The following is a 43,014-nucleotide window of genomic DNA, read 5'->3' as shown; positions in this document are numbered from 1 at the left end:
TTGGAAAAAGCCTAGGCATACACTTAAAAAGTGCAGCTAAGACCGAGGCAAGTATCCATAAACAGTTGTGCTGGCGACAATAGCAAGAGTGAACCACCTGATCCCTTCCCGAACTCAGAAGTGAAACCTCTTTGCGCTGATGGTAGTGTGGGGTTACCCATGTGAGAGTAAGTCATCGCCAGCTCATTATTCCTAAAACCCCCCTTAATCTTAAGATTGAGGGGGGGTTTTTATGCAGCTAAAAAAAGAAATTAAAAAAGACAGTTCCTCAAGCAGCTAAAAATAAAATAAGCATTCCGGATTTTTAGTCGAGCTGCCGTCGGGCATGTTTAAAGGCCGTTCTCAAGCCTTCTTCCAAGGTAGGATGGTAGAACGGTTTCTCCAGAATCTGATCCAGGCTTAGGGCTTCAGAGAGTATCCACGATAATAAATGTGCCATATGTTCAGCCGACTCAACAAAAAGTTCACTTCCTAAAAACTTACGTGTTTTTTTATCAATATAAACTTCAATAGCACCCTTGTTTTTACCTAATACTATTGCTCGACCTTGTTTTTCATATGAAACAAAGCCAGTGATAAACTCGATTTTGGAGTCAGTGAGCTGTTTGAAACTCTGTCCCACAATGGCCATTTCTGGTTGACTAAAGACAATACTAAGTGGAGTAAGGGTTTTGATATTTTTAAGTTTAGGAAAGTTTAGGCAATTATGAACTGTAGTTCGCCCTTCGTGAGCAGCTTCATGCTGAATTGGAGAATTGGTATGGGCATCGCCAATAATGAAGATTGGATAATCAGCCAATTGTTTAGTATGCATATCCACAGGCAGTTTTTTTAGATCAGTAAATTTAGAATCGATATTTTCTAGATTTAAACTATTTAAATGACTGTTACGTCCTGTCGCGACCAATACATAAGCAACAGTGACCTCATTTATATTTCCATTTTCTGTGTAACTGATTTTAACTTTGTTGCGAAATTTTCGGACTTGCTCGGGGAGTATTTCAAACTTAATATTTAATTCTTCAATTAAAATATCTTGTGCAATTTTTTGTAATTTAGGACTTGTTAAAGATCCAACTTTACGACTCCGGGCAAAGATAGTGGTTTTCACTCCTAAACGTTGCATAGCTTGTGCAAGTTCAATTGCAATAACCCCACTACCGATCACTGCTAATGATTTTGGTAAGGTTTCCAGTTCGAAAATCTGATCGGAAGTAATGAGTTTATCACCCAGTTCATTTTTCCAATCTTTATTAAGAGTCGGGGTTGACCCAACAGCAATAATGAAGTTCTTGGCTTGATATTGGTTTTGATCAACTTGAACCGTTTTTGAGTCAATGAAATGAGCTTTTCCAGAGATTTTATGGGCATCATCCCAGCTATTAACTTCTTCTAATGTGGCCTTGGTAAAATAATCACGTAGCTCTCTTACATGATGCATCACTTGAGAAGTGTCTATTTTAGCTGAAACTTTTAAAGCCACTTCTTCAGCATGTTGAATGTCATGTATTCTGTTGGCTGTTGAGATGATTACTTTACTTGGCATACATCCAACACGAGCACAAGTTGTATCCCAAGGACCGTCATTAATTATCAGAATATTTTGTGTGTGCTTTATTGCTTCTTTATATGCAGAGATTCCTGCAGTACCCGCACCAATAATAATAATTTCGTACATAAAATGAAATCTGAAAATGTAAGCTCTTTCCTACTATATAAAAAAACCCTCATGGCTGAGGGTTTTCTTGCAATTATTTACACTTAATTAATAAGTCACACCGCTTGGCTGGGTCAGTGTGGTTTTGATGGTTCCATTGTTGTTTACAGATTGGCCTTTAAAAATGATGTTATTGAATTTATGTTCAAAGTCTAAAATAGTTCCATTTAATGAATTTTTAAATGTAAAAATATCTGAACCTTTCAGTAAGATACTACCTGTAAAGCTATTTGTATTAGATGATGGACTTTCATTTTCTATTCTTGTACCAGAAATAGAACTAATACTTGGGATATTTAAAGTTTGTAAACCAGAAGCAGCTATACGATAAGTCGCTAATGCTGTTGTATCACCTGGAATAGAGTTGATTGTAAAAGCAACAGGTTCTACATCTGGAGTATTTGGATTATCATTAATTAATACATCAAATCCAGAATTGTTTTGTAGTACATATAAATCCCCATTTGTAGAGGTTGGGTCTTTATAAATACTTAAAGCACCTTTAGTTTCTGTTGTCTGATTATTATAGGTTAATGTAACTTGATAATTACTGTCAGTTTCATTCATAGATACTATACGTAATTGATCTTCTTGAATAAGCCCCCAAGACTGCTTATATGGATAACCAAATACACCTGTTACCCAAACATCATTAAACTTCTTGTCTGCATTCCGATTATCAAAAATAATAATCATTGTTTTGCCTGTGTAATGATCAATCTGTTCTTCAGATAATTTCATCCCACTGATTTCATCATCATTTACATCAAAATCCCAGTTGGAATAATTATTGTTAGGTGATGCCAATGCTGATTTTATTGCCGATTCGCCAAAGAGAATATAACAAGCTGTATTTGCATATGTACCAGAGTCCATACACTTCGCTCTGTATTCAAAACCATCAACTTGCGTTTGATTTGAAACTTTACGACTATCAAAAACTTTTTTTGCATCTATCGCTAACTGTAATGGCCCTTGAGCGAAAGTATCTAATGCATGGTCAATATAACCTTTGGCTGTAGTTGCATCATTTGGATTATAATTACCAAATAAGAATTGACCTTCGCGTTTCAGAATATCAAGCTCGGCTTGAGCGTTTTCTGTTGGTGTGGTAACGCTACCATTATTATTTTCATTAGAGTTATTAGAGTCACTTTTATTATAATAACCATTGCTGCCACCACCGCCACAAGCAGTTAAGAGTCCAGTTATTGCAAGCGCAAGTGTTCCTTGTGTGAATTTCATGCTTTACCCCAAAATTTTATAAATGTATGAAAAAAGTTTTATTGCATAAAGATATCATACATAAAAAATGGCGCATATAGCGCCAAAAAATTATTTGTTGTTCAGATGGATGTCCCAACACTCACCCCGACCGTAGGTCGAACATTCATCGAGCTACATCCCGCAAAGACACATGAAATAAGTAGTATAAGAATCATTTTATTCATTGAGCAATCCTAGTTTTTTCGCTTCATTAAATAGTATTGAAGAGCGTGTGCCACTTCGACATATAATTAAAATTGGTTTTGGAAGCTCATTATAATATTTTGAAAATTCAACTATCTCTGTTTCAGAAACTTTATCACTGGTAATAGGTTGGTAAATAACACTCACATGAGCCTGTTCAGCAATATTGCGCAATTGACTTACAGAAACCAGATTCCCTTGCTCCTGGTCAAGATGGTTTACGATGACAGATTTAAAACCTTGACCTATCAAGGTCTTAAATTTGTCAATTGTCATTTGACCTGTCACACTTAACGAAGAATTTAAACTACGGGTTAAATCAGTCGTTTCTGCAAAAAGAACTGTGCTACAAGTCAAACTTAAACTGAGTAAAGCACGATAAGTAACGTGCTTAATCATCCAGTAAATCCATTTGCTTTGCGAGTTGATATAAATTATTTGAGCGGTTACCGGTACGGCAAAACATCAATACCGGCTTTGGAAGCTCATTGAAGTGATTGGCAAATGCACGTACATCGACTTCAGTAATTTGACCCGCAACAACAGGTTGGAAAACGTAATCTAAACCCGCATTGCGCGCAGCTTCTTCAATTTGCGCACTGGTAGGTTGTTCAGCACCACCTTCCATATCCGGACGGTTATTAATAATTGATTTAAAGCCTTTTTCAATTACTTGTGCTACTTGTTCCGGTGTAATTTGACCTGCAAAGCCGACATTTTCACTCATTTTGTCACTCCATAATTTGCTAAATAGATATATGCTTTATGATAGCATTAAGCTGAAACTGGAGCTTAATCTGTTGAGATTTTTATAAGCGATTATAACCATAAAATAACGCAATGGAGCGCATATGCATTCCTATACAGTTGAACCACTGTATGTAAATAGTGGGAAAGATGTCATTGCTGCGGATTTTTACCGTCCCAAAACTGAACATAAACCTGCGGTCATTATTATGGCTCATGGATTGGCAGCCTTGCGTCAATTTAAACTGGTTCAGTATGCCAAGCGTTTTGCTCAAGCAGGTTATGCTGTTGTATTGTTTGATTATCGTTATTGGGGTGGGAGCACAGGACGCCCACGTGAGTTGGTGTTGATTCAAGCTCAATTAGAAGACTGGCGAACCATGATTGCACATATTCTAGAGCGAAAATCAGTAGATACGCGGCGTATTGTACTTTGGGGTACTTCTTTAAGCGGCGGCTATGTTTTAACTTTGGCAGCAGAACTAAAAAATGTTCACGCTGTCATCGCTCAAATCCCCTTCGTTGATGGAGCAGAAAGTGCCAAGCTTTACCCTTTACAACAACTACCGAAAGCATTGAAAATATCCAGTCAGGACTATATGGGTGCAAAAGTCGGCATGGCCCCGAAAACTTTGCCTGTCGTAGACAGAAAGGGTTTAAGTTTTATGCCGACAGCCGATAGTTATGCCGGCTATCTGTCCATTGTTAATCCGGATTATTTCTGGAGCGGAGAGATTCCGGCCCGGATCTTTTTCAATTTAATTCGTTATCGTCCTATTCAGGATGTGCGTAAAATTAGTGTTCCTGTTTTATTTATTGCTGCCAAACAAGATAGCCTGGTTCCACTTGAGTCGAGTCGTGAAACGGCAACCAATATTGCACCTTATGTGCAATATCATGAATGGGATATGCAACATTTTGATATTTATCATGGTCAATGGTTTGAAAAAGCGATATCTACCCAATTAGAATTTTTACATCAACATATTGGAGTAAGCTAAATGATTATTGTATGTCCTGCGTGCGGTGCGAGAAATCGAGTACCTGAAGATAAACTAGAGGCAAATCCAAACTGTGGCCAGTGTCAACATGCGCTTATTCCTCTGGCTCCAATTGAATTGAATGAACACAATTTTAGTAACTTTGTCACCCATAGTGAATTGCCTGTACTGATTGACTTGTGGGCTGAATGGTGTGGTCCTTGCAAGATGATGGCACCTCATTTTGAACAGGTGGCAAAACAGAATCCGGGAGTGGTTTTTGCAAAAATTAATACCGAACAATCGCCTCGACTCAGCGGGGCTTTTAATGTGCGTAGTATTCCCACCTTGGTTTTGATGAATAAAGCCAACGAAATTGCTAGAATAAGTGGTGCTTTACGATCTACAGAGCTGCAACAGTGGCTGGATCAACAATTAAATGCCAATACTGGGAGCTAATGTGTCAGATACTCATGTAAAACCTGAAGGAACCCTTTCCCTTCAAACCATTGCAATGCCGGCAGATACCAACTGGAGTGGTGATGTTTTTGGTGGATGGATTGTTTCACAAATGGATTTGGCAGGTGCAATTCATGCAGAACGTTTTAGTAAAGGACGTTGTGCCACGATTTCGATTAATCAGATGACTTTTTTGGTTCCGGTAAAAGTCGGTGATGTGATTAGTTGTTATACCAAAATCTTAAAAGTAGGTAATACCTCTATTCAAATGCAGATTGAAGTCTGGGATAGTCATGACAGTTCACGTGAACCCATCCGTGTGACAGAAGGCGTGTTTACCTTTGTTGCGGTCGATGTGAAAGGTGGAAAGCGTCAAATTCCAGAGGATGTAAAACAAAAATATTTAGCAGCGCAGCCCGCGCAATAATGAATAATAAAAAAAGCCCAACATGATTGGGCTTTTTTTATGTGCTGAATTTTTAAAACAACGTCTGCTCTATTTTAAGCTCAGCTGTTTTTACAAAAGAAAAAAACATCATTCGATTGAGCTTTAAGCCAAGCAAATTCAAGATGTAATCATTTCTTTAAGTGTGACTTTGAAACCCACGCCCACAGCATTTCGCATTGAATCGGCTCTTCACCGGATTCATCTGTCACCTTTACCGTAACCAGGGTTTCACCTTTTTCAGTGCTTTGCATCAACTTTTGCTGCTCATCAGTGAGGGTTGCAGTGGCAGTCATCGTACCTTTAGAAGGGCGTTTAAAATCAAGTTTGAAACTTTTGATAAGTACAATAGATGAGTCAGGAACATTCATGCCGGTAACAAAACCGGTAGCTGTTTCAGCAATTAATGCCATTGCGCAGGCATGCACCTGACCAATGTGGTTTTGCATGGCTCGATGGTTTTCAATTTTCACCACCACTTTTGGGGGGCTAACTTCGAGGTAGCGAATATTGGCGCTACCCACCATCGGCACGACCCGACCAAACGCTTTGCTCCATAGGGTACTGCGAATACCTTTGGGTAATTTAGAGCTTGCTTTAACCAGTTTTGATAGGCGATTGGTTGGAGTCATGAAATTCCTCGAGGTTTTATTGCATCACTGCATTAGTCTTTAAAGTTATTAAACTGCAAAGGCACACCAAATTGTTGTTCTTTTAAAAACGCCATAATTTGTTGCAAAGTATCGCGTTTTTTATCAGTCACACGAATTTTGTCGCCTTGAATAGAAGATTGCGCTTTAATGCCGCTTTCTTTAATGGCTTTATTAATTTTTTTTGCAGTATCAGAGTCAAGACCGTCTTTAAGCTTAATCACTTGAATGACATTTTTACCTGAAGCGGTCATTTTTTGTGGATCAAGCGCTTGAATATCTACTTTACGTTTAAAGAAATGATTTTCCAGCATGCTGTACACTTGTTCGCATTGGAAATCACTTTCTGCGGTAATTTTGATTTCTTTATTTTTTTCGCTTACTTCAATAGAAACGTCTTGGCCACGGAAGTCAAAACGGGTCGCAATCTCTTTTTGCGTGTTTTGAACGGCATGATTTACTTCAAAAATTTCTAATTCAGAGACAATATCGAAAGAAGGCATGGTTTAGACCTTTACAAAGGGAAAGAATATCTGAGATGCTAGGGGTGTTTTCTTCATTTGCCAAGTGTTGTTTACATCAAAGGAGTGCACAATGATCCGTAAACAAGAAATTACAACATTTGAGTTCCCAGAAAATGCAGTTATCTGGGATGTTCGTGATACAAAAGCCTTTGCTGAAGGTCATGTGAAAGGTGCTGTAAATCAGCCCATAGATGACTTGAGTGCAGACTGCTTAACTCAGGTGGAGTCGGATCAGCCCATTTACATTTTATGTGGTGGCGGTAGTAAAGCACCACGTGCTGCTGAAAAGTTAGATAGCTTAGATGGCTCACGTGAGTATGTTGTATTGATGGGTGGCACTCGTGCTGCACGTGATGCAGGATTGCCTTTAGAACAGGGCGCTTAAAAAAAAGCACCGTAAGGTGCTTTTTTAATGGCTCAAAAATGAATTCAATGAATCCCTCTTTATCTAAAGGGGGATTTTTCTTTGACTGGTTTTTTAGAGTGAGCTTGGAAGTGGCTTTTGATAATAAGGCTTCTTCGGTTTTACTTTTTTAATAAAGCGTCGCGGATTGAGTTTGTTGACCCAATAGGAAGTCAGCGGGCAAGCTTCGCCTAAAACCTGAGCAGTCAAGACCTCACTACACAGCGGTGCAAATAAAAAGCCTTTCGAGCCTAAAGCGGTAAAGGTATAGATTTCCGCATCGGGCTGAATTTTTCCAAGTAAGGGGAAATAGTCCGGGCTTTGCGTCCGCACAGATGCACGACCCTGCCAAGTTTCAACCGGCGGCAAAGATTGTGCATAATCCGGAAAGACACTGTGGATCAGCGTATAGTTATGCACGTGATCTTCAAGCAAGACTTCATTGTCATCCCGATCTGGATGAAATGATGCGCCTAAGATCAGATGCTGCTGATCCAGTTGCATGCAATAACCACCATAACTATATGCCTGTTCAGTTGGTAACGGCTGATTCGCATTATTCACCCAACTCACTTGCCCACGGTTTGGGGTCAGTTTTGGAAATTGTTGCGCAAAGTTTTTGCTATTTAGCGCTGCACAAACAATCACATGATCAAATTCACCCAAACATTGTTGCTTGCTGTCGATCACTTGAACTTTAGTTGCTGTATTTAACTCCGCAATTTCCGCTTGCTGAAAATGAATGGCAGGATGCGCTAAAATTTGATCGCGTAATTGATGCGGTGAAATGGTGCCCGCTTGTAATAATTTTAAGTTTGGAAATTCGGTTTCAAGCTCACTTTGATTTACTTCTGCGGCAAATACCCCTTGAGGATATTGTTCTGCCAGTTCAAGTAAATCATCGTCCTGTTTCAGTGCCAATTGACTGACCTGAATCGGACGAAAAGCTTTGAATTTTTGATAATGCGGAATCGCATATTGCCATGCCAATGTCACCAGATGCGCAGCACTTTGCTCAATACGACCTAATCTTGGATTGAGTAAGGCCAGTGGATTGCCAGATGCTCCCGAAAGAGGCGCTGATTGGTCGTAAATCGTGATTTGATGACCACGACTAGCAAAGGCATAGGCGCAACTTAAACCGGCTATTCCTGCGCCAATAATGGCAATTTCACGTTGTTTAAAAGCTGAAGCTGAATTTATTAATTCGGATTGTTCGGTCTTTGTGATGGTTGAATGAGGAGTTTCTTGATCTTGAACTTTTGGAGGATTCCAGATTGCGGTGAGCATTTGACGTTTATGCTTAAAACCGGGTGGCAGAGCAACCGTAATTTCGTGCTCACTTAAGCCCCGTTTTAAAACACCCGCAACACTAAAAGAGGCAAAAGTCGTTGCATAGTCAGAAAGTCGAACCATATGGCTTAAAACATGTTCTTGCCACAGATCAGGATTGCAAGCAGGTGCAAAACCATCTAGAAACCATGCATCTACAGCTTTGGTTTTGACCATAACCGGCAAGACATCATTGGCATCACCGAGCCATAAATCAATGGAAAACCGATCTTCAGGGAAGTTCAGTCTGTGACAGCCGGCAATGGGCAGTGGATATTGCTTGATGAGTTGCTCGGCCAAAGGTTGCAGTTCGGGCCAGACCTTTAGTGCACGAATAAAATCGGCTTTCCTAAGTGGAAATTTTTCCACACTCATCAAGTGCAGACGGCTTCGATTATTCGGGCGCAGTTGTTGCCACATTTGCCATAACGCTAAAGCGTTTAACGCTGTACCAAAGCCGGTTTCGCCGACACAAAAATATTCAAAGTCTTGCAGCTCTGCCAAACGTGTCGCAAGGTTATTGCCATTTAAAAAGACATGTCGGGCTTCGAGTAAACCATTGTCTCTAGAAAAGTAGATGTCCCCAAACTGTTTGGAGACAGGAATCTCAATTCCATTCACAGATTGCCAATCAAGATCAGCAGTTTGAATTGCACTCGACAAAAGCTAAGCAACCTTTAAAACAAAAATAGAATAAGATGTTTTACCACTGACGACGACGTTTGGTGTAGACATAACTTGCAATCAAGAAACCGAGCAAGACACCGACAGCAATGGTCGCAGCGCCGTATAAAAACATTTGCGCACTACGTTCACTTTGTAAAACTTGAACTTGCACGCCCAGGCTATCATTTTTCAATTGCAACTCTTGGTTTTGCGATAAGGCATCCAAATTGGCTTTTTCCAATTGTTGTAAACGAGTGGCCTGATCCTTAACCAAGGCTTTAACTTTTGCTTCTTGCAAGACTTTATTTTTCGCAAGTTGTTCTGCCGTTAAAGGTTTCGTTTGTAGAGGTAGACCATAGGCATCTACTTCTACGTTCCCAGCAGTAGGAACAGTACCGGGTTTATTTGCAGGCAATGTTTGTGGTTTTTGGGTCTGTGGCGGTTGTGTTACAGTCGTTGCTTGAGCAGCAGGAGCTATAGCAGGTGCAGGTGCAGCAGGAGCGGTTTCAACCGCCCATGCAGTAGAACAGATGAGAGACAAACCCAATAAGCTTGAAACAACAACGCGCATGATTTTATCCTTGAGGGAAAGCTTTATTAAAAGGTTTCACATCAATATGGCCGTATACGCCTGCTTTTAAGAAAGGCTCTTCTTGTAGCCATGCATCAAGCGCTTCACGTGATTCAAAGTCAACAATAATGGTACTGCCATAGAAACCTGCTTGGGGATTGCTCGGATCTTTTGGCATGGCACCGGCAACAATTAAGCGGCCTTCATCATTTAATTTTTGCAGACGTTCAAGATGCTGCGGGCGGATAGCTAGACGTTTTTCTACTGTACCTTCGTTATCTGTACAGCTTACGACGAATAAAGGCATATTCTTTCTCGATCAGTTGACCTGAATTATTCTTCAGGCGACTTAAAATATTTGCGCAAAACAATAAACTGAATAATGATAAAGGAAAACATTACAATCATGTCACCAAATGCAGTGAATTCACCCCAATATTTTCCGTTTGCAAATAAAAAAGCGAAGAAAATATGTAAGCAAGACATGAATATGAACATGGCTGCCCAAGCAAAGTTTAAATTTTTCCAGCCTTTTTCGCTTAACTCGAAAATTGGACCAAATAAACGCTGAATCAGCGGTTTCTTGTCTTTCATAAAATATGGCGAAAGTAAGAATGCGCCTGCGAAGATAATATTTAACAGCACCGCTTTCAAACGGATATAAAAATCATCGCTGAGCATTAAGGTGACGCCACCAAAAATCACCGTCATAAACAACACAATCCATTGTTGTTTGTCTAAACGGAATTTTTGTATAATAAACAAAGCCCCATATACCACCAGCATGGAAATAATCAGGCCAGAGGTTGCAACCAAAATATTATTATTATCTATACCTCCTGCAGAACCAATCAATTGAAGCAGGGGATGCTCAGTATCTTTAGGATCAACGGTTTTATATAAATAAAAGAAAATAATGAGTGGCACAAAGTCTAAAAGTGCTTTCATGTTAGAGTATCTAAATCTGATCAAATAAATGACGTAGTATAAGTGATGCAAGGCGTAGATTTACATACACACAGTAATATTTCTGATGGAACTTTGTCTCCAGAACAACTTGTGCATGCAGCCATTGAAAAAGGTATTCATACCCTTGCGCTGACTGACCACGATACTATGGATGGCTTAAGATTAGCTGAAAAAGTTGCATTAGATTTACCCTTGACGATTATTTCTGGTGTGGAAATTTCTAGTCAATGGTCACGACCGGCAACTCAAAAAAGTTATGGGGTACATATTGTTGCCTTGAATATGCAAAATCCGGAACCTTTGCAGATTTTGCTCGAACAACAAAAAAAGATTCGCGCCATTCGGGCCAAACAAATTTGCGATTTGCTGATTCCCTTGATAGGTCAGGATATTTATGCCGATGTCATTGCCAAAGTAGATGGCATTGCAGACCGTATTACCCGTACCCATATTGCCAAAACCTTAGTCGAAAAAAAGATGGTGAGTCGTCCGCAACAAGCTTTTGATAAATATATTAAAGAAGGCAAAAAAGCCTATGTGAAATTTGACGGGCTGGGTTTGGAAGAAACCATCAAAGTTATTCATGCCAGCCAAGGCTATGCCGTATTGGCACATCCAACCAAATATGATTTATCCGCTACCAATATCCGTTATTTGATTGAGATATTTGTCAAATTCGGTGGAGACGCCGTGGAGCTTCCTCCTGCAATTGAACCGGCTTCTACACGTCAGATGGTCGATCGTATGATTGCGGAATTTGATTTAAGGGTTTCTGTGGGGAGTGATTTTCATGGCGATCATATGCCTTGGATTCGATTGGGTAATATTCCGCGCCTCAAAGAAGGGCAAGTGGGGATCTGGGAAAGTTTTGTTTAGTTATTCCCTCATCCCAACCTTCTCCCAGAGGGAGAAGGAGTTCCCTCTCCTTATAGGAGAGGGCTAGGGAGAGGTAATAAATTAAAGCAAATTGTGATCCTGCGCCTGAATGGGTGGAGGAGTCGGTTTACCCAGCGTTCCCAGTAATTCAATCTCGATGGTACGAACCATGGCATCTAGTGGTAAGTCATTACTTTGCGTACCAAACGGTTCTTCAATTTCGGAACTTAAGGCATCTAAGCCTAAAAAAGTATAAGCCAGAATACCGACCATTAAGGGAGTTGCCAAACCTAGGGTCGAACCCAAGCTAAACGGCAACATAAAACAGAAGAAAAACACGGTACGGTTCAGCAAAACCGAATAAGCAAACGGTAAAGGGGTGGTGGCAATCCGGTCACAACCGGTTTGCACCAAACTTAGTTCAGCCACATGCTGGTTCATCTGGGTATAAATAATATCGGAAATTTCCCCTTCTTTAAGGGCTTGCATCAATTCCCATTGCATCAAACTTAAAGTGTATTGTGGCGCATTGGCTTGTTGATAAAGCTGGGTTACTGCCTGCTGACTCATGCCGCTGGTTTCAACCAATGCCAGTGGGTTCGCCGTTTGATGACGTAAACGGTCACGCAGTACATTGGCAAATACAATCACGTGCTGGATCACCCGTTCACGGCGTCCCTGACTCAGCATACGGCAGTCACGGTCAAAATGCCGCGCATTGGCAATCAGCATGCCCCACAGTTTACGTGCTTCCCACCACCGGTCATAACAGGCGGTATTTTTAAATCCTAGAAAAATGGACAGCACCACCCCAATAAGGGTAAAGCCCACCAACGGTAACTCTGGAAAATTAAAATACCCGATATGAGATAATCCACCGATGACAGCAGAGATCAGCATGACCACACCTAAAGGCGGCAAAACCTTGGGCAAAATGGTTCCACGCCAAGAAAATAGCAGCCTAAATATACTAGGTTGGTCACGCACAATCATGTTATTAGTATCGTCAATATTTTTATGAATCTTCAATGTTAGCGCGGCTTTTGTCAACATTTGTTACATTTATTATTGGGGCTGGATAAGCCCATGTTCAGCAAAAGAATAACTCCCTTCTGGAGAAACAATACAATGGTCAATCAGTTTGATTTCTAATAAATCACAGGCCGTTAAAATGCGTTGGGTGAGTTCAATATCAGTCTTCGATGCATGGGGCCGACCAAAGGGATGGTTATGCGCAATCACGAGACTACTGGCATGTTGATGAATGGCATGGCGCAGTAATTGATTAATCGAAATTTCACATGAGTTTATTGATCCATAGAACATTTTTTTAAAGCTTATTTTTCTTAAATGTCCATCGAGGCAAAGCACTGCAAAAACCTCTTGAGTTTCACCGAGCAATTCAAATTTCAAAAAATCCAAAAGTGTCTTTGAGTTACTTAATTCAATTTTTTCCTGTTTTAAATGTTGGCCGATATAACGCCGTCCCAATTCTTTTACCGCCATCAGTTGAGCATATTTGCTGTCGCCAATACCATGAAACTGGCTTAAATCCTGAAGTGTGGCATCAAAAATCGGATTAAGTCCGCCGAAATGCTGTAATAGCAGCCGGGAAAGTTCAACTGCTGAATGCTGTTTGGAACCGGAACGTAAAAAGATGGCAAGTAGTTCGGCATCTGACAAACTGGAAGAGCCCTGTTGAATCAGGCGTTCACGTGGACGTTCTTGTTCTGGCCAATGTTTAATCGATGAATTCATTTTTTAGACTTTTTTATTCTTAGTGAGTGTAATTAGAACAAAGGGCTACCTTGGGTCTGAGTTTATTTAATGCTATTGTGAGCGCCACTGCAACAGCAAAGGTAGCCTGTTTGTGAGCTTCGACCTAAGTGTAATTCCCAATAAAAATATTGTTTTAGCGGTAACTGGCGGCATTGCGGCCTATAAAAGTGCCATTTTGGTTCGTCGATTAAAAGATGCCGGCTTTAATGTCCGGGTAGTCATGACCCACGGTGCGCAAGCATTTATCACTCCGCTAACTTTTCAGGCTTTGTCTGGGAATCCAGTCCATACTGAATTACTCAACCCTGAAGCGGAAGCTGGAATGGGACATATTGAACTGGCACGCTGGGCCGATTTATTATTGGTTGCACCGGCAAGTTGCGATACTTTAGCGAAATTTGCTGCCGGTCTAGCGGATGATTTACTCAGTACTTTATATTTGGCAACCAAGTCTCAGGTTTGGGTGGCACCCGCGATGAATCAACAAATGTGGGCGGCAAAAGCCACGCAGCGTAATTTAAATACGCTGGTTGAAGATGGTGTGCATGTGATTATGCCGGATGCCGGTTCACAAGCTTGTGGTGACGTTGGCTTGGGCCGTATGCCGGAGCCGGAAGATCTGGCACGACAAGTGACTCAGTATTTCCATAGAGCACAACGTGCCATTGCAGAAAAATTTGGCATGTTGGCTGGTAAACATGTGGTGATTACTGCAGGTCCGACCCGTGAAGCGATGGATCCGGTACGTTATATTTCCAACCACAGTACCGGAAAAATGGGCTTTGCCTTGGCTGCTGCCTGTTATGCAGCCGGTGCCAAAGTCACTCTGATTGCTGGTCCGGTAAGTCTGGATACGCCAAATGGTGTACATCGTATTAATGTCACATCTGCGGTTAAAATGCTTGAGATCAGCATGCAAATGCTGGATGAAGGTTGCGATATTTTTATTGCCACAGCAGCGGTTGCGGACTACCGCGTTGCAGAAGTTGCCGAGCATAAAATTAAAAAAACCGGTGATGAGCTAAATATCTCGTTAATTAAAAACCCGGATATTGTGGCGACCATTGCCCAGCAACAAAAGCGTCCATTTATGGTCGGGTTTGCAGCTGAAACGCGTAATGTTGAAGAATATGCAGCCGGTAAACTGGTGGCGAAAAAACTCGACATGATTGCCTGTAATGATGTATCACGGCCTGATATTGGTTTTGCCTCTGATGAAAATGCCATGATCGTGTTTTTTGCCGAGCAGTATCACATGCAGAAGCGTGATCTGGAAAAAGCTTCAAAACAGGAAATTGCGCAGCAGCTGGTGGAAGCCATCCATGACGCGCTACACCATGAAATAGCACCGGTTTAAAAAAGCTGAGTTGATAGATTAAAATGCAACGAATCCGTTGCATTTTTTATGCACATTAAACTATGTTTAAGGCTTAAAATTCAGATTTCAACACCCATTAAATAGCGAAAAGAATAATCACAGTTTTTAAATGGAACTTTCAAAGGACATCTAATGATTAAAAAAATCTTAACCCGAGTAATGCTTGCATTCGCTTTGTCATTCAGCAGCTTAAGTTTTGCCGGCAAGCTTGAACAGAATATGGATACACTTGCAAAAAACTTTAAAATATTCAACAAGGCAGAGAATCAGAGCGATGCGCTAAAAGCGCTGGATCATATGCAAGCTGCAGCCTTAGATGCAAAACAATTAAAATTAAAAAACCATGATGCAAACGCACCGAGCTCAGATGCTTTATATGGGCAACTGCTCGCAGAAATTGATAAAACCAGAACATTGGTTCAAGCAGGACAATTAGATCAGGCCAAAGTGGCAGGTAAAAAAATTGCTGCAGTTAAAGATCGTGGGCATGCTGTTTATAATCAGCACTGATTTTATATCCGATCCTATCTCAGCCTGAAGAATGGTGGAAACATAAATTAAGCCCGCAGTTTTTTTCACTGCTTGGCATAGCAAGCTGTGTCAGATTTCTTTATTAGTCAGCAGAATATAAAGAGAGCGGACAAGTCAAATTCAAAAAAATGCCAGTCCATTTTAAGTGGACTTGCATTGCAGATCGTGATGGGAGATGAAATTAATTTGAAGCCAGATCACTCTGGTTTTCTTTCAAATAATCTTCAGTACGCTGCATCGCTTCCTGAATATTGATTAACGCCGTTTCAACATCTTTTAGGGTCTTGGCATTGCCGCCACTTAAGGCCTGACGCCATTTACGCGCACCCGGTAGGTTTTGGAATAAGCCTAAAATATGACGGGTAATAATCGAAAGTGGAGCACCTTGTTCCATGCGTTTGGCAATATACGGCATCATTTGCGCCATAATGTCAAAACGATCCGGAGCTTCTAAATTCCACAGTTGCCCAAGTTCAGCCAATAGATAAGGATTGTGATAAGCCTCACGACCAATCATCACGCCATCAACATATTTTAAATGTGCTTGGGTTTCAGCTAAAGTTTTGATTCCACCGTTGATTTCAATCAGCAGGTTGGGACGATCTTGTTTTAAACGGTAGACATCTTCATAGCGCAAAGGGGGAACATCGCGGTTTTCTTTAGGTGATAAACCCTGAAGCAAGGCAATACGGGCATGCACAATAAAGTTGTCACAACCGGTTTTAGCCACCGTGTCGACAAAATGCAGCATTTCTTCATAAGAGTGCATGTCGTCAATGCCAATACGATGCTTCACCGTAACCGGAATATTTACTGCATTACGCATCTCAGCAATGCATTCCGCAACCAAGTCAGGCTCTGCCATTAAGCAGGCGCCAATTTTATTGTTTTGCACGCGGTCACTTGGGCAGCCAACATTCAGGTTGACTTCATCATAGCCCCAGTCTTGCGCCATCTTGCTACAGGTCGCCAAGTCTTTTGGATTAGAACCACCAAGCTGCAACACAATTGGCTGTTCTTCATGATTAAAGTCCAAATGACGTTTAGCATCACCATGAATGATGGCACCCGTCGTCACCATTTCAGTATACATAATGATATTCGGATTAAACAGACGGGCAAAAAAACGATAGTCACGAGTTGTCCAATCCATCATCGGCGCGACGGAAATGCGAGGCTGTAAAGATTGCAGAGCAGTCATGGCGTAAACCTGAAATGATGAAAAACCGAAGCGCGGATTATACGTGCTTTCTGATCAAAGCAACAACACAGGATAAAGGATAGGACATACGCTATATTTTCGTATATGGATTATTCAATATAAAACAATAAATTATCCAATTTATCATCTTGTAAATTTTACAAAATTGAGTATGTTTAATTACGAGAATAATAAAGTATGAGAACAATACATGATGCTTTTGGAAGAAATCTTTAAAAGTAAAAAAGCAGAACATTCAGATTACTTTAATCTAAGGATTCATCGTGGGCTAAGTTGGTTAAAAAAATCAGTCGAACTCGATAGTGATCTTGATCTTAAATATATGAGTCTTTGGATCGCGTTCAATGCCATTTATGCGCAAGATGTTGCCATCACGCAGGACAAACAATCATTACGAAAGTTCTTATATTTAATCTGCCAAAAAGATCAGGAATCTAAAATTTATAATATTCTTTGGAATAAGTTTAGCCAACCCATTCGGCTGCTATTAGAAAATCCTTATGTGTACCAAGGATTCTGGGATTTTCAAAATCAAAAAATCAGTCAGGTCACCTGGAAAGAAGATTTTGAGCAGGAAAAGAAGAAGGTGCATAGAGCTTTACAAGAAAAAGCGTCGGTGGATATATTATTCGTGATTTTTAATCGTCTTTACACCTTGCGCAATCAAATGATCCATGGCGGTGTCACTTATAATAGTTCTGTGAATCGTAAACAACTTCAAGATGCCTGTAATATTTTAGCGGCATTTTTACCGGTGTTTATATTAGTCTTGCTGGAAAATGCCCAAACGCTAGATTTAGGCAAACCGTTTTATCCTATGGTGCAAGTTTCTTAATGACCGATTTAAAACAATGAAAAGTTTAATTCACCATGAATAAAAAATTCTTTTCAAGAAGAGACTTTTTTTATTCAGAGAGTCTGGACTTTCGCGTGATAACGTATATCCAGTAAAGCAAACAAGGCGGAACAGATCACCAGACCCAATCCTGCGAGACAGGTCATGCTCCATCCACCATGGTGCCATGTATAAACACCGAGTGCAGAACCACAGGCCCCGCCAATAAAATACACGGTCATATAAAGTGAATTGACCCGGGATTTGGCATCGGGACGTAAACGGAAAATCACGTTCTGATTACAGCTATGCGTGATTGCCAAGCCGAGATTAATCAGTCCATAGCCCAGAATATAACTGAGCAAAGATAACGCACCAAAATAGAGAAACAGCCAGCTACCGATCAGTATAGAACAGCCGATCCAGCTTAGTGTCTTGATATGGCCACGATCTGCCCACTTGCCAATCACCTGAGTCGAAAGCGCGCCAAATACCCCGACCAGTGTGACCAGACCGACCATGACATCAGAAAGCTGAAAGGGTTTTTGGGTCAGCAGTAGGGCAATGGTCGAGAACAGCATACTCATGGCGGCAAAAGCACAGGCCCCGGTAAGCGAGCGCAACACCAGACGTGGTTCCTGTTTTAATAATATTGCCATGGATTTAAAAATTGCTGCATAGCTTATTTTCAGACGTGGCAGACTTGGTAATTTACTTTTCAGATAGAAACTTAAGCCCAGCATAGCAATACCGCTGACCACATAAATCATTTTCCAGTGAAACAGGTCGGAAAGTAATCCGGCCATACTGGTTGAGAGCAGAATACCGACCAGTAAACCACTCATCAGAAAGCCGACTACTTCTCCGGTTTTTTCCGGTTTGACTGCCATAGTGGCCAATGGAATCAGGATCTGCGCAGCCACAGAAAAAAGTCCCGCAATGATGGTTCCAATCCAGAGCATCGGCAGATTCACCGCCCTGGCACAAATAAATAAGCCTACGGCTGCACCCAGCATAAGATAAGGAATGAGTTTGCTTTTATTCAGCATGTCGCCCAAAGGCACAATAAACAGTAAGCCCAATGCATAAGAGATCTGGGCAAAGGTGACGGTCAGTGCCACTTGAGACTCAGGAACCTGATAATACTGCTGGATCGATGAAATCAAAGGCTGGCTATAATAGTTTGCCCCCGCACATAAACCACAAGCAATAGCCATTAGCCACAGTAAAGATTTATCTTGGCTAATGTCGGGAGAAGTGTTCATAAAAGTCCTTGCTTGATGTCTTAGCGGCAATCAGCGGTTGCTGCATTTCAATTTGTGCAGGGGGGATTATAACAAGAGCGTCAGGGTGCAGGCATGACGATCGGTAAAAAGCAGTTTTTGGATTTATTTATTGCCCGGATTTAGCTGCCCTTTTAAAAGTTTTAAAACAGCGGGAATCAGAGCAATAAAAATATTAATGCGAGAATTTATTCTTGGACAGGGTAATCATCATCACCCCGATAATATTCAAGATACACCCGATCCATTGGATGGCATTTAAATGTTCACCCAGAAAAACTGTAGCCAAGATAATAGTCAGGATCGGGCCAATCGAGGCAATCATGGCAGATTGAGAAGCGCCAAGTCGGGCAATACTTTGTGCCATCAGGATCGTGGGTAAAACGGTAACCATAAAACCTAAGGCAACTCCATACCAGATCACACTGACCGGAAGCTGTGTTAATAAATGCAGAGGGGCAGGAGTGGCAATGAAATAATGGGTTAATGTACCTATGCACGCAATAGACAGGGTTAAACCGGTAAAATTCCAGGAACCAAATTTTTCAATCAGGCGAGGAGTAAGTAATAAATACGTGGCAAAACTAATCGCACTGGCAAACACCAGACTTGCACCCAACCAGAAATCACCTTCATGCGCTACATTGCTTTGTTCCTGCAACATCACAATAACCGTGCCGCCATAACTTAAAGCAATCGCAAACAGACTTTTAAAGCTTAAACGTTGTTTATAGATGATGCTGGAAGCCAGAACGGTCAGGGTAGGATATAAAAATAAAATAATCCGTTCCAGAGATGCACTGATATACATCAAACCGACAAAATCCAGCCAGCTTGAAAAATAGTAACCAATCAGGCCTGCAATAATCAGTATGTACCAGTCTTTAGCCCTAATATCTTTATTGTGATGACGGTTAAACCAGCAAAGCAGCAAAAAAAAGGGCAATGCACTGACCATTCTTAAAGCCATCAGAACCGTGCCATCCACCAGTGGGGATAGCGCATAGGTTTGTTTAATAAAAATAGCTTTCGTACTAAACAAAAAAGCGGCACAAATGGCGAATAATGAACCTAATTGTGTTGTTGTTAGACTTAGTTTCATTTTACCTGCTTGAGACTTATTTTTAACGATGAAGGTGGAGTGCAGACATGTGAATTGTAAAGTTTTTAGCGGTCGAGGTGAAATACAAAAATATGATGCTAACGATTCCATTTGGGAATGAATTATTTTTATGACTTTATTTTATTTCAGCAAACCAGTGATAAAACCAAGTCTCGATGAGGTGGATGGAAAATTAATTGACCAATATCGAATAAATGCGCTGGATTTGTAGTTGAAATAAAAAAATAACGCTAAAAATTAATATTTTTGATCAATAAAAATAAGGATACTCAAAGAAATGTTGAAATTTTGCACTCATGTGGTGCAAAAGACACCCGGTTAGGTAAAAATATGGATAAAACATCATCAAGCGAAATGGTCAGAAAAAAAATTCAATTATTTTTTTGGCTTCATCAGACTGAGGTGGAATAAAGCCAGATTGACAAAAATCACAATTCAACTTGTAAACGTATGAGAGTAGCCGAGATTTAATGGCCTGCTCATTTTTAGAAATTATCTTTAAAAAGCCGTTAATTTTCAGCCAAATTATTTTCTTTAGAATGTCACTTGAGCCAATCTGTTTAAAAGTAGCGCCTAAATAGGCTGTTCTAGCCCTAAATGAGGGCATCTTTAAGTTCGTGTTTTTATTTATGCTAAAAGCTCGACTTGTCAGAATGATCAATTCAAAATTTTTTGAAATTTGCTTGAAAAATCACCATCAGCAATTTAATGCAAAAAACTAAAAAGTGTCGCAATGATATTTAAGCAGATAAAAACAAGTTTATTTAAATCGAAACCAATAAATGCAATATCGTATGATTATTTTTATGAATCATCAGTTCAGTATGTGGGTATTTATTAAATAAATATTGGGTGGTAATTTAGTAAAGTTCAATTAGAATCCAGAAATTAAACAAAAATGCATCCAGGGGGAAACATTGCTAAACGCAATGTTTACTTAAGAAAAATTAGCTTGAGGAAGGCTCATGCAGATCGGAATCCCAACCGAAACTGTTGTCGGTGAAAATCGCGTGGCAGCAACGCCAGAAACAGTAAAGAAGTTGATCAGTGCTGGTCATACAGTGGTCATTGAACGTAGAGCAGGTGTGAAAGCCGCTTATATTGACAGTGCATATGAACAAGTCGGTGCCAAAATTACCGATGATGCCTATACCGGCAGTCAGATTATTTTGAAAGTTCGTGCGCCTAAAGCTGACGAAATTCAGAAGCTTGCTCCAAATAGCGCCGTTATTGCGATGTTTGATCCGTACCGCAATACTGAACTTGACCAATTTGCATCCGCGCAAGTGTCTGCATTTGCTTTAGAGCTTTTACCCCGTACGCTGTCTCGCGCACAGAACATGGACGTGCTGTCTTCGCAAGCCAACTTGGCCGGTTATAAATCGGTGCTATTGGCTGCGGCAGAATATCAGCGCATGTTCCCAATGCTCATGACTGCTGCCGGTACAATTAAACCTGCCCGTGTAGTCATCATGGGTGTCGGTGTGGCCGGTCTACAAGCAATTGCGACTGCGAAACGTTTGGGTGCTGTAGTTGAGGCAACCGATTTACGTCCAACTGCTCGTGATCAGGTTGAGTCTTTAGGCGGTAAATGGCTAGACGTGCCAATGTCGGACGAAGAAAAGCAGAAAGCTGCCGATGCTGCTAAAAACGGTTATGGCTGGATGCCGGGTGAGCAATACATCAAAGACCAAGCAGCGATTGTCGACAAAGCCGTTTCCAATGCAGATATTGTGATTACTACGGCACTGTTACCTGGCCGTGATGCACCACGTTTAATCAAATCTGAAACCGTGGCCAAAATGAAACCGGGTTCCATCATCCTTGATATGGCGGTTGAATCAGGCGGTAACGTTGAAGGTTCTAAGTGCGGTGAAAATGTCATGACCGATAATGGCGTGACTATTTTGGGCATTCCAAATATCCCGGCAACAGTAGCCACTGAAGCCTCGGCACTTTATGCACGTAATGTCTTTAATTTCCTGGAAACTCTTTTTGATCAAGACAAGAACTTTGTTATTAATCCAGAAGAAGAAATTCAAAAAGCGCTACTCGTCGCTCATGGCGGCCAAGTGCTGTTAAAGCGTGGTTAAGGAGATAGATCATGGTTGAAACGATTACAATTTTCGTCCTTGCCATCTTCGTAGGTTACTACGTGGTTTGGGGCGTAACACCCGCTTTACACACACCGCTTATGGCTGTTACCAATGCACTGTCTTCCATTATTGTGGTCGGTGCAATGATTCAAACTGTGGGCTTGCCGGTGATTGGGGTAGATGCCAATGTGGCTTTCCAAAGCATTAACATTGTGAGTATTTTGGGTGCGATCGCTGTGTTCTTGGCAAGTATCAATATTTTCGGTGGCTTTGCAGTGACTGCACGCATGCTTGAGATGTTTAAGCCGAAGCAAAAGAAAAAAGAGGGTTCATAAATGGAATTTATTCGAGACTATGCGGATTGGTTCTACTTGGTAGGTGCCGTTCTTTTTATCTTAACGCTTCGTGGTTTGTCTGGTCCTAAGACCGCTATTCAAGGTAACCGTTACGGCATGATCGCGATGGCGATTGCTGTGATCACGACATTCTTTGTGGCCGAGCATCCTGTGGTCTGGATGATTGTCGGTGCGATGATCCTGGGTGGTGTGGTCGGTATTGCACGTGCACGTACTGTTCCGATGACGCAGATGCCTGAAACTGTTGCGCTGATGCACTCATTGGTCGGCTTAGCTGCAGTTTTAATTGCGATTGCTGCCATTCTGCATAATAACCAAATGACAGCCTTGTTGGCTCAAAATCAGACTGCTTTAGAGGCGGCTGGTGTTCAGCATGTACACATGAGCAAAGTTCATTTATTTGAATTGTTTGTCGGCTGTTTTGTCGGTGCGATTACCTTTACAGCCTCTGTATTTGCCTATGGCAAGTTGGCTGCGAAGAAATGGGCAAAAACGATTTCAGGTGCATGGGTTAAACCTGTACAAGCGATCATTTTTCTTGCCATGTTAGCATCTGGCTTCGTATTCTTCTCAACAGGCAATATGCAAGCTTTCTGGGCAATGACAGCTCTGGCGCTTGCGTTCGGTTGGGTATGGATTGCACCGGTCGGTGGCGGTGATATGCCGGTTGTGGTATCACTGTTGAACTCGTTTTCGGGTTGGGCAGCTGCAGGTATTGGCTTCACTTTAGAAAACAACATGCTGATCGTTGCAGGTTCACTGGTGGGTTCATCAGGTGCGATTCTGTCTTACATTATGTGTAAAGCAATGAACCGTTCGATCATCAACGTTTTGTTTGGTGGTGCAATGGGCGGTACAGCAGTTGCAGCAGCAGACAATGGTGAAAAAGTTCAACGTAACCACCGTTCAGGTTCAGCGGATGATGCAGGCTTCTTGATGTCAAATGCCGACAGCGTGGTGATTGTACCGGGTTATGGTATGGCGCAAGGTCGGGCACAAAATGCAGTTAAAGAGTTGGCGCACATCTTAAAAGAACAAGGTGTAAAAGTCCGTTTTGCGATTCACCCAGTGGCAGGTCGTATGCCGGGTCACATGAACGTATTGCTTGCTGAAGCTGATGTTGCCTATGAAGACATCTTGGAAATGGACGAAATCAATACCGATTTCCCTGCAACTGATGTGGTTCTGGTGATTGGTGCAAATGACGTAGTGAATCCTGCGGCAAAAGATGATCCGACTTCACCCATTTATGGTATGCCAATTCTGGAAGCGCATAAAGCACGTACCATTATGGTGATCAAGCGTTCTATGGCCACCGGTTATGCAGGTCTGGACAATGACTTGTTCTATAACGAGAAAACCATGATGATCTTCGGCGATGCCAAGAAAGTGGTAGAAGATATGACCAAGGCGATTAACGGTGGCGGTCACTAAGCTTCATCTATACATCTCCTCTAAGCCCTCCTTTAAAAAGTAGGTGAGCAACCCTGTTGCGCAAGAGGATTAAAATAAAAAACCACCCGAAGGTGGTTTTTTATTTTTAAAATAGATAATTTTTAAAGATATAAAGTAAATGAGAACGGGTGAGATGCCTTCCTGGAAATCGGTGAGGTTTTCCTCTTATTTGGTGCAGTATTACAGAAAAAGGTGATTGAAATGCATCATAAGATGGCAGTTAAATCTCTATCTTTATTGCTGATTTATATATGAATGGCTAATTGGCTTATTACGAAGAAACCCAAACAGCTTTAGGACATACATGTTTCTGAATATTTTAAAATAAAAAATATATCCCTTAAGTTTGGCATTTCTTTTGCTATTTCATCAATAGGTTTTGGGGGACTATTCATGAAAACAATAAAGTATCTAGTGTGGCTATTATCGGTATTTTCATTGCCTGTATTTGCCAGTGAATCTGCGACAAACACGGCTCATCTTCAAGAAATACGTTTGTCGCTCGACAGTGTCTGGGTAGTGATGGGCGGAATCTTGGTGTTCTTTATGCAGGCCGGTTTTGCAATGGTGGAAAGTGGCTCTGTGCGCAGTAAAAATACTGTCAATGTACTTATGAAAAATTATATGGATGCTTGTCTGGGGGGATTAGTATTCTGGTTAATCGGTTTTGGTTTGATGTTTGGAGTCAATGCTTCGGGGTGGATCGGCACCAGTCATTTTGCTCCCAATGTCATGGATGACTGGCATTGGAATTTATTGTTTTTCCAAATGATGTTTGCTGCCACAGCGACGACCATTGCCAGTGGGGCCATGGCTGAACGTATTCACTTTGTAGCATATGTGGTTAGTGCAGCAGTGGTGAGTGGCTTGATTTATCCAGTTTTCGGCAGCTGGGCATGGGGCAGTATCTTTGAGGGTTCGGGCTGGTTGAAAGCTTTGGGCTTTATCGACTTTGCCGGTTCAACCGTGGTGCATTCAATCGGTGGTTGGGTGGCATTGGCAGGCATTATTGTATTGGGGCCTCGCTTGGGACGTTTCGGACGTCATGGGCAAAGTCACCATTTGGCAGGGCATAATTTACCTTTGGTTGCTTTAGGTGGTTTTATCCTGTGGCTGGCATGGTTTGGTTTTAATGCGGCATCAACCGTAAATGCCAGTGTCAGTATAGGTCGCATTGCCTTGAATACCCATTTGGCAGCCTGTACGGGTGCGGTGGCTTATATGTTGTATGCCTTCATTCGGGGTAAGGCGATCCTCATGAAGACGACTATTAATGCTTCATTGGGTGGTCTGGTCGGAATTACTGCAGGTTGTGCAACCATGTCTCCGATCTTTGCAGTCGTGACCGGTGCAATTGCAGGTTTGCTGGTGAGTACCTTGCCGACCTTAATGGAAAAATTAAAACTTGATGATGTGGTCGATGCGGTTACTGTGCATGGTTTTTGTGGCGCATGGGGAACGGTTGCTGCAGGACTATTTTTTGAAACCGATCTGTTTAATTCACACATTATTTCGATTCAGCTTTTAGGGGTAGGTGCTGCATTCGTATGGGGTTTTGGAATAGCCTTCATTGTATTTAACCTGCTGGACAAACTGTTAGGTGGCTTACGTGTGAGTACACAGCATGAGCAACGTGGTCTGGATTATACCGAACATGCAGAACTGTCTTATCCGGAGTTTCAGCGTGATGTGACTTTTGACACAGATGATATTACCAAACGTCACTAAGGAGTTTAGCCATGCCGAATGAGTTACTCAGTGTGAAGCAAAAGAAACAAGCGATTGAACGTGGCTTAAGTCCTTATATGCAAGGTGCAGTACTGGAACGTGTATTACATTATTGGGAACAAGAATATGGGGATAAGCCTTCTTTTGTACTCAATCGCTTCTTGAGTGAAATTTGTAATACCGAGGAATTGCGCTTTTATCGCAAGGAGATGCTGAAGCAAGTTTTAGGTGAAATGTCGGTTGTTGAAAAACACGTTTTATTAGCGATAAAGCCTCAAACAAAATCGGGAGAATTGATTTCAACTCATCTTTCGGATGCTTTCTCTGACTTGATTAATGGGGTGCTGCTGACAGTTGTAGAGGCTGAGCTTAATGACTTTAATGATGAAGTTAAAAAACAAATGCAGGCGATGGGCTTAGCCATAGTGACTTCTGCAAAAATCAATGGGACTGCCTTTGTGGGTTTTTTACCACTGAACCGTTATGCTCAAGTCATTACGGTGATTTATGAATGTTATTGCGAGTTTTACGGACCAGTGAAAGCAGATCAGGTCTATGCACGTGTGAAAACCAACATTAAGGCGAAATATCCTGATGTGGATCTACATCAATTATTATAAATGTTGTTGGACGTAGTGATTGAACTTAAAAGGTAAAGCTTGAGTTTTATATAGGCGCTGAAGCAAAAACAGAAGGTCTAAAATGAAAAAAGCGACCTTATGGTCGCTTTTTCTTACTTTAAGCAGATTCTGGAGTAGCACGCCATAAGCTTTCAAGGTCGTAAAATTTACGCGCGGTTGGAAGCATCACGTGGACAACCACAAAACCGAGATCGATTAAGATCCATTCCGCATCACGTTCACCTTCAACGCCGATTGGGCGGAAACCCGCTTTACGTGCTTCTTCAGCAACGTTGTCTGCGAGGGCTTTAATGTGACGGGATGATGTGCCGCTAGCAATGACCATATAGTCTGCTACATTGCTAATAGCGCCAACATTAAGTTCAAGAATATCTTTTGCTTTTACATCTAATAGGGCTTCATGTACAACTTTTAAGCAAGCTTGTACATCTTTAGCTTGAGAATTCATTGTGTAATCGAGAGAATTAGAAGCGCTGGGCGATGGTTCTAAATTCATAAAGGGTTTTATTTCCGGACAATAACTCATCGTGTAATATAGCGGTTTTAATGCCGAATTTCAATTCTGTTCATAATTTAACTTTGCGGATGTTTTACAAAATATTTATCTTTCCATGCAAAAGAATGGTTTGAGTGCACCTGAGGGCGATATTCTGCCGCTGTGTAGCCTGTATAAGTACTTTGATTAAGCCATTGAAATATTTCTGTAAAATTAATTTGAGCGGTATCGGGTTCATGACGTCCCGGGCAGTCGGCAAATTGAATATGACCAATATCGTGAATATTTTCTTTTAAGGCTTCAAAAATATTTTCTCCCATCATCGCCATGTGATAGCAGTCAAATTGCATTTTTAGCGCAGGGTGTTGCACCGCTTCAAGCATTTCTTGTGCTTGAGCAATGTTCTGAACCAGAAAGCGCGGCATATCTGTGCCGTTAACCATTTCTAATACCGGCTGAATCCGATGTTCGCCCAGCATAGAGCAGGCAAGTTTCAAATTTTTTGCCAAAGTATTTAAGCAAGGCAGTAGATCTGCATCGAGGGGTTGTTTACCTGCCAAAATGTTCACACTCGGCACATTCAGTGCTGTGGCATATTGAATGGCTTGTTCTAAACCGCGATGAAATTCAAGTTCCATTCCCGGTACACCGGCAAGACCATTGCCACCTTGTATTAAATCACCTGCAGGCACATTGATCAGGCAAAGAGTTAAGTCATGAATGGTCAGCTGGGTTTGAATTTGTTCAATGCTGAGTTCATAGGGAAACTGAATTTCCACATGCTGAAAACCTTGGGCGTGAGCCAGAGCAAAGCGCTCAATCAAAGGCACTTCAGTAAAAATCATCGATAAATTTACAGCCAGCTTAATCATGCCTTTATTCCTTGCACTTTAGAAAATGGGATGCCTAAGATTCAACCTGTTGAATCACAGTAGCAAGATCCGCTTCAGCATAGCCTTTATTTTGATGGGTTTTCAATTGTGATAATGCTTGTTTTGCAACAGGAATATTTAAATTGAATTGTTCAGCAAGCTGCACAGCATTATTTAAGTCTTTGGACAAGGTTTGCACTTTCCATTGCACCGGTTCAAAAGTATGCGTCGCCATACGCGGGGTTAAAATCTGAAAAGGTTTCGAGTCGGCAAAACCACCGGCCAGCGCAGGGGCAAGTAACGTGGTATCTACACCGGCTTTCGCCGCTAAAGCCACCGCTTCAGCAATTAAAGTACTATTCGCTGCAACAATCAGTTGATTACAAATTTTGGTGGCTTGCCCAGTTCCGGTTTCACCCATACGGGTGACGCGTTGGGAAAGCACATTATAAATCAGCGATAAATTCTGGATGGTTTGCAGATCCCCCCCGGCAAAAATCACCAAAGTTCCCTGTTCAGCGCCCGCAGTTCCACCCGAGACAGGGGAATCAATCCACTGCACTTGGCGAGTTTGGGCCTGCTCTGCCAAAGTCTTGGTTTTATCCATAGATAAACTGGAGAAATCCACCAGCACTTGTCCGGCTTGTAAATGGTTCTGAATCTGATCATAGACTGCTTGCACTGCAGCATCATCGGCTAAACAGGTCAAAATAACAGGATATTGCCCAATGTCTTGCAAGTCTAGGGCACTCGCACCCATATCAATCAGCACATCACAGGCCGAGGCGGTTCTATTCCAGACTGCGACTTCAAAACCGGCTTGAATCAGTCGGGCGGCCATACGGCTGCCCATCAGTCCCATGCCTAAAAATGCAATTTTTGTATTACGATCAAAGCTCATGTGTTTGTCTCTGCACGATCCTGTTATCTGGATATTTTACTTATATTGGCGTGGTAAAAACTGAACTTCCGGGTTCTTGTCTTTTTTACGCGCCAGTTTACTGTTTTTACCCAACAGTAATTTCAGTTGCCAGATTTTCTCTAGACGTAAAGATTTTGTTGGTGCATGTTCCATCGCATCGAGTACGCGTTTGGCTGCAGTGAGTGCATCAGGAGAGCGCTGCAGCATTTCTTCTGCAAGGGTTTGGGCTTTGTGGATTGGCGATTCATCCAGATGCGTCACCAAACCAATTTCTTTGGCATAATTTGCATCGAAAATACGTCCAGTCAAGGTCAACTCTTTGGCAAGATCGACATTGATAATGCCTTTAATGGATCGGCTCAGCCCCATGTCAGGCACCAGTCCCCAGCGGCTTTCCATAATCGACATTTTGGTCTCAGGATGTGCAATGCGAATATCTGCAGCCAGTGCCAATTGCATCCCGGCACCTAGGCAATAACCTTCAATCGCAGCAATCACAGGAACAGGCAGTTCCTGCCAAATCAGAAAAGCTTTTTGGAATAAGCTTTGTCCCGGTTTAATCAGCTCCCAAGCGGCATAAGCGGTATTCTTCGGTGAATTTAAATCGGCAAGGTCAATCCCCGCGCTAAAAACATGGGCTTCACCGGTTAAAATCACACAACGAATCGAGCGGTCTTTTTTAATTTGATTGGCTGCATTGACCAGTTCGCGTAATAAAGCAAAGCTCATGGCATTGCGTTTTTCTGGACGGTTTAAAGAAACGGTTGCGATGCCATTATTTTTTTCGATGCGAAGTAATGCCATGGGTATAGACCTGTAATTTTTTTTCATTGTTTTGAGCATAACACGGGCATTTCTCTGATACATGCCACGATCCATGACAGCAGAGTCACATCTAAAGATGGACGCTACGATCAAAAGTCACATAAGAACATTTAAGTATTTTGTTTGTTTAAAATTTGCTGTGATGCCTGTTCAACTTGCTGAACTACAGACTGCAATTCGTCAAAACGTTTTAGGGTTTCTTGAATAAATGTTTCATCGGCCTTACGGCGTTCTTTACGTAAGGAGGAAACAAACTGCTCAAATCCACCGGTTGCTTCTTGCAAGGTCGGTGCACCGACATAGCGGGTTGCACCATGTAAACGATGCAGCACATGTTCCAGTTGTGGGAAATCTTCCATTTCAATCAACAGCTGCATTTCACTCAGTTCTGTAGGGAAACTGTCGACCAGCATTTGAAGTAGATCAATTGCCAGATCTTCTTTATTGGCTGCCAGTTGCAAGCTTTGTTGCCAATCTAAAATATTCGGATCAAGTGCCTCAATCAGGATGGCTTTATCCATCGTTTTGGCTTTTTTAAAGTTTTCTGAGGTCAACTGGGTCAAAATTTGAATAATCTGATCCATTTGAATTGGTTTGGTCACATAATCATCCATGCCAACCTGTAACAATTTTTGTTTTTCATCGGCGAGTGCATGCGCTGTCAAGGCAATAATTGGCAAGCGTTTATGGTTCTCTAAAGTGGATTCTAGGGAACGAATAGCACGCGTGGTATCTACTCCTGACATCACCGGCATCTGGATATCCATAAACACCACATCAAATGCGGGCAGATCTTGTTGTATACGATGTTGAATGATTTCTAATGCTTCTTGACCGCTTAAAGCCTTGGTGGTCTTGACATTGAGTTCACCCAAAAGGGCTTCCAAAACAATTAAATTGGGTAAGTGATCATCGACAGCGAGCACATGCAACCCCTGGCCATTAAATTCTTCATGTACATCGTGATCAAAAATAGGCTGATTACTTAACAGTTGAATTAAAGCACTGCGACTCAACGGTTGATACAGCGGACGGGCACGATATTCATTCAGCATGTTTGGATCGAGCGACATCTGATAGCCGTACACTGCGATATTGCCGTGATAACGGTTACGGATTTCTTTCAGCAAGGCTTCGCCATCGCCACTATGATCCACAATGAGCCAGGTGTTTTCATCACTTTCCGAGAACTGATTCAGCTGACTGAATAAATCCAGAATCGAGCTGGTTTCCACATGATGTACATCATAATTTTCCAGATAATGACGCAAAATATTGGCAGTCGCAGGATGGGCTAAATAAGAGACTATCTGCATGTTATTGAAGTGCGGATGAACAATCTCAATCTCGTCGTTCACCTTAAACATGGCGCTAAACCAGAACGTAGAACCTTTTTCAGTCGGTGCACGTTCCTGGTTGTCTTCAAAGCCAATTTGACCTTGCATTAAATGCACCAGCTGTTTGGAAATCGCCAGCCCCAGACCTGTACCGCCAAATTGACGCGTCACCGAAGCATCACCTTGTGAGAAGGATTCAAACAATTTTTTACGGTCTGTACCGCTTAAACCGATACCGCTGTCTTGCACGCTAAAGTGCAAGATGCATTGCCCAATATCATCGTGTTCCATACGGGCACGGACAATAATTTCACCATCCGGGGTGAATTTAATCGCGTTTGAAATCAGGTTGGTCAGAATTTGCTTGAAGCGTAGCGCATCGCCAATTACTTGCGTTGGAATATTGTCGGCATAATAAAACGCCATATCAATATGCTTTTGAGCCGCGAGCGGGGAGAGCATGTCCATCACATCGAAAATGGCTTCTTCTAGGTCAAACGGTGCGGTTTCCAGTTCCAGTTTGCCGGCATCAATTTTCGAGAAATCCAGTACATCATTAATTAAAGCCAGAAGATGGGCAGATGATTTACGAATGGTTTGCAGATACAGGTTTTGCTCATTGCTCAAGTTGCCCTGACGCAGCAATAAATGAATAAAGCCATCAATACTATTCAGTGGAGTACGCAGTTCATGGCTGATATTGGCCAAAAATACCGATTTGGACTGGTTGGCTGAAATCGCCTGGTCACGCGCTTGGCGATAGGTAATGTTTTGAACTTCTAAGGTATCTAAGGTGCGACGTAAATCATCTTCAGTTTGTTCGGTATGTTCTTTGAGTTCTAAAAAACTAAAGTGCAGGCGTTTGACTACATTGGCAATGTCGCGCTGCAGTAAACGCAATTCGCCGGTACTGTTAATCACCATGTGCTGATCAAGCGTATCGACAGTGAGGCGTTGCAATTGCATGCGAATTTCGTACATCGGTGCAATCCAGCGACGCGAATAGAAATTCAGGCACAATAAAAGCAGCAATAAAGTCAGTAAGCCGGTTGCAATCAGCACCACCATGACCCGATAACGCGCAATTTCCAGCGGTTGGTTATCCAGTTCAATGACCAGGCGTGCAGGCGTTCCAGTATGGTCATTAATTTTTAGTGCATAAATATTATTATTTTGATACAGAATAGGGCCGACAAAAGAGGCTTGAGAGTCAATTTTTGGCCAAGGTTCTTGATCCTGAAAGCCGATACTTAAACGGTTTCTGCCTTTATCATCAATGATCGCTGCGCGAATTAAATATTTCTCATTCAGCATGACCTGCATGGCATTGCGTGCTTGGTCATACTGCCAGGGATAACTGCTCAATAAGTCGATTGCTGCTTCAGACGTCAGTTGATAGCGGGTCACAATCGCAATCGCCATTTGGCGTTGCTGTGCACGTGATGCATTGGAAGTTTCAGATAAAACCAGCAAGGCCCCGACACATGCCAAAATCATAATCGGCACAAAAATCAGGGCAATGAGTTGCCCATAAGCATGATTTAAGTGTAGACGTTTAAATAACTTTTTATTGATATTTGACATGATTAAAGCAGTTTATTTTCTATGCACGGAATATTAGCACGCTTTATTTAAAACTGACTGCGCTTTAAACACTTTCAATAAAAAGCCTGCTAAATGGGTGCAGCGAGGAGCATTTTTTCATACAATAGAGATACCTCGATATAGGTGCAAATAATGAGTAACTCCACCCCTGATTTTCAAGCAGACGAATTTTTGTTAGACCACTACGTAGGTAAAACGCCTCTGGTGCGTTTGCAACGTCTAGCAAGTCATACTCAAGCAACAGTATTGGCTAAACTTGAAGGAAATAATCCTGCAGGTTCGGTAAAAGACCGTCCAGCGTATAACATGATTATGCAGGCTGAAAAACGTGGTCAGATCAAACCAGGCGATACGTTAATTGAAGCGACAAGCGGAAATACAGGGATTGCCTTGGCCATGGTTGCTGCGATGCGTGGCTACAAAATAAAACTCATTATGCCTGCAGCTTCCAGTCAGGAACGTAAAGATGCGATGCGTGCTTACGGGGCTGAACTGATTGAATGTTCAAGCATGGAAGAAGCGCGTGATATGGCGCTGCAAATGGAAAAAGACGGTAAAGGTCTAGTCCTTAACCAATTCGGTAACCCGGATAATGTTGAAGCACATTACCTGACCACCGGTCCTGAAATCTGGCAACAAACAGGCGGTAAAATTACCCATTTCGTCAGTTCTATGGGAACGACGGGTACCATTATGGGAATTTCCAGATACCTGAAAGAACAGAATCCTGATATTCAAATTGTTGGTTTACAACCTGCTGAAGGTTCAAATATTGCCGGTATTCGCCGTTGGCCTGAACAATATTTGCCGACTATTTTTGACCCTAAGCGCGTTGATCGCATTATGGATATTCCGCAAATTGAGGCGGAAAAAATGGCCCGTCAGTTGGCGCGAAAAGAAGGCATCAGTGCCGGAACGTCTTCCGGTGGTGCAGTTTGGGCTTCAATACAGCTGGCGCAAGAAAACCCGGATGCCGTGATTGTCTGTATCATCTGTGACCGTGGTGACCGTTATCTTTCTACAGGGTTGTTCTCTGTACAGGATCCTGAATAAATCTGCAATTTTGTGAGTTAAGATGCGCTTACCTGTTTTAGTTTTCGATATAGAAACCCTGACCGATTTAAAATCGGGAGCGCATTTGTATGGTCTGGATTTGCCTGAAGCAGATCTGGAACAGGCGTTGATTAAATTGCGTCGTCAAGAGTCCGGTATGGACTTTCAGCGCATGGCCTTGCATGAAATTGTCTGTATTTCCGGTTTATGGCTGGATGAGCAAGGCGGCATGAAAATGTTCTCGTTTAGCCGGGAACAGAATACTGAAGCTGAAATTTTAAAGAAATTTCTCTCGATTTTTGACAAGCGTCATCCGACTTTGGTCAGCTGGAATGGCTCGCAATTTGATTTGCCGGTGATTCTGTTCCGGGCCATGTATCATGGCTTGTCTGCACCAGCTTTATTCGATCAGGGCGAAATTAATCAGCAAAAGCGTTATAATAACTACCAAAATCGTTATCACCATCGTCATGTCGACTTAATGGATGTGATTGCAATGTTCAATGGTCGCCAATTTCAGAAGTTGGATGATGTTGCCCATTTACTCGGTTATCCGGGCAAGCGTGGTGATGGTGCCTATCATGTGCCTGAATATGTGCGTCAGCAGGAATGGCAAAAACTCACCCGTTATTGCGAAGGTGATGTGCTGAATACCTGGCTGATTTACCTGCGCTGGTCATTGTTAAAAGGTCAGCTTTTACTCAATGATTATCGTGAGGCAGTTCAGGGCACTATTCAATTTTTATCAACTCAACCGCAACATGCAGATTTTTTAACAGTATGGCGTGAAACCTCACAACGTACTGAATTTACCGCTGCAGACTTTTTATCTCCCACACTCTAGGTATTCATGAAACATAGACCCAAGCCACGTCCAGCTCAACAGCCGATTTATACTTTTCAGGTTGAGTCACTTTCACACGAAGGACGGGGGATAGCGCACTATGGAACACATCCAGATCACCCAGATGACAAGCAAGGCAAAAAAGTATTTATCAGTTATGCCTTGCCTGGTGAGACCGTAAAAGCACAAATCACTCATGTGGCGAAACGTTTGGAAGAAGCGGACAGCATTGAGCTGTTAAGCGCGCCTGCTGCAACCCGTGTTGAGCCGAAATGTCCACACTTTACCGTGTGTGGCGGTTGTAATATGCAGCACATTCAGCAAGATGAACAAATTCGCTTAAAACAAGAGGTTTTAAAATCGCATTTAGAACATTTTGCCGGCATTCAACCTGAACAGTGGTTGGAACCATTACGTTCGCAACGTGAAGACTACCGTCGTAAAGCCCGGATTGGAGTACGCTATATTCCAAGTAAAGACAAACTGGTGGTGGGTTTTCGGGAACGTCAAAGTAATAAACTGATTTCGATTGATCGCTGTCTGGTGCTGGATCGTGAGTTTGGTTCTATTAGCGCCTTAAGGGAGTTACTCGAAAGTCTAAAGGCCAAAGCCGCTATTGGTCATATAGAATTGGCCATGGGTGATGAAGATATTGCCTTGGTGGTTCGCCATACTGAAAAATTATCAGCCGATGATGTCAACCAATTAAAACAGTTTACGTTAAACAAGCAGTGGCAATTGTATTTGCAACCTACAGGCAGCGAAAGTTTACATCGTGTCGATGACCCTAGCGCTGATATGCGTTTGCATTATGCGCTGGATGAATTTGAGGTGAAATTTGGCTTTAATCCGCTGGATTTTACTCAGGTGAACTCAACGATTAACCCACAAATGCTGAAGCTGGCATGTGATTTGCTTCAGTTGCAGCAGGGTGAACGAGTACTCGACCTGTTCTGTGGTTTAGGAAACTTTTCTTTACCGCTGGCTCGCTGTGTCGGTGAAACAGGGCAAGTCGTGGCTGTGGAAGGAAGTGAAGAAATGGTTCAACGTGGTACAGAAAATGCTAAAAATAATGCGATGAGTCACGTACATTTTTATTCACAAGATTTAACAAAAGATTTTTCGCATCATTCTTGGGCAAAACAGGGATTTGATGCATTATTGATAGATCCTCCACGCTCCGGTGCCGAGGAAATAATGTATTATGTGCCCAAATTTGGTGCAAAAAGAATCGTTTATGTATCATGCAATCCTGCAACATTGGCACGTGATGCCGGTGTGTTGGTGAAACATGGCTATCGATTAAAAAAGGCGGGGGTGATGGATATGTTTACCCACACGGGACATGTCGAATCTATTGCCTTATTCGAAAAAGATAAAGAAATAAACGATTTATAATATGATAAGTAAAGAAGTAGGAGAAGGGTATGGTCACAGTACGTGAACAACTTCCTGGACGTCTCAATGAGTTGTCCGAGGAAGCGACTGTAGAGCATGCCGAACAAGCTCGACAGGATCTGGCGGAATGGCTAGATCGGGTACGTAGCATATTAGATGACGCAGAGCTTAAACAACTCGAAGAAGTTGCCCAGCTAACTTTAAATAAAGAGTTACAAACTACGGTTAATCATCGCTCCAATACCTTTTATACCGGTATTGAGATGGCGGATATTTTGGCGCATTTACATGTGGATGAAGACACTTTGTCCGCAGCAATGCTGTACCGAAGTGTGCGTGAAGGCGTCATGACGCTTGAAGAGGTTCGGGAACATTTTGGCGAGCAAGTGCATAGTCTGGTCCAAGGGACCTTGGCAATGGGTAAGCTTTCTGAACTGATTGAAAAGAACAAACGCCTGGAAGACCATTTTAATAATAATCAAAGAGAGCATTTAAGCGGCATTTATAAAATGCTGATTTCTGTGACCGAAGATGTTCGGGTGGTCTTGATCAAACTTGCAGAGCGTACTTATGCCTTGCGGGAACTGACCCAAGCATCACGCGAGCGTCAAGAACGTGTTGCGCGAGAAATTCTGACCATCTACTCACCCTTGGCGCACCGTTTGGGGATTGCGCAACTTAAATGGGAACTTGAAGATTTAGCCTTTCGTTATTTGGCCCCGGAACGCTATAAGGAAATTGCGACCTTACTGAATGAAAAACGTTTAGAGCGCGAACAATATATTCAGTTTGTCATTGATAAACTGAAAAATGAACTGGCAAGCTATGATATCGAAGCGGATATTACCGGCCGGGTGAAACACATTTATTCGATTTATCGAAAAATGAAAAGTAAAAGCCTCAGTTTCGATCAGCTTTATGATATTCGAGCAGTTCGGGTATTGGTAAAAAACGTACCCGAGTGTTATCACTCACTGGGGATTGTGCATCAAATCTGGCGTCATATTCCGCACCAGTTTGATGATTACATTACCAACCCTAAAGCCAATGGCTATCGTTCGTTACACACTGCAGTCATTGCAGAGAACAAGTCGCTTGAAGTGCAAATCCGTACCAAAGATATGCATAACGAGGCAGAGCTTGGGGTTTGTTCGCACTTCAATTATAAAGAAGGCGCAAAAAATACCGATCACTCTTTCAACCATCGTTTACATTCCTTGCGTGCAGTACTGGAGCATTATCAAGAACGTAATGATGCCAGCGCACATAAATCAGAAGATGATTCCGAGAGTTTTGAACAGGTTCAAGATTTCGAAGGTTTTGAAAAGATTTATGTATTTAGCCGTGATGGGGACATTAAAGAGTTACCGCGCGGTTCAACCGTATTGGATTTTGCCTATCATGTGCACACCGAGGTCGGGAACAAGTGTTATGCAGCACGAGTAAACCAGCGCTATGTACCTTTAACCTATACCTTGAAAACTGGTGAACAGGTTGAAATCTTAACCAAGAAAGATCGTGAGCCGAATCGTGACTGGTTAGTGAACTCGCTGGGTTATATCAAGACCTCTCGTGCGCGAGATAAATTGCGCCATTGGTTTAGACAGCAGGACCGCAGTAAAAACCTGGAAGTTGGCCGTGAAATTCTGAATAAGGAACTTGTACGTCTAGCGATTCACCCAAAAAGTATTGATCTAAGTGATTATTGCAATCACTTTAATGTCAAGCTGGGTGAAGATATTTTGATTGGTTTGGTCAATGGCGATATTAGCCTGCATGCCTTGATCAATCAGGTCAACCGCCATATGCACATCGGTCAGGATGAGCCAGAGCTGGTGCTCAAGCCGACATTAAATCCGCGTGCCAGTCATACCTTGTCTGCGCATGGCATTTTAATTGACGGTTTGGACAATGTGGAACTGCATATTGCGCAATGCTGCCAGCCGGTACATGGAGAATCAATTGGTGGATATATCACGTTGAATCGCGGGGTGAGTATTCACAAGGTGGTGTGTTCGGATTATATTCGGATGATTTCTCAAGAACCTGAGCGTGCAGTTGAAGCCGATTGGGAAATGCAGCCAACCCGGGGTCAAAGCGTACAGATCGTGGTGGAAGCCTACGACCGGCGTGGTCTGTTAAAAGACTTAACCCAAGTGATTTTTTCCGATCAAATCAATATTCGTCAGGTGAATACCATTTCTGAATCAGATGGTATTGCTAACATGAAGCTGCTGATTGAAGTGAAAGGCTTGGCACAGTTATCACGTTTGTTGGCACGTTTAGAGCAACAACCGGGGATTATCAGTGCACGTCGTCTGGTGCAAGGCAATTAAGCTAAAGCTTTAAATTATTACCGGAAAACCAGCAACTTGTGTTGCTGGTTTTTTTATGCCAGAAACAAAAGATTACTTCACTTAGATCTAAAATGTATAAATAAATCAATGGAATGGATTTATGTTATTGAAAATCTACAGGATTTTTTTTTATGTAATTTTTGTGACAAATGCTATAATCCGGCGCATAAAATAGCCTCGAGCTAAACAATTTTTAGGGTATGGAATAATTCGGCAATGATCCAACTAAATGTATCACCCCTATATATGAGTCGTGCCGACGAAACCGCGCCTACCCTAGAACAGATTCCTGCCATGCAGCGTAGACGCTTATCTGGAATTGCAAAACTGGCTTTAAATAGTGCAATTCAATCGCTGAATTCAGAACCAGTGGACTACATTGTCTGGGCATCGCAATATGGTGATGAGCATAAAACCTTGAAAATTCTGGCCGATGTGCTGCAAGATCAGACTCCATCTCCGACGCAGTTTTCAACTTCGGTGCATAATGCGATTGCTGGCTTGTATTCCATTTTATGTCAGGATGCCACGCCGTCCACCAGTTTGGCCGCGACTTGGAGTGAAGCACTGATTGAAGCTTATGCCTGGTTAAAAACCATGCCACAACCTCATGATGCACGAGTTTTGGTGGTGTATTATGATGAAGCTTTACCTGAAATCTATCAGGAATTTCAGCCTTTTAGTGGTTTTGCCATGTCGGCAGTCATTAGCCTTGCAACACCAAATTTGCAACTGGATATCAACGCATTAACCCATCATCGCCATAAATATCTGGATGCGCAAAAATTTTATGATTTTTGGTATGAATTCGATCAAAAACAAGATGATCGTCAGACTCAGGCATGGCAAAAATGTTAAAAGCAGCTCGAATTAAACAAAAAGCCAATTATCTATGGCGTATGGGTGCAACCGGTTTTAGTTTTGCCAGTTTCGGGATGGGTGGAATGGCGATTGGGGGCTTGGTTGCACCGTTGGTGAATCTGTCGACCCAGAATCCGAGTTTAAGACAGCAACGCACGCAAAAAGTAATCAAGTATAGTTTCAAGGGCTTTACTGAAATGATGGTCAAGCTTGGAATTATGCGCTATGACATTGAAGGTCTGGAAAAATTACAGCACAGTAGGCAAGAACTGGTGATTGCCAACCATCCCACTCTGGTGGATGTGGTGCTGCTGATTGGCCTGATGGAACAGGCCAACTGTGTGGTGAAGCAAGCCCTGTGGTCAAATCCATTTACCAAAGGTCCGGTGCAAAATGCCGGTTATATTTTAAATGCAGCGTCTAAACAGTTTATTGAGGACTGCGTTGCAAAATTAAACACTGATCAAGCGGCATCTTTGCTGATTTTTCCTGAAGGAACACGTACGGCTAAAGGCGAATTATTGAATGAGTTTCAGCGTGGTGCGGCGAATATTGCGATTCGAGCCAATGTGCCGATTCGTCCCGTTCTGATCACCTGTACGCCTTCAACCTTAACCAAGAATGAAAAGTGGTATCACATTCCTTCACGACCATTTCATATTCAGGTGAAGGTGTTGGATGCCATTTACGTCGAAGATCTTTTAGATGATGCCACGGTCAGCCCGAAAAATGTGCGTCAGCTGAATCATCAATTACACCAGTTTTTTAACCAAGAGTTATCTGAAAAATGAGCAATCTTGCTGATGAATTAAAGCAAATGATTATTGATGTTCTGGCCCTTGAGGACATCAGCATAGATGATATTGAAACCGAAGCACCTTTATTTGGTGATGGCTTGGGTCTAGATTCCATTGATGCCTTGGAACTTGGTTTGGCGCTGAAAAAACGTTACAACATTCACTTGAATGCTGAATCGGCAGAAACCAAGCAACATTTTAAATCCATTCAAAGTCTGGTGGCTTTGGTGGAAGCACAGCAAAAGGCGTAAGAGGTTGTGATGTTAACTCAGGAACAAGTACTTGAAAAATTAAGAGCATGGATGGAAGATCTGTTCGAAATTAGTCCTGAAGATGTTCAGCTGGATGCAAATTTAGCCAATGATCTGGATGTGGACAGTATTGATGCGATTGATCTAGTGGTCAAAATTAAAGAATTGACCGGTAAACAGGTCAATCCGGAAGATTTTAAAAATGTCCGTACGGTTCAAGACGTGGTGACTGTGATTCAGAATATGTCTGCTGCATGAACCTGCTCTTCAAAGGGATAGTGGCAATCGGCTTGATTCTCTATCCCTTTTTAGTGGGTTATAGTTTGTCGCATGGGCAATATATCTGGGTCAGCAGCCTGCTGATTGTTTTGGGTCTATTACGCTTGTTCAGCAAGGGCAATGCCTTGTTGTGGCCACTGACCGGATTTGCGATTTTATGTGGCAGTTTGAGTTTGATTTTAAAAGATAATGCCTGGCTGAAACTGTATCCGGTATTTATGAGTGTTGGTGCACTTCTCATTTTTGCCTCGACTTTAATTAAACCGCCTTCTATGATTGAGCGTTTTGCACGTTTAGCAGAGCCCAATTTACCCGAAGCAGGCATCATCTGGACGCGCAAAATCACCATTGTCTGGTGTGGTTTTTTCGTGCTGAATGCCCTGATTTCCTTGGCAACGGTATGGTTTACGCCCATGCACATCTGGGTGCTATATAACGGTTTTATTTCCTATGTACTGATGGGAATGTTGCTGCTGGGCGAATTTATCTTGCGTAAGCGACAGCAGCGCTTAAATCAACTTTAGGAATAAAAACAGATTATTATGTTGTGTCATTTTCAGAATCATCTCCATTCATTGAACGTGCTGTGTATTCAGCCTGATTTAAGCCCAGTCTCTTTTCAGGATTTCTGGCAGGATGTGATACAACAAAGCCATGCAATTGAGTCACTTTCACAGCAAAGTTGGGCTTTGTGGGAACCTGACAGTTATCAGTTTCTAGTGCTGCTGTTTGCCGCACTGTTGGCCAAAAAACAGGTGCTTTTGCCACCTAATCGGGTCAGTGATTTAGAAAAAGAACTCGCAGAACAGAACATTTATTTCTTGCAACGTCAGTCAGTATCATTAGCACAAAATCAAAATATTGAACTGAATCTGGATGATGCTTTTTTGCATCAGGCGAAAATCTATTTTTACACTTCTGGTTCTACCGGACAGCCAAAGAAAATCCCGCGTACCTTGCGTCAATTGCTCAATGAAGTACAGGGATTAGATGCCAGTTTTCAATTGCCTGAACAGGCGATTGCCATTGCAACCGTCAGTCATCAGCATATTTATGGTTTGCTGTTTAAATTGCTCTGGCCATTGGCAAGTGGTCACTGTTTTTATCAGACGCAGCTGGCTTTCCCTGAAGATGTCGCGGATATCCAAAAAAAAATAGCTGCTTTTAAGATGAATAATTATGTGATTTCCAGTCCTGCCTTGTTAAAACGCTGGACCAGCGATGTGTTATTGCAAGACTGCCTCACCGTATATTCATCGGGTGGAAAACTTGAGTCCGGTGTACGTCCTCATGTAAACCGACCGATTACCGAAGTGTTTGGCAGCTCCGAAACGGGCGGAATTGCACATCGAAAGCAAGATGATGCCTTGTGGACACCGTTTGCCAATGTCGATATTCAGGCCGGGGAGCAACAGGAACTGCAAGTCAGAACCAATCATGCTTTTAGTGAAGACTGGATTTTCACCGGTGATAAAGTTGAAGTGATGGATGCGGTAAATTCCAAAAGTCCATTCCGTTTGCTGGGACGACTAGACCGGATTGTAAAACTGGAAGAGAAACGCCTCAGTCTGGATGCCATCGAGCAGAAAATTGTCGAGCTGGATGAAATTATCCAGTGTCATGTGTTGATTGTGGAACGGGAACATCGTCAAATTTTAGCCTGTGTGGCGGTCTTGTCCGAGCAGGCCAGACAACAGCTACAAAGCAGCAACAAAGCGCAATGTGTGGCAGCAATCAAAGCGCAGTTAAATTCAAAGCTGGAAAGCATCGCCATTCCAAGACAGTGGCGATTTTTGACACAATTACCGCAAAATGCCCAATCTAAGCTGAATAAACAATACATGAAATCCTTATTTCAGCCTATGTTATTGCCTATTGTGTTGGAGCAACAAAATGAGCCAGATCAGGCGCTCTATCGCCTCGAGTTTTCTCCCGAACTGGAATGCTTTAAAGGGCACTTTCCAGGCTATCCAATTTTTCCGGGTGTAGGACAGATTGGGTTTATTCAGCATTTTGCCCGTCAGACCTGGGCAGAGCTTGAATGGTGTAATGGTTTTGAACAGCTCAAGTTTCAGGATCTGATCCAGCCTTATAGGGTATTACAACTGAAATTGTCGAGAAAACTGCACAAAGTCAGTTTTGTATTAAGTCATGCAGAGCAGCCATTGGCATCTGGCCGTTTGTTGTTTAAAACACAAACTGAACAGACTTAAAAAGGGGATGTATATGCAGCATTGTTTTGTGATTCCAGTTTATAACCATCCTCATCATATTCAGGCTTTGGTAACTCATTTGAACCAGTTTCAAATGCCGATTATTTTGGTCAATGATGGCAGTGATGCCTTATGTACAGCAATTTTACATGACATTCAGGCAAAGCATTCCTGGGTTGAATTGGTGGAGCATAGTCATAATCAGGGCAAAGGCAAGGCAGTGAGCAGCGGTTTACGCCATGCACATGCTCTGGGTTTTAGTCATGCCTTACAGCTCGATTCCGACGCTCAGCACGACTGGCAGGATGTGGCAAAATTTCTGCAAATTTCCCAACAAAACCCGCAAGCAATGGTCATCGGTCAGCCCATTTTCGATGAATCGGTGCCGAAAAAACGCCTTTATGGTCGCTATGCGACTCATATCTGGGTGTGGATTAATAGCCTGTCTTTTGATATTAAAGACAGTATGTGCGGTTTTCGGGTTTATCCGCTGCTTAGTACCATTCAGGTGCTGGATTCTGCAAAATTTCAGCCACGTATGGGTTTTGATAGTGAAATTTTGGTGCGTTTAAAATGGGCAGAGGTGCCTTTTATGAATGTGCCCACCAAAGTGGTCTACCCTGAAGATGGCATTTCGCATTTCAAGCTATGGCGTGACAATATTGGTA

Annotated in this window: 43 protein-coding genes, 1 rRNA gene and 1 pseudogene (1 of these 45 only partly in view); 25 read left to right on the top strand and 20 right to left on the bottom strand. The window is 42.2% G+C overall.

All coding sequences use genetic code 11. From position 1 onward, the window contains the following. The first annotated feature begins 69 nt into the window (after positions 1-69). Positions 70-184: ribosomal RNA gene (gene rrf, locus E0H80_RS10990) — 5S ribosomal RNA — on the top strand. A gap of 120 nt (positions 185-304) precedes the next feature. Here the strand turns inward: rrf and E0H80_RS10985 are convergent. The 4 genes from E0H80_RS10985 to E0H80_RS10970 all read right to left on the bottom strand — a co-directional run bounded on the left by E0H80_RS10985 (position 305) and on the right by E0H80_RS10970 (position 3,914). Next, the gene (locus E0H80_RS10985) at positions 305-1,678 is read right to left on the bottom strand and encodes a dihydrolipoyl dehydrogenase (RefSeq protein WP_131365756.1); all 1,374 of its coding nucleotides are present in this window, start codon (positions 1,676-1,678) and stop codon (positions 305-307) included. A gap of 87 nt (positions 1,679-1,765) precedes the next feature. After that, positions 1,766-2,962 (bottom strand): hypothetical protein, encoded by a 1,197-nt coding sequence (locus E0H80_RS10980; protein ID WP_131365754.1) that lies wholly within the window; start codon positions 2,960-2,962, stop codon positions 1,766-1,768. Between the two features lie 198 nt (positions 2,963-3,160). Further along, positions 3,161-3,586, bottom strand: a complete 426-nt coding sequence (locus tag E0H80_RS10975) for a beta-lactamase hydrolase domain-containing protein (protein WP_131365752.1) — start codon at positions 3,584-3,586, stop codon at positions 3,161-3,163. Further along, on the bottom strand, positions 3,579-3,914 hold the full coding sequence (locus E0H80_RS10970) for a TIGR01244 family sulfur transferase (protein WP_131365750.1): 336 nt from the start codon (positions 3,912-3,914) through the stop codon (positions 3,579-3,581). The genes E0H80_RS10975 and E0H80_RS10970 overlap by 8 nt, the downstream gene beginning before the upstream one ends. A gap of 124 nt (positions 3,915-4,038) precedes the next feature. Here E0H80_RS10970 and E0H80_RS10965 point away from each other — a divergent pair, with 124 nt between their 5' ends. From E0H80_RS10965 to E0H80_RS10955, 3 genes are read left to right on the top strand one after another with little or no spacing between them, the layout of a single operon-like run. Then, the gene (locus E0H80_RS10965; RefSeq protein WP_131365747.1) at positions 4,039-4,935 is read left to right on the top strand and encodes an alpha/beta hydrolase; all 897 of its coding nucleotides are present in this window, start codon (positions 4,039-4,041) and stop codon (positions 4,933-4,935) included. After that, complete coding sequence (gene trxC / locus E0H80_RS10960; RefSeq protein ID WP_131365745.1) at positions 4,936-5,373, top strand: thioredoxin TrxC; 438 nt, start codon at positions 4,936-4,938, stop codon at positions 5,371-5,373. Further along, on the top strand, positions 5,354-5,800 hold the full coding sequence (locus tag E0H80_RS10955; protein ID WP_416224588.1) for an acyl-CoA thioesterase: 447 nt from the start codon (positions 5,354-5,356) through the stop codon (positions 5,798-5,800). Before trxC ends, E0H80_RS10955 begins: the two co-directional genes overlap by 20 nt. Positions 5,801-5,949: 149 nt before the next feature. Here E0H80_RS10955 and E0H80_RS10950 read toward each other — a convergent pair whose 3' ends face one another. Further along, a complete protein-coding gene (locus E0H80_RS10950) occupies positions 5,950-6,450 on the bottom strand; it encodes a DUF4442 domain-containing protein (protein ID WP_131365740.1) in 501 nt (166 codons plus the stop codon). Between the two features lie 32 nt (positions 6,451-6,482). Next, positions 6,483-6,971 (bottom strand): YajQ family cyclic di-GMP-binding protein, encoded by a 489-nt coding sequence (locus tag E0H80_RS10945; protein ID WP_131365738.1) that lies wholly within the window; start codon positions 6,969-6,971, stop codon positions 6,483-6,485. Between the two features lie 91 nt (positions 6,972-7,062). On the opposite strand from E0H80_RS10945, the gene E0H80_RS10940 reads away from it, so the two are divergent. Beyond that, entirely contained in the window at positions 7,063-7,377 is a 315-nt protein-coding gene (locus E0H80_RS10940; protein WP_131365735.1) for a rhodanese-like domain-containing protein, read from the top strand. A gap of 93 nt (positions 7,378-7,470) precedes the next feature. On the opposite strand, the gene mnmC is transcribed toward E0H80_RS10940, so the two are convergent. From mnmC to E0H80_RS10920, 4 genes are read right to left on the bottom strand one after another with little or no spacing between them, the layout of a single operon-like run. Continuing rightward, positions 7,471-9,390 (bottom strand): FAD-dependent 5-carboxymethylaminomethyl-2-thiouridine(34) oxidoreductase MnmC, encoded by a 1,920-nt coding sequence (gene mnmC, locus E0H80_RS10935; protein WP_131365732.1) that lies wholly within the window; start codon positions 9,388-9,390, stop codon positions 7,471-7,473. 40 nt (positions 9,391-9,430) lie between these two features. Continuing rightward, positions 9,431-9,964: a hypothetical protein gene (locus tag E0H80_RS10930; RefSeq protein WP_131365729.1), complete on the bottom strand. Its 534-nt coding sequence runs from the start codon at positions 9,962-9,964 to the stop codon at positions 9,431-9,433. A 4-nt stretch (positions 9,965-9,968) separates the two neighbouring features. Continuing rightward, positions 9,969-10,271: a YciI family protein gene (locus tag E0H80_RS10925; protein ID WP_131365727.1), complete on the bottom strand. Its 303-nt coding sequence runs from the start codon at positions 10,269-10,271 to the stop codon at positions 9,969-9,971. Positions 10,272-10,297: 26 nt separating this feature from the next. After that, on the bottom strand, positions 10,298-10,912 hold the full coding sequence (locus E0H80_RS10920) for an inner membrane-spanning protein YciB (protein ID WP_131365725.1): 615 nt from the start codon (positions 10,910-10,912) through the stop codon (positions 10,298-10,300). 45 nt (positions 10,913-10,957) lie between these two features. On the opposite strand from E0H80_RS10920, the gene E0H80_RS10915 reads away from it, so the two are divergent. Next, the gene (locus E0H80_RS10915; protein ID WP_131365772.1) at positions 10,958-11,809 is read left to right on the top strand and encodes a PHP domain-containing protein; all 852 of its coding nucleotides are present in this window, start codon (positions 10,958-10,960) and stop codon (positions 11,807-11,809) included. 81 nt (positions 11,810-11,890) lie between these two features. On the opposite strand, the gene E0H80_RS10910 is transcribed toward E0H80_RS10915, so the two are convergent. Then, a complete protein-coding gene (locus E0H80_RS10910) occupies positions 11,891-12,802 on the bottom strand; it encodes a bestrophin family protein (RefSeq protein ID WP_067870643.1) in 912 nt (303 codons plus the stop codon). Between the two features lie 72 nt (positions 12,803-12,874). Beyond that, positions 12,875-13,567: a RadC family protein gene (gene radC, locus E0H80_RS10905; RefSeq protein ID WP_131365723.1), complete on the bottom strand. Its 693-nt coding sequence runs from the start codon at positions 13,565-13,567 to the stop codon at positions 12,875-12,877. A 112-nt stretch (positions 13,568-13,679) separates the two neighbouring features. On the opposite strand from radC, the gene coaBC reads away from it, so the two are divergent. Together coaBC and E0H80_RS10895 are read left to right on the top strand one after the other, a co-directional pair. Further along, the gene (gene coaBC, locus E0H80_RS10900) at positions 13,680-14,945 is read left to right on the top strand and encodes a bifunctional phosphopantothenoylcysteine decarboxylase/phosphopantothenate--cysteine ligase CoaBC (protein WP_131365720.1); all 1,266 of its coding nucleotides are present in this window, start codon (positions 13,680-13,682) and stop codon (positions 14,943-14,945) included. A 153-nt stretch (positions 14,946-15,098) separates the two neighbouring features. Continuing rightward, a complete protein-coding gene (locus E0H80_RS10895) occupies positions 15,099-15,476 on the top strand; it encodes a cytochrome b562 (RefSeq protein WP_131365718.1) in 378 nt (125 codons plus the stop codon). Positions 15,477-15,678: 202 nt separating this feature from the next. Here the strand turns inward: E0H80_RS10895 and dusA are convergent, their stop codons facing one another. Further along, entirely contained in the window at positions 15,679-16,698 is a 1,020-nt protein-coding gene (gene dusA, locus E0H80_RS10890) for a tRNA dihydrouridine(20/20a) synthase DusA (protein WP_131365716.1), read from the bottom strand. Between the two features lie 211 nt (positions 16,699-16,909). Between dusA and E0H80_RS10885 the strand changes: the two genes are divergently transcribed. Further along, positions 16,910-17,554, top strand: coding sequence for a HEPN domain-containing protein (locus E0H80_RS10885; protein ID WP_131365714.1), 645 nt, complete (start codon positions 16,910-16,912; stop codon positions 17,552-17,554). 74 nt (positions 17,555-17,628) lie between these two features. Here E0H80_RS10885 and E0H80_RS10880 read toward each other — a convergent pair whose 3' ends face one another. Both E0H80_RS10880 and E0H80_RS10875 read right to left on the bottom strand, forming a co-directional pair. Further along, a complete protein-coding gene (locus E0H80_RS10880; protein ID WP_131365712.1) occupies positions 17,629-18,819 on the bottom strand; it encodes an MFS transporter in 1,191 nt (396 codons plus the stop codon). A 193-nt stretch (positions 18,820-19,012) separates the two neighbouring features. After that, the gene (locus E0H80_RS10875; RefSeq protein ID WP_131365710.1) at positions 19,013-19,939 is read right to left on the bottom strand and encodes a DMT family transporter; all 927 of its coding nucleotides are present in this window, start codon (positions 19,937-19,939) and stop codon (positions 19,013-19,015) included. A gap of 986 nt (positions 19,940-20,925) precedes the next feature. Between E0H80_RS10875 and E0H80_RS10865 the strand changes: the two genes are divergently transcribed. From E0H80_RS10865 to E0H80_RS10845, 5 genes are all read left to right on the top strand, one after another. After that, positions 20,926-22,053, top strand: a complete 1,128-nt coding sequence (locus E0H80_RS10865) for a Re/Si-specific NAD(P)(+) transhydrogenase subunit alpha (RefSeq protein ID WP_131365708.1) — start codon at positions 20,926-20,928, stop codon at positions 22,051-22,053. A gap of 11 nt (positions 22,054-22,064) precedes the next feature. Further along, entirely contained in the window at positions 22,065-22,391 is a 327-nt protein-coding gene (locus E0H80_RS10860; protein WP_067870431.1) for a proton-translocating transhydrogenase family protein, read from the top strand. Next, positions 22,392-23,846 (top strand): NAD(P)(+) transhydrogenase (Re/Si-specific) subunit beta, encoded by a 1,455-nt coding sequence (locus E0H80_RS10855; protein WP_131365706.1) that lies wholly within the window; start codon positions 22,392-22,394, stop codon positions 23,844-23,846. 414 nt (positions 23,847-24,260) lie between these two features. Then, positions 24,261-25,595 (top strand): ammonium transporter, encoded by a 1,335-nt coding sequence (locus tag E0H80_RS10850; protein ID WP_131365704.1) that lies wholly within the window; start codon positions 24,261-24,263, stop codon positions 25,593-25,595. A gap of 11 nt (positions 25,596-25,606) precedes the next feature. Further along, positions 25,607-26,215 carry a hypothetical protein gene (locus E0H80_RS10845; RefSeq protein WP_131365702.1) on the top strand — a complete coding sequence of 203 codons (609 nt, stop codon included), beginning with the start codon at positions 25,607-25,609 and terminating at the stop codon, positions 26,213-26,215. A 118-nt stretch (positions 26,216-26,333) separates the two neighbouring features. Here the strand turns inward: E0H80_RS10845 and rsfS are convergent, their stop codons facing one another. The 5 genes from rsfS to E0H80_RS10820 form a co-directional block, all read right to left on the bottom strand. Then, positions 26,334-26,732 (bottom strand): ribosome silencing factor, encoded by a 399-nt coding sequence (rsfS, locus tag E0H80_RS10840; RefSeq protein WP_067870439.1) that lies wholly within the window; start codon positions 26,730-26,732, stop codon positions 26,334-26,336. Between the two features lie 77 nt (positions 26,733-26,809). Beyond that, on the bottom strand, positions 26,810-27,604 hold the full coding sequence (locus tag E0H80_RS10835) for a hydroxypyruvate isomerase family protein (protein ID WP_131365700.1): 795 nt from the start codon (positions 27,602-27,604) through the stop codon (positions 26,810-26,812). 34 nt (positions 27,605-27,638) lie between these two features. Further along, positions 27,639-28,505, bottom strand: a complete 867-nt coding sequence (locus tag E0H80_RS10830) for an NAD(P)-dependent oxidoreductase (protein ID WP_131365698.1) — start codon at positions 28,503-28,505, stop codon at positions 27,639-27,641. A gap of 36 nt (positions 28,506-28,541) precedes the next feature. Next, positions 28,542-29,330, bottom strand: coding sequence for a crotonase/enoyl-CoA hydratase family protein (locus E0H80_RS10825; RefSeq protein ID WP_131365696.1), 789 nt, complete (start codon positions 29,328-29,330; stop codon positions 28,542-28,544). A 131-nt stretch (positions 29,331-29,461) separates the two neighbouring features. Beyond that, entirely contained in the window at positions 29,462-32,272 is a 2,811-nt protein-coding gene (locus tag E0H80_RS10820) for an ATP-binding protein (protein WP_131365694.1), read from the bottom strand. A gap of 153 nt (positions 32,273-32,425) precedes the next feature. Between E0H80_RS10820 and cysM the strand changes: the two genes are divergently transcribed. The 11 genes and pseudogenes from cysM to E0H80_RS10765 form a co-directional block, all read left to right on the top strand. Next, the gene (gene cysM, locus E0H80_RS10815; RefSeq protein ID WP_131365692.1) at positions 32,426-33,346 is read left to right on the top strand and encodes a cysteine synthase CysM; all 921 of its coding nucleotides are present in this window, start codon (positions 32,426-32,428) and stop codon (positions 33,344-33,346) included. A gap of 22 nt (positions 33,347-33,368) precedes the next feature. Beyond that, positions 33,369-34,190, top strand: a complete 822-nt coding sequence (locus E0H80_RS10810; RefSeq protein ID WP_067870488.1) for a 3'-5' exonuclease — start codon at positions 33,369-33,371, stop codon at positions 34,188-34,190. Between the two features lie 6 nt (positions 34,191-34,196). Further along, positions 34,197-35,588 carry a 23S rRNA (uracil(1939)-C(5))-methyltransferase RlmD gene (rlmD, locus tag E0H80_RS10805; RefSeq protein WP_131365690.1) on the top strand — a complete coding sequence of 464 codons (1,392 nt, stop codon included), beginning with the start codon at positions 34,197-34,199 and terminating at the stop codon, positions 35,586-35,588. A 29-nt stretch (positions 35,589-35,617) separates the two neighbouring features. Next, positions 35,618-37,924 carry a RelA/SpoT family protein gene (locus E0H80_RS10800; protein ID WP_067870492.1) on the top strand — a complete coding sequence of 769 codons (2,307 nt, stop codon included), beginning with the start codon at positions 35,618-35,620 and terminating at the stop codon, positions 37,922-37,924. 237 nt (positions 37,925-38,161) lie between these two features. Continuing rightward, positions 38,162-38,803: a beta-ketoacyl synthase chain length factor gene (locus E0H80_RS10795; protein ID WP_131365688.1), complete on the top strand. Its 642-nt coding sequence runs from the start codon at positions 38,162-38,164 to the stop codon at positions 38,801-38,803. Further along, positions 38,797-39,610: pseudogene (locus E0H80_RS10790) on the top strand (lysophospholipid acyltransferase family protein). The gene E0H80_RS10795 and the pseudogene E0H80_RS10790 overlap by 7 nt, the downstream one beginning before the upstream one ends. Beyond that, a complete protein-coding gene (locus E0H80_RS10785) occupies positions 39,594-39,854 on the top strand; it encodes a phosphopantetheine-binding protein (RefSeq protein ID WP_067722984.1) in 261 nt (86 codons plus the stop codon). The pseudogene E0H80_RS10790 and the gene E0H80_RS10785 overlap by 17 nt, the downstream one beginning before the upstream one ends. A gap of 9 nt (positions 39,855-39,863) precedes the next feature. After that, positions 39,864-40,112 carry an acyl carrier protein gene (locus E0H80_RS10780; RefSeq protein WP_131365686.1) on the top strand — a complete coding sequence of 83 codons (249 nt, stop codon included), beginning with the start codon at positions 39,864-39,866 and terminating at the stop codon, positions 40,110-40,112. Beyond that, on the top strand, positions 40,109-40,657 hold the full coding sequence (locus tag E0H80_RS10775; RefSeq protein ID WP_131365684.1) for a septation protein IspZ: 549 nt from the start codon (positions 40,109-40,111) through the stop codon (positions 40,655-40,657). Before E0H80_RS10780 ends, E0H80_RS10775 begins: the two co-directional genes overlap by 4 nt. Positions 40,658-40,675: 18 nt before the next feature. Then, positions 40,676-42,346, top strand: a complete 1,671-nt coding sequence (locus tag E0H80_RS10770) for an AMP-binding protein (RefSeq protein WP_131365681.1) — start codon at positions 40,676-40,678, stop codon at positions 42,344-42,346. A 13-nt stretch (positions 42,347-42,359) separates the two neighbouring features. Further along, positions 42,360-43,014: the 5' portion of a glycosyltransferase family 2 protein gene (locus E0H80_RS10765; protein WP_131365679.1), read on the top strand. The gene runs 80 nt beyond the window's last position; only the first 655 of its 735 coding nucleotides appear in the window; its start codon is at positions 42,360-42,362; the stop codon falls past the right edge of the window.

This window comes from Acinetobacter sp. ANC 4779 (assembly GCF_004331055.1).
Lineage (GTDB): Bacteria > Pseudomonadota > Gammaproteobacteria > Pseudomonadales > Moraxellaceae > Acinetobacter.
This window is presented reverse-complemented; position numbering and strand designations above follow the sequence as displayed.

Coding starts and splice junctions, on each gene's coding strand:
- E0H80_RS10925 (WP_131365727.1), bottom strand. CDS start 10,271: ATGCCTTTATTCGTCGTAAGCTGTACAGATAACGAAGGTACAGTAGAA.
- E0H80_RS10970 (WP_131365750.1), bottom strand. CDS start 3,914: ATGAGTGAAAATGTCGGCTTTGCAGGTCAAATTACACCGGAACAAGTA.
- E0H80_RS10985 (WP_131365756.1), bottom strand. CDS start 1,678: ATGTACGAAATTATTATTATTGGTGCGGGTACTGCAGGAATCTCTGCA.
- rsfS (WP_067870439.1), bottom strand. CDS start 26,732: ATGAATTTAGAACCATCGCCCAGCGCTTCTAATTCTCTCGATTACACA.
- dusA (WP_131365716.1), bottom strand. CDS start 16,698: ATGACTGCTCTGCAATCTTTACAGCCTCGCATTTCCGTCGCGCCGATG.
- E0H80_RS10785 (WP_067722984.1), top strand. CDS start 39,594: ATGAGCAATCTTGCTGATGAATTAAAGCAAATGATTATTGATGTTCTG.
- E0H80_RS10835 (WP_131365700.1), bottom strand. CDS start 27,604: ATGATTAAGCTGGCTGTAAATTTATCGATGATTTTTACTGAAGTGCCT.
- E0H80_RS10910 (WP_067870643.1), bottom strand. CDS start 12,802: ATGATTGTGCGTGACCAACCTAGTATATTTAGGCTGCTATTTTCTTGG.
- E0H80_RS10895 (WP_131365718.1), top strand. CDS start 15,099: ATGATTAAAAAAATCTTAACCCGAGTAATGCTTGCATTCGCTTTGTCA.
- E0H80_RS10915 (WP_131365772.1), top strand. CDS start 10,958: ATGCAAGGCGTAGATTTACATACACACAGTAATATTTCTGATGGAACT.
- trxC (WP_131365745.1), top strand. CDS start 4,936: ATGATTATTGTATGTCCTGCGTGCGGTGCGAGAAATCGAGTACCTGAA.
- E0H80_RS10945 (WP_131365738.1), bottom strand. CDS start 6,971: ATGCCTTCTTTCGATATTGTCTCTGAATTAGAAATTTTTGAAGTAAAT.
- E0H80_RS10865 (WP_131365708.1), top strand. CDS start 20,926: ATGCAGATCGGAATCCCAACCGAAACTGTTGTCGGTGAAAATCGCGTG.
- E0H80_RS10830 (WP_131365698.1), bottom strand. CDS start 28,505: ATGAGCTTTGATCGTAATACAAAAATTGCATTTTTAGGCATGGGACTG.
- radC (WP_131365723.1), bottom strand. CDS start 13,567: ATGAATTCATCGATTAAACATTGGCCAGAACAAGAACGTCCACGTGAA.
- E0H80_RS10980 (WP_131365754.1), bottom strand. CDS start 2,962: ATGAAATTCACACAAGGAACACTTGCGCTTGCAATAACTGGACTCTTA.
- E0H80_RS10860 (WP_067870431.1), top strand. CDS start 22,065: ATGGTTGAAACGATTACAATTTTCGTCCTTGCCATCTTCGTAGGTTAC.
- E0H80_RS10855 (WP_131365706.1), top strand. CDS start 22,392: ATGGAATTTATTCGAGACTATGCGGATTGGTTCTACTTGGTAGGTGCC.
- E0H80_RS10965 (WP_131365747.1), top strand. CDS start 4,039: ATGCATTCCTATACAGTTGAACCACTGTATGTAAATAGTGGGAAAGAT.
- E0H80_RS10940 (WP_131365735.1), top strand. CDS start 7,063: ATGATCCGTAAACAAGAAATTACAACATTTGAGTTCCCAGAAAATGCA.
- rlmD (WP_131365690.1), top strand. CDS start 34,197: ATGAAACATAGACCCAAGCCACGTCCAGCTCAACAGCCGATTTATACT.
- E0H80_RS10850 (WP_131365704.1), top strand. CDS start 24,261: ATGAAAACAATAAAGTATCTAGTGTGGCTATTATCGGTATTTTCATTG.
- E0H80_RS10875 (WP_131365710.1), bottom strand. CDS start 19,939: ATGAAACTAAGTCTAACAACAACACAATTAGGTTCATTATTCGCCATT.
- E0H80_RS10955 (WP_416224588.1), top strand. CDS start 5,354: ATGCCAATACTGGGAGCTAATGTGTCAGATACTCATGTAAAACCTGAA.
- E0H80_RS10780 (WP_131365686.1), top strand. CDS start 39,864: ATGTTAACTCAGGAACAAGTACTTGAAAAATTAAGAGCATGGATGGAA.
- E0H80_RS10770 (WP_131365681.1), top strand. CDS start 40,676: ATGTTGTGTCATTTTCAGAATCATCTCCATTCATTGAACGTGCTGTGT.
- E0H80_RS10795 (WP_131365688.1), top strand. CDS start 38,162: ATGATCCAACTAAATGTATCACCCCTATATATGAGTCGTGCCGACGAA.
- cysM (WP_131365692.1), top strand. CDS start 32,426: ATGAGTAACTCCACCCCTGATTTTCAAGCAGACGAATTTTTGTTAGAC.
- E0H80_RS10775 (WP_131365684.1), top strand. CDS start 40,109: ATGAACCTGCTCTTCAAAGGGATAGTGGCAATCGGCTTGATTCTCTAT.
- E0H80_RS10930 (WP_131365729.1), bottom strand. CDS start 9,964: ATGCGCGTTGTTGTTTCAAGCTTATTGGGTTTGTCTCTCATCTGTTCT.
- E0H80_RS10845 (WP_131365702.1), top strand. CDS start 25,607: ATGCCGAATGAGTTACTCAGTGTGAAGCAAAAGAAACAAGCGATTGAA.
- E0H80_RS10825 (WP_131365696.1), bottom strand. CDS start 29,330: ATGGCATTACTTCGCATCGAAAAAAATAATGGCATCGCAACCGTTTCT.
- E0H80_RS10950 (WP_131365740.1), bottom strand. CDS start 6,450: ATGACTCCAACCAATCGCCTATCAAAACTGGTTAAAGCAAGCTCTAAA.
- E0H80_RS10885 (WP_131365714.1), top strand. CDS start 16,910: ATGATGCTTTTGGAAGAAATCTTTAAAAGTAAAAAAGCAGAACATTCA.
- E0H80_RS10975 (WP_131365752.1), bottom strand. CDS start 3,586: ATGATTAAGCACGTTACTTATCGTGCTTTACTCAGTTTAAGTTTGACT.
- E0H80_RS10800 (WP_067870492.1), top strand. CDS start 35,618: ATGGTCACAGTACGTGAACAACTTCCTGGACGTCTCAATGAGTTGTCC.
- E0H80_RS10820 (WP_131365694.1), bottom strand. CDS start 32,272: ATGTCAAATATCAATAAAAAGTTATTTAAACGTCTACACTTAAATCAT.
- E0H80_RS10810 (WP_067870488.1), top strand. CDS start 33,369: ATGCGCTTACCTGTTTTAGTTTTCGATATAGAAACCCTGACCGATTTA.
- E0H80_RS10920 (WP_131365725.1), bottom strand. CDS start 10,912: ATGAAAGCACTTTTAGACTTTGTGCCACTCATTATTTTCTTTTATTTA.
- E0H80_RS10880 (WP_131365712.1), bottom strand. CDS start 18,819: ATGAACACTTCTCCCGACATTAGCCAAGATAAATCTTTACTGTGGCTA.